Origin of the sequence: Stenotrophomonas sp. HITSZ_GD, from assembly GCF_029543105.1 — a bacterium.
Classification (GTDB): Bacteria; Pseudomonadota; Gammaproteobacteria; order Xanthomonadales; family Xanthomonadaceae; genus Stenotrophomonas_A.
In genome coordinates, this window is record NZ_JARQXB010000012.1 from 1 (window position 1) to 56194 (window position 56194).

Sequence of the window (56194 nt, forward strand, 5' to 3'; positions counted from 1 at the left end):
TGGGCGTCAGCGGGCCATGGATGGCCCGCGGCGGCGAATCGGACAGGACGTCTGCTGAGCCGTGACGACCATACCCGGCAGACCGGTGCCCGCACCGTAAGACAACGCAACAACCCGCCCAAAAAAGCGCGCCAACCAAAAAACCTACAACCACCGCGCCCGCTTGAACAACCGATACAACCCCACGCACACCACCACCACCCCCGCCGCGAGCAGCGGATACGCATACCGTCCCCCCAGCTCCGGCATGTGCGCGAAGTTCATCCCGTACCAGCTGGTGATCAGCGTCGGCGCGGCCAGCAAGGCCGCCCAGGCACCCAGCCGCTTCACCGTTTCACCCTGCGCCAGCGTTACCAGCGAGAGGTTCACGCTCAGCGCCGTGCCCAGCATCTCGCGCAGCGTGTCGATGGCATCGTTGATGCGCTTGGCATGGTCCAGCACGTCGCGCAGGTAGATACCCACCTCGTCGGACACCAGGGTGCCGTGGTTGCGCCGCACATGCGCCAGCACGTCCTGCAGCGGCGCCACTACCAGCCGCATCTTGTTGAGCTCGCGCTTGAGTTCGTACAGCTTCACCACGGTGTGGCGGCTGTAGTTCTCCGCGAAGATGTCCTTCTCCAGCGCTTCGAGCGTGTCGCGGAACTCGTCCATGATCGGCAAGTAATTGTCGACCACGAAGTCCAGGATCGCGTACAGCGCGAACGAGGGCCCCAGCTTCATCATCTCCGCGTCGCGCTCCATGCGCGCGCGCACCGGGGCGTACGAGAGCGACGCGCCGTGGCGCACCGTCACCAGGAAACGCGCGCCCAGGAAGGCGTGCGTCTCGCCATAGCGGATACGGTCGTTGACCAGCTGCGCGGTGTTCACCACCACGAACAGCGAGTGCCCGTAGCTCTCCACCTTCGGGCGCTGGTGCGCCTTGGCCGCGTCCTCGATGGCGAGGTCGTGCAGGCAGAATTCTTCCTGGATCTTGTCCAGCACCTGCTGCGCCGGCTCGTACAGGCCCACCCACACGAAGCCTTCCGGCTGCGCCAGGCAGTCGCTGATCCGGTCCAGGTGGATGTCATGGCGATGCCCCGCGCCGTCGTACCAGGCGCAGGTGATGACGCAGGCCGGGTTGCCGGTGTCGCGTTGATCCGCCGCAGTGACCATGGGGCGATCGTGCGTCAGCGGCCGGCGGCCGGCAAGTCCCGCCGGCCGAGCACCGCGGCCAGCGCCACGTGGATCGGCAGCAACAGCACGATCCACTGCAGGTTGTACTGCGGCTGGAACGACAGCCAGTCGATCACCAGCGCGAGCACGCCGCTGGCCACCACCGCCCAGGCCACCCAGGCGAAGCCGGGCAGGGGGCGCCGGCCGCGCAGCAGCGGCCAAGCGCTCGCCAGCAGCCACAGGCACAGCGGGTTGAGCAGCAGCAGATTGCGGTTGCCCCAGGCCGAGGCGTGCGCCGTGAACGCCCACAGGTACAGCAGCAGGCCGCCGGCGATCACGCACAGCAGCCAGAACGGCACGGCGAAGGCGGCCACGGCGCGGCGGTGGCGGCGCGCGGCGAAGATCAGCGCGGCCACGACCACGCCGGCCAGCAGCCACGGCCACCAATGGCGGGCACGTTCCGGCGGCTCCGGGGCCACGCGCTGCGGCAGCAAAGGCTGGGTGGCCAGCACCAGCGGGCGGCCTTCGCTGTTGCGGGCCTGCGCCAGGCTCTCGGCCAGGCGCATCGGCACGAAGGCTTCCTGCCAGCGCGAGAGCGGCTTGTCGGCGTAGGGCCCCAGGCCCAGGTCGAAACCCAGCCACATCCACCACGCCGGGGAGGCCAGGCGCACCGCTTCGCTGCGGTACGTGTTGCCGCGCGAGCGGCCGGCCAGCTGGCGCTGCAACCCGCCGCCCAGCGCCTGGTCGATGTAATCGCGGACCATCGTGGCGCAGTTGGCGGTGAAGTAGTCGTAGTGGTAGCGGGCGTTTTCCGGCTTGGCGCGCTCGGCCAGCGCCGCGGCGAGTTGGCGCGCCTGCGCGTCGGTGAGGTCCAGCCACTGGATGCTGACCCCGCGTCCGGCTTCCTGGTAGGAGGCCATGTCCTGCTCGAACGGCAGCGCGACGAGGTAGTACATCATCTCGCCCTTGACGAAGCGGCCGATGAAATCTTGCTCGCTCGGGTCGAAGAACCCGAAGTTGTAGGAGGTCGCCGCGCCGCTCACCGGATCGACCACCACGATGGCGTCATGGCCGAAGCGCTCGAAGAACACCTCGCCCGGCTGCATCGTCGCCACGCCGATGCGCGGCGGTGGCGCCACCGGCGCAGGCTGGGCCACCGCCACGGGCGCGGGCGCCGCCGGCGCCGCGGGTTGGGCGTGCAGCCCGGGCAGCGCCAGCAGCGCGGCCCAGGCCAGCCAGGCGCAACGCCGGGCCGCCGAACGGAACGGCGTCACGCTCAAACCTCGTCCTGCGCGAGCTGCGGCAGCATGCTGACGTGGAAGGCGCGCACGCGGCGGGCGTCGGCCCGGGCCACGCGGAACACGAAGCGGTCCAGGGTCAGTTCCTCGCCGGTCTCCGGCAGGTGGCCGAAGGCTTCGGTGACCAGCCCGCCGATGGTGTCGTAATCGTCGTCGGGGAATTCGGAGCCGAAACGCTCGTTGAAATCCTCGATCGGCGTCAGCGCGTCCACCACGTACTGGCCGTCGGCCTGCACGGCGATCAGCGCGGTGGCGTCCTCGGCCTCGTCATGCTCGTCGTCGATCTCGCCGACGATCTGCTCCAGCACGTCCTCGATGGTCACCAGGCCGGCGACGCCGCCGTACTCGTCCACCACGATCGCCATGTGGTTGCGCGAGAGGCGGAACTCCTTCAGCAGGACGTTGAGCTTCTTCGATTCGGGGATGAGCACGGCCGGGCGCAGCAGCTCGCGGATCGTGCCCGGTCCGTTGTCGGCGACCACGCCGCGCAGCAGGTCCTTGGCGAGCAGGATGCCGAGGATCTCGTCCTTGTTCTCGCCGTGCACGGGGAAGCGCGAATGGCCCGACTCGACCACCTGCTTCATCAGGTCCAGGAAGCGCGCCTCGCCGGGCAGGGAGACCATCTGCGAGCGCGAGATCATCACGTCGCCCACGGTCAGCTCGGCCACCGAGATGGCGCCTTCCATCATGCGCAGGGTATCGGGCCCGACCAGGCCATCCTGCTCGGCCGTGCGCAGCACGGCGACCAGTTCATCGCGGGTATGGGGTTCGCCCGAGAAGGCCGCGCCCAGGCGTTCGAGCCAGCTGCGGCGTTTTTCGTGGGGTTCGGGCGTGCTTTGACTACTGTCGTCTTCTGACATCGATTGGGGGAAACAGCGCCCGAAGTAAGGGCGGTGAACGGAGTCTAGCAGGCCACCGGGCGGCGGCGCTGCGGGTGGCGGGGCGGTTTCAGCCGGCGGCGGCGGGGGCCTTCACCGGCGCGTCCGGGGCGTCTGGCGCGTCGGGCGCCGGGCCCTCGGGCAGGTCCAGGCTGTAGCTGCAGCCGGCCAGCGTCTTGCCGGGGTGCGATTTCACGTTGGAGACGCTGAGCACGATGGACTCGATCATCGCCTCGCCGGTGCGCGGGTCGGTGGTGTCCTGGCTCAGCACCTCGCGGCCGTACATCACCTTCTCGGCGGTATCGACGCCTTCCTCCAGCTGCAGCTGGCGGGCCAGCGGGCGCGGGTCGGGCAGGTCGAGGATGGCCATCACGCTGGGGCCGGAGAAGGCGATCTGCGAACTCGGGTGGCCGAACACGGTGATCGGCGTGTTGAGCGCGTACTCGGTCATGAACAGGTTGCCCTGCGGCAGCGGCCGCCAGCCCAGCGCGACGGCCTTGAGCGGGTCGGCCAGCACCGGCTGCAGGGCGGCGAAATCGGCCTCGCGGGCGCGGCATTCGATGAGCGCGGCAAGGTCCGGCCGCGCGGTGGGCGCCTCGGCGGCGTGCGCGGCCGTGGCGATGGCCACCAGCAGGCCGGTGGCGCAGAGCGAACGAAGGACGGGCAGGGACATGGGCAAGATCAACGATCGGCGTGCAGTCGCCGCGATGTCCGCATCATAAGCGAAGCATCAACGCTCGCCGAGGTAGGGATCCTCGATGCCCAGCTCGGCCAGGATCTCGCGCTCCAACTGCTCCATCGCCTCGGCCTCCTTGTCGTCCTCGTGGTCCCAGCCCAGCAGGTGCAGCGTGCCGTGCACGGTGAGGTGGGCATAGTGCGCGGCCAGCGTTTTGCCTTGTTCCTTCGCTTCGCGCGCCACGACCGGCGCGCAGATCACCAGGTCGCCCAGCAGCGGCAGCTTGACGCCCTTGGGCAGGCCTTCGGCCAACTCGGCCGGAAAGCTCAGCACATTGGTGGCGTAATCCTTGCCACGGTAATGCTGGTTGAGCGCGCGGCCTTCGCGCGCGTCCACCAGGCGGATGGCCAGGTCCGCCTCGCGGATGCGGCCCTTCAGCGCGGCGGCCACCCACTTGCGAAAGCTCACCGCCGCCGGCAGGCCGGCGCGGGGCAGGGCATAGCTCACCGCCACGTCGAGGCGGACCGGACCGCGCGTCACGGCGCCGCTCCGCTCTGGCGGTCGGTGGCCTCGCGCTTCTCGTAGGCGTTGACGATGCGCGCCACCAACGGGTGGCGCACCACGTCGCGCGCTTCGAAGAAGGTGAAGCTCACCCCGTCCACATCGCGCAGCACCTCGACGGCGTCGCGCAGGCCCGATTTCACGTGCTTGGGCAGGTCGACCTGGGTCAGGTCGCCGGTGACCACCGCGGTGGAGCCGAAGCCCAGGCGGGTCAGGAACATCTTCATCTGCTCGATGGTGGTGTTCTGCGCTTCGTCCAGGATCACGTACGCATCGTTGAGCGTGCGGCCGCGCATGTAGGCAAGCGGCGCGATCTCGATGACGTTCTTCTCCAGCAGCTTGACCACCTTCTCCACGCCCAGCATCTCGTACAGCGCGTCGTACAGCGGGCGCAGGTACGGGTCCACCTTCTGGCTGAGGTCGCCGGGCAAGAAGCCCAGCTTCTCGCCGGCCTCCACCGCCGGGCGCACCAGGATCAGCCGCTGCACGCGCGATTCGTTCAACGCCTCCACCGCGCTGGCCACCGCCAGGAAGGTCTTGCCGGTGCCGGCCGGGCCGATGCCGAAGTTGATGTCGTGCGTGGCGATCTGGTGCAGGTACTTGGACTGGTTGGCGCCGCGGCCGCGCACGGTGCCGCGCTTGACCTTGATGGCCACGTCCTGCGGCGCGTACGCACGCTCCACCACGTGGTCGACGTTGGCGGTGTTCAGGCGCAGGTGGATGGCGTGGCTGTCGAAGGTCGTGTCGGCCGCTTCCTCGTAGAGGCTGTGCAGCAGTTTCTCGGTCGAATCGACCGCCTCGGCCGGGCCGGTGACGCGGAAGATGTTGCCGCGGTTGGCGATTTCCACGCCCAGCCGCAGTTCGATCTGGCGCAGGTTTTCATCGAAGGGACCGGCAAGGTTGGCGAGGCGTTCGCTGTCGGACGGCTCGAGGGTGAAGTCGCGTTGGGTGGGCGTGGTCATTGGAGACATCGGCGGCGCGGCATCGCGCACGCGGGGGAATCAAGGGAGGGAAAGGGTAGCGCGTCGGGCCCGCCGACGCCCACCGGGCGGGTTCACTCCGGCTTAATTAAACGTCGATTTAAATATTTGCCATGCGCCCGCCGCGTCCTCCCGTACGCAAGCAGAAAGCCCCGCCGCGCCGCGCGCCCGGACGGCCCGGCGCGGCGAGCGCCGAAGACCAGCAGGCCCGGCTGCTGGAAGCCGCGCTGGATTGCTTCGTGCGGCAAGGCGTCGCGGCGACGCGGCTGCGCGATATCGCCCAGCAGGCCGGCGTGACGCCCGCATTGGTGAACTACTACTTCGGCGACAAGGAACAGCTGCTGCAGACCCTGGTGGCGCAGCGCCTGTTGCCGGCGGTGGTCGGGCTGGGCGAGCGGCTGGCGGCGGCGGGGGACGACGTGGAAGCGACCGTGCAGGCGTTTGTCGCCGGCATCTTCGACATCGTAGAGCGCCATCCCTGGTGGCCGCAGCTGTGGGTGCGCGAGGTGCTGTGCGAAGGCGGCGCGCTGCGCGGCCTGCTGATGCGCGAGGTCGCACCGGCCACCGCGCGGATCATGGTCGCGCGCTTCACCGCCGCGCAGGTGCGCGGCGAGATCCATCCCGCACTCGATCCCCGCTTGCTGATGACGTCTTTGATCGGGCTGACCCTGTTCCCCATCGCCGGCGCGCCGATCTGGCGCGGCGTGCTGGGTGCGCAGGACCTGGACGCCGCGGCTATCGCCCGGCACGCGCTGGCGCTGCTGCGCCATGGCATGACGCCGCCCTGAGCGGCAGGAGCACGACGTGGACCGCAACCTGCGATGGGGCATCACGATGCTGGCGTTGGCCGCCGCGCTGCTGGGCGCCGGCTGCCGGCGCGAGCCCGAACCGTTGCTCGGCACGCTGGAGTGGGACCGCATCACGCTGCCGGCGCCGGCCTCCGAGCGGATCGTCGCGATGGACGTGCACGAGGGCGACCAGGTACGTGCCGGCACCCGGCTGTTGCGGCTGGAGCCGGACCGCACGCGCGCGCAGTTGCAGGGGCTTCAGGCGCAGAGCGCGCAGCGCGAGCAGTCGCTGCGGGAACTGGTCAACGGCCCGCGGCGCGAGCAGGTCGCCCAGGCGCAGGCGCAACTGGCTGCCGCGCAGGCGCAGGCGCGCGATGCCAGCGCTTACTACGCGCGCCTGCAGCCATTGGGCAAGCAGCAACTGGTGGCGGCCGCGGACGTGGACCGCGCCCGCGCCGCCGCCGGCGATGCGCAGGCGCAGGTGCGCGCGGCCGAGCAGGCGCTGCTGGAACTGCGCAACGGCACGCGCGCGGAGGAACTGGCGCAGGGCGAATCGTCGCTGCGGGCCGCGCAGGCCGAAGCGGCGGTACAGGCGGTCAATCTGGACAAGCTCGACATCGTCGCCCCGCGCGACGGCCGGGTGGACAGCCTGCCGTACAAGCTCGGCGACCAGGCCCCGGTGGGCGCGGCGCTGGCGATCCTGCTGGTCGGCGATTCGCCTTACGCGCGCATCTACGTGCCGGCCACCGCCCGCGCGCGCGTGGCGATCGGCCAGACCTTGCCGGTCAGCGTGGCCGGCAGCCGCGAAGTCTTCCAGGGCCGCGTGCGGATGATCCGCAGCGAGCCGATGTTCACCCCGTACTACGCGCTGTCCGGCAGCGATGCCGAGCGCCTGACCTACCTGGCCGAAGTGCAGCTGCCGGCCAGCGCCAACCGCCTGCCGGTCGGCGTGCCGGTGCAGGTGCGCCTGGCGGACGCCCCACGTGAATGAGCCGGCATCCCGGGCCGCCGCCGCGCCGTCCGCGGCGGGCGAGGACGGCGTGGCGATCCACGCGCGCGGCGTGACCAAGCGCTTCGGCGCCTTCACCGCCGTGGACCACGTCGACCTGGACGTGCCGCGTGCGCGCGTGTACGGCTTCCTCGGCCCGAACGGCTCGGGCAAGTCCACCACCATCCGCATGCTGTGCGGCCTGCTCACGCCGACCGAGGGCCAGATCGAGGTGCTGGGCCTGTCGATTCCCCGGCAGGCCGAGGAACTGCGCCGCCGCATCGGCTACATGACCCAGCGCTTCTCGCTCTACGAAGACCTCACCGTGCGCGAGAACCTGATGTTCCTGGCCACGGTGCAGGGCCTGCCGCGCGGCCGGCGCGGAGCGCGGGTGGAGGAGTTGCTGCACGCCTACGCCCTGGAGCCGCTGCACAAGCAGCTGGCCGGCACGCTGAGCGGCGGCCAGAAGCAGCGCCTGGCCCTGGCCGGCGCGGTAGTGCATGCGCCGCAACTGCTGCTGCTCGACGAACCGACCAGCGCGGTGGACCCCGAATCGCGGCGCGACTTCTGGGAAAAACTCTTCGACCTGGCCGACGCCGGCACCACGCTTCTGGTCTCCACGCATTACATGGACGAGGCCGAGCGCTGCCACCGCATCGCCATCCTCGACCGTGGCCGCCTGGTGGCCAACGGCACCCCGTCCGAACTGACCGGGCAGCTGCAGGGCCGCACGCTGGGCGTGCGTAGCGATGCGCTGCGGCAGGTGCAGAAGCAACTGCATGCCATCGACGGCGTGCTTTCGGTGGCGCAGGTGGGCAACGAGCTGCGTGTGCTGTGTTCGCCGGGCCACGGCGACCCGGCTGGTGTGGCCGACGCGCTGCAACGCGCCGGCTTCCAGGCCGAGGTGGCGCCCATCGCGCCGAGCCTGGAGGATGTCTTCGTCGCCGCCACGCGCCATCGCGAGGAGGCTGCCGCATGAAGCTCGCGCAGATCTACGCGGTGATGGTCAAGGAGCTGCGGCAGATGACCCGCGACCGCATGACCCTGGCGATGATGATCGGCATCCCGACGCTGCAGTTGCTGCTGTTCGGTTACGCCATCAACCTGGACGTGCGCCACCTGCCCGCGGCCGTGGCCGACCAGGCCGACACCGCCGGCTCGCGCATGCTGGTGCGCGACATGCTGGCTACCGACGTCATCGAGCCGGTGGCGAGCGCGCAGACGCCGGCGCAAATCCAGGCGCTGATCCGCGCCGGCACCATCGAGGTGGGGCTGGTGGTGCCGCCGGATTTCGAGCGGCGCCTGAGCGAGGGCAGGGAGGTGATGCAGGTGATCGTGGATGGCGCGGACACCTCGGTGCAGGCCGCCGCGCGTCAGCTGGCGCAGACCCCGCTGGATGGCCGCATGTCCACCGCGCAGTCGGCGATGCGCATCAGCGTGCTGCCGCTGTACAACCCGCAGCGGCGCTCGGCGATCAACGTGGTCCCCGGATTGATCGGCGTGATCCTGACGATGACGCTGGTGATGTTCACCGCCATGGCGATCGTGCGCGAGCGCGAGCGCGGCAACCTGGAAATGCTGATCACCACGCCGGTGAGCAGCGCGGAGTTGATGATCGGCAAGGTGCTGCCGTACATCGTGGTTGGCCTGGTGCAGGCCAGCGTGATCCTGGGGCTGGGCGGCTGGCTGTTCGAGGTGCCGGTGACGGGCGGGTTGTTGGCCGTGTACCTGGTGTCGATGCTGCTGATCGTCGCCAACCTGAGCATGGGGTTGTTGGTCTCGACGATCGCGCAATCGCAGTTCCAGGCCATGCAGATGACGTTCTTCCTGTTCCTGCCCTCGATGCTGCTGTCCGGTTTCATGTTCCCATTCGACGGCATGCCCGCGCCGGCGCAGTGGCTGGCGGAGGTGTTGCCGCTGACGCATTTCATGCGGCTGATCCGCGGGGTGATGCTGCGGGGCGCGCAGTTGCCCGAGCTGTGGCCCGACGCCATGGCGCTGGTGGTTTTCAGCGCGGTGATGATGGTGCTGGCGGTATTGCGCTTCCGCAAACGCCTGGACTGAGGGCCGCGACCCGCACCGGTCGCGGCCAGCGGCTTACTTCGTGCAGCCGGCGCCGCCGCTGCCCACCGACGGCTCGAAATCCAGGCCGACGCGGGCATCCGCGGTCTCGCGGTAGATCAGCGCACGGCAGCGCTCCGCCTCGCTTTCCCAGTCCTGGTAGTAGCGCGCGCCGAGTTCGGGCGTGATGCTCACGCTGGTGCGGCACGAATAGTTCATGTAGCCGTCGCTCGAATAGAAACTCGCCCCGATGGTGATCGGCTGCCCGGCGGGAATCTGCGCGCGTCCGTCCTTGCCGGTGGGCAGGATCTGCGCGGGACCGTTGGCGCAGATCCAGGGCTGCACGCCTGGCGCCACGCGCATCGACGCGGCCGGCGCACCGGGCGGAAGCTTGTAGATGCTCATGCAGCCACTGCCCAACGCCAGCAGCGCGATCGGCGCGAGAAAACGCAGGGTGCGGCTCATGCGGAGCGCTCCCGGTTCGCTGGCGCGGCGGGTTTGTTGTCTGGCTTGACCTTGGGGCCGAGGCGATCGAGCACCTCCTGCACGGACAGCGCGCTGGGCGCATCGGCGGGCACCAGCAGGATGTAGGCGTGTCCAGTGGGCTTGCCGTACGTGGTGAACACGTGGCGATCGCTGCTGCGGCGGTCGGAGATGGCGGACGGCAGGTTTTCGTACAGCACGAAGTGGGTGCCGCCCTCGCGCTGTGCGACTTCGGCGCAGCGGTAGAGCAGGTAATCGGAGACGGTGGCGGCATCGATGTAGCCATTGCCGGAGAAGCCGACCTTGATCAGCTGGCCGGGGCCGCGCTGGTCCCAGTAGCCGCCGCTGAAGCCAAGCAGTGGCGTATTGATGCTGCGATAGCCGGTAGCGCAGCCTGACAGCGCAAGCGCCGTCATCGCGGCGACCGCGAAGTTCCTTTTCCGCACTGGTTTTCCCCTGGTGGACGTTGCGTCCGTGGCTGGCGGGTGGCGTAGGCGCGCCCGCTCAGAGAGGGGGAGTATGCGGTTGCGGTCGGTGGGCATTCAAGGGGAGGGTGGGGGCGGCCAAGGGCCGCCCCATCCCAAACCAAATCCCGCGAAGATCAGTCCGCTCCGACCACCCGCCCGCGCAGCGAATTGCTCAGCGCCTCGGTGATCAAGACATCCACGAACTGCCCGACCAATCGCGGATGCCCCGGGAAATTCACCGATCGCATGTTCTCCGTCTTGCCGGTCAGCTCGTTCGGATTCTTGCGCGAAGGCCCTTCGACCAGCACCGACTGCACCGAACCCACCATCGCCTCGGAAATCTTCGCCGCATGCGCGTTGATGTGCGCCTGCAAGCGCGAGAGCCGCGCATGCTTGGTCGCCTCCGGCGTGTCGTCGGCCAGGTCGGAAGCCGGCGTGCCCGGCCGCCGCGAATAGATGAAGGAGAAGCTCTGGTCGAACCCCACGTCCTCGATCAGTTTCATCGTCTTCTCGAAATCCGCATCGGTCTCGCCGGGGAAACCCACGATGAAGTCCGAACTGATTGAGATATCCGGCCGCACCGCGCGCAGCTTGCGGATCTTGGCCTTGAACTCCAACGCCGTGTAGCCGCGCTTCATCGCGCTCAGGATGCGGTCGCTGCCGGCCTGCACCGGCAGGTGGAGGAAATTGGCCAGCTGCGGCACGTCGCGGTACGCATCCACCAGCGAATCGCTGAACTCCAGCGGATGCGAGGTGGTGAAGCGGATGCGGCCCACGCCCTCGATCTGCGCGATCGTGCGGATCAGCAGGCCCAGGTCGGCGATCTCGCCGTCGCCGTACGGGCCGCGGTATGCATTGACGTTCTGGCCCAGCAGGTTGATCTCGCGCACGCCTTGCGCGGCCAGCTGCGCCACTTCCACCAGCACGTCCTCGAAGGGGCGGCTGACCTCGGTGCCGCGCGTGTAGGGCACCACGCAGAACGAGCAGTACTTCGAGCAGCCTTCCATGATCGACACGAACGCCGAGGGCCCTTCCGCACGCGGCTCCGGCAGGCGGTCGAACTTTTCGATCTCCGGGAAGCTGATGTCCACCTGCGGCCGGCCGGACTGGCGGCGCTCGCGGATCAGTTCCGGCAGGCGGTGCAGCGTCTGCGGCCCGAACACCAGGTCCACGTAGGGCGCGCGCTTGACGATCGCCTCGCCCTCCTGCGAGGCCACGCAGCCGCCCACGCCGATGATCACCGGCTTGTCGCCGGCCTTGAGCGCCTTCCAGCGGCCGAGCTGGCTGAAGACCTTCTCCTGCGCCTTCTCGCGGATCGAGCAGGTGTTGATCAGGATGACGTCGGCCTCTTCGGGCACGTCGGTCAGTTCCAGGCCCTCGGCGTCGGCGAGCACGTCGGCCATCTTGGCCGAGTCGTACTCGTTCATCTGGCAACCGTGGGTCTTGATGTAGAGCTTGCCGCGCGCCCCACCGGGCACGGGCTTGCGCACGCCGGGCAGCGGGACCAGGCCCGGGGCGGGGGAGGCAGCGGTGTCCACGGCGGGCGTGGCGAGGGTTTCGGCGGCGGGCGTCCCGGGCATGGCGCTTATTCCAGACGGGTGGCGGGCAGGCGGCCACGGGGGCCGGAGGAAGCCGGGCATTGTACGCCGGGCGCGGGGATCGCGCTGAATCGCAAGGGTTTTCGCCCTTCCAGGCCCCGGAAAAGCGGGCATGCGCCCGAAACACGCGGCCTGCACTTGGATTCCCCGCCCGGACGCCGGATACTCCGCGCCATGAAGGGGATGCTGGGGAAACTGGGGCTCGCGCTCGTCATTGCGCTGCCGGTCGCACCGGCCAGTGCCGGCACTGTGTACAAGTGCATCGGCGGCGATGGCGTGCCCAGCTATGTCAGCAAGCGGCCGGCGGGCGCGTCGTGCACCACGGTGGGCCAGTTCCGCGGCGGCACCCCGCGCGCGGCCAGTCGCCCGCGCCCGGCCGCCGCGTCGGTGGCCAAGGCCGAACCGCCCGCGTCGGTGGCCAAGGCGCTCGCGCCGGCCGCCGTGCCGGTGGCGACCAGCGCCGCCGCGCTCGCACCGTCCGGCCCGCTGCCGGCCACCGCCGCCGCGCTCGCGCCCAAGGCGATCACCCCGGTGCCGGTCGCCGTCACCACGCCGCCGCGGCGCGTGGTCAGCGGCCAGGTCTATTCCTACATGAAGGACGGCGTGCGCCACTACACCAGCGCCCGCCCCGCGCAGACGGCCAGCATCCAGGGCCTGCGCACGATCCGCTACAGCTACATCGAGACCTGCTACGCCTGCGGGCTCAACCCCGGGGTGAACTTCGGCGCGGTGCGGCTCAACACCAATGCCTACGCCAGCGAGATCGCCGCGGCCGCGCGCGAGTACGGCGTGGAGGAGGCGGTGGTGCGGGCGATCATCCACGCCGAATCGGCCTACAACCCCACCGCGCTCAGCCGCGCCGGCGCGCAGGGCCTGATGCAGCTGATGCCGGCCACCGCGCGCCGCTTCGGCGTCAGCGACTCGTTTGATGCATCGCAAAACATCCGCGGCGGCGTGCAGTACCTGTCGTGGCTGCTGAAGCGCTTCAACGGCAACCTGCAGCTGGCCGCCGCCGGCTACAACGCGGGCGAGGGCGCGGTGGACCGCCACGGCGGCGTGCCGCCCTACAGCGAAACCCAGCGCTACGTGCAGCGCGTGGGCGTCCTGGCCGAGCGCTACCGCGGCGCCATGGCCAGCGCGCAGTGAGCGCGGCCAGCGCCGCCCGACGGACGGCGTGCAAGAAAGCGGCGCTGGCGCATTGTCTGGCCATTAAGGCTTCCGCTACACTCGGTACGGATTCATTCCCGGCCTGACCCCCAGCAGGCCGCTGGCAGCCGCAAGCTACCTAAAACAAAAGATCGGAGAGCCGGATGGCCAACGATGGGGTTAACGAACCCGCCAACACGGGACGTCGACGGTTCCTGACCGCGACCACCGCTGTCGTCGGTGCAGTAGGAGCAGGTTTTCTCGCGGTACCTTTCATCAAGTCGTGGAATCCCAGTGCGCGCGCCAAACTGGCCGGCGCACCGATTACCGCCGACATCAGCGCCTTGCAGGAAGGCCAGCGCCTGATCCTGGAATGGCGCGGCCAGCCGATCTGGATCGTCAAGCGTTCCAAGGCGATGCTCGACGCATTGCCCTCGCTGGACGACCGGTTGAAGGATGCCAAGTCCGAGAACAAGGACCAGCAGCCGGACTACGTGCTGAAGAACCCCGAGTACCGCTCGATCAAGCCGGAGATCTCCGTGCTGGTGGGGCTGTGCACGCACCTGGGCTGCTCGCCGGAGATGGTGGCCGAGATCCGCCCCGAGCCTTACGACCCGCAGTGGAAGGGCGGCTATTTCTGCCCCTGCCACAAGTCGCGCTTTGACATGTCCGGCCGCGTCTTCGACGGCGTGCCGGCGCCGATCAACCTGCTGGTGCCGCCCCACCACTACCAGGACGACAACACCATCATCATCGGCGTGGACCCGTCCTCCGACGGCGCCGCGCCCACCACGGGGGCCGCCTGATCATGGCCAACATCCTTGTCCGTACCGCCAACGGGGTGTTCGACTGGGTCAACGCCCGCGCGCCCGGCTTGATGCCGGTCTACCGCAAGCACGTCAGCGAGTACTACGCGCCGAAGAACTTCAACGTCTGGTACTACTTCGGCTCGCTGGCGCTGGTCGTGCTGGTGAACCAGATCGTCACCGGCATCTTCCTGACGATGCACTACAAGACCAGCGCGGCCGAGGCGTTCTCCTCGATCGAATACATCATGCGCGACGTGGAGTGGGGCTGGCTGATCCGCTACATGCACAGCACCGGCGCCTCGCTGTTCTTCATCGTCGTCTACCTGCATATGTTCCGCGGGCTGATGTACGGCAGCTACCAGAAGCCGCGCGAACTGGTGTGGATCCTGGGCATGCTGATCTACCTGGTGCTGATGGCCGAAGCCTTCATGGGCTACGTGCTGCCGTGGGGCCAGATGTCGTTCTGGGGCGCGAAGGTGATCATCTCGCTGTTCGGCGCCATCCCGGTGATCGGCAACGGGCTCACCGAATGGATCATGGGCGACTACCTGCCCAGCGACGCCACGCTCAACCGCTTCTTCGCCCTGCATGTCATCGCGCTGCCGCTGGTGTTGCTGCTGCTGGTGGTGCTGCACCTGGGCGCGCTGCACGAGGTGGGCTCCAACAACCCGGACGGCGTGGAGATCAAGAAGGGGCCCAAGGGCAATCGCTGGTCGCCCAGCGCGCCGGCCGACGGCATCCCGTTCCACCCGTACTACACGGTCAAGGACATGGTGGGCGTGGGCTTCCTGCTGATCCTGGCGGCCTTCATCATCTTCTTCGCGCCGGGCTTCGGCGGGCTGTTCCTGGAGCACGACAACTTCACCGAGGCCAACCGCCTGGTCACCCCGGAGCACATCAAGCCGGTGTGGTACTACACGCCGTACTACGCGATGTTGCGCGTGGTGCCCAACAAGCTCGGCGGCGTGCTGGTGATGTTCTCGGCCATCGCGATCCTGTTCCTGGTGCCGTGGCTGGACAAGGCCAAGGTGCGCTCGATCCGCTACCGCGGCTGGATCTCCAAGGTGGCGCTGGGCGTGCTGGCGGTGTGCTTCGTGTGGCTGGGCATCATCGGCTCGGGCCCGGGCACCGACATCCACGAGACCTACATCGGGCGCGTGCTGACCTTCCTGTACTTCGCCTTCTTCATCACCATGCCGCTGTGGACCAAGCTGGACAAGACCAAGCCGGTGCCGGAACGGGTGACGACGCATGACTAAGACGCGATGGACCACCCGCCTGGCGCTGCTGGCGTCGGGCCTGCTGCTCAGCGCCGGTGCAATGGCCGCCGAAGGCGGTGCGCTGCTGCAGGCCGGCAACGACCTCGGCGACCAGGCCTCGCTGCAACGCGGCGCCAAGCTGTTCATGAACTACTGTTCGGGCTGCCACTCGCTGAAATACCTGCGCTACTCGCGCATGGCCAGCGACCTGGGGCTGAGCGAGGAAGAGGTGATGAACCACCTCAACTTCACCGGTGCCAAGATCGGCGACCACATCGAAGCCTCGATGCCCAAGGACGGCGCCACGCAGTGGTTCGGCAAGGCGCCGCCGGACCTGAGCCTGATCGCGCGCGTGCGCGGCGCGGATTGGCTGTACACCTACCAGAAGTCGTTCTATCCGGATCAGACGCGGCCGCTGGGCTGGAACAACAAGCTGTTCCCGAACGTGTCCATGCCCAACCCGCTGTGGGAACTGCAAGGCATCCAGCAGCCCGAGTACGGCGAGGCCGAAGCGCCGGGCATGGACAAGCCGGTGGTGGCGCTGAAGCTGGCCGCTCCCGGCAAGCTGAGCCCGGCCGAGTTCGACCATGCGGTGCGCGACATCACCAACTTCCTCGAGTACGCCGGCGAGCCAGCCGCGCTCAAGCGCCAGAGCATGGGCGTGTGGGTGGTGCTGTTCCTGGCCTTCCTGACCTTCCTGGCCTACCTGGTGAAGAAGGAATACTGGCGGGACGTGCATTGACCGACGCGGCGGCCCGCGCGGCCGCCGCGCCACAGGCTCCGAGGCGCAGCATCGCTATTGGCTTTTGTGACGGCTGATTGCACACTCGGGTCACGGGGCGACCACCGGCACTGGGTCGGCGGCGTCGTTGCGACCGGCGGATTCCGGTCGTTGGAGAGCCTTGAATGGCGACGAGTGTGCGTATGCGGAATACCTTGACCCTGTTTTCCTCCACCGACGATGTGCTGTGCCATCGCGTGCGCCTGGTGCTGGCCGCCAAGGGCGTCACCTATGACCTGGTGGCGGTGGACCCGCAGAATCCGCCCGAGGACCTGATCGACCTCAACCCGTACCACTCCGTGCCCACGCTGGTGGAGCGCGAGCTGGTGCTGTACGCGGCCTCGGTGGTCAGCGAATACCTGGACGAGCGCTACCCGCACCCGCCGCTGATGCCGGTCGATCCGCTCTCGCGCGCGCGCCTGCGCCTGGCGATGCTGCGCATCGAGCACGACTGGGTGCCGCAGGTGCAGGCGATCCAGCTGGGCAACAAGACCCAGGCCGAAGCCGGCCGCAAGCGCCTGAAGGAACTGCTCACCGCCTCGGTGCCGCTGTTCAAGGCGAGCAAGTTCTTCCTCAATCCGGAAATGAGCCTGGCCGATTGCGCGATGGCCCCGATCATCTGGCGCCTGCAGTCGCTGGACATCCCGCTGCCGAAGGACGGCAAGGCGATCGAGGACTACGGCAACCGCATCTTCCGCAACCCGGGCTTCATCCGCAGCTTGACCGACCAGGAAAAGAAACTGCGCGACATGCCGGTCTGAGGCCGCGCTGACCGGTACGGCGCGCGCGGTGCGGCCGGGGAGGCGCGCGCGTGGCGCGGGCGCGTAAACTGTCGCCCATGAGCGAAGACTTTCCCCGCATGACCAGCCACCGTCCGTACCTGTTGCGGGCCCTGGTGGAGTGGATCAACGACAACCAGATGACCCCCCACCTGCTGGTCGACGCCGGCTTGCCGGGCGTGCAGGTGCCGGCCGGCGCGGTGAAGGACGGCCGCGTCGTCCTCAATATCGCCGAGCGCGCCGTGGTGCGCCTGAGCATCGACAACGACGGCATCAGCTTCACCGCGCGCTTTGGCGGGGTGAGCTACCCGGTGCAGGTGCCGATGTCGGCCGTGCTGGCGGTGTACGCGCGCGAGACCGGGCAGGGCATGGCGCTGCCGGATGACCTGCCGGGGACCGGCGGTACGCAGGAAGAACTTGAAGGCGGCGCGGACGAACGCCCCGATCCCGAGGATACCCCGCCGCCGGCGGGCAAGCGGCCGCATCTGCGGGTCGTGAAATAGGTCACGAAGGTCGCCGTGGCAGGTGGGGCGTCAGCCCCGGCCAGCGGCCTCGGCGTCCTGGCGCGTGCGGTTTCGGAGGATTTCCGGTCGCCGCCGCGCGGGCGCCGGGACACCGGCGCCAATCCTTTCAGCTTTCCTCGTCGCGCGGGCGCAGCGGCGTCACCGTGGCCATCGCCGGCCCGGTGAAGGACACCAGTTCACCGCCGCGCAGCACCATCCGGCCGCTCTGGCGGTCCACGCCGTCGTGCGAATAGTCGAAGCGGAATGTGCGCTCCAGGCCGAGCCGGCCGTTCGGCAGGCGGCACACGCGCGTGCCGATGGCATGCACGCTCTGGTCCAGCCACTGCACGTCGGCGGCGCGGCAGGCATTTCGGCCCAGCGCCTCGGCGCGTTCGGCGGCGGCGCGGGCGGCATTCCACCAGGCAAAACCGGCGGCGCCGAGGATCATCAGCAGGATCAAGGTCATCGCCGCACTCTGCCAGCCGGCGCGTGCCCGCACAATCGGCCGGCGGCCCGCTGAACCGGTTCACCGCCCGCGGTTGGCGCGGGCCGCCGCCGACCCCATCTCAGGGCTTCCCCCCGCGCAGCGTTACGCTGCGCGCAGCCGCTCTTCGAGGCCCGCCCCATGCATCCGGTCCTGCGCCGCTTCCACCCGGTCACCGCCCGCTGGTTCCAGCGGCGCTTCGGTGCGCCCACCGCGGCGCAGGTCGAGGCGTGGCCGCGCATCCTCGACGGGCAGCACACGCTGGTGGCCGCGCCGACCGGCTCGGGCAAGACGCTCACCGCCTTCTTCGCCGCGATCGACGGCCTGCTGCGCGAGGGCGTGGCCCATGGGGGCGCGTTGCCGGACGAGACCCGCGTGGTCTACGTCTCGCCGCTGAAGGCGCTGTCCAACGATATCCACATAAACCTGGAAGCGCCGCTGCGCGGCATCGTCGAGGTGCTGGCCGAGGACGGCCTGCCGCCGGTGGAAATCCGCACCGCCGTGCGCACGGGAGACACCCCCCAGCGCGAGCGCGCCGCCGCACGCAAGCGCCCGCCGCACATCCTGGTGACCACGCCCGAATCGCTCTACGTGCTGCTGGGGTCTGCCTCCGGGCGAGAATCGCTGCGCCATGTGCGCAGCGTGATCGTCGACGAGATCCACGCCGTGGCCGCCGACAAGCGCGGCAGCCACCTGGCGCTGACGCTGGAACGCCTGCAGGCGCTCACCGGGCAGCCGCTGCAGCGGATCGGCCTGTCGGCCACGCAGAAGCCGATCGAGCGCGTGGCGCGGTTCCTGTCCGGTGCGGCGGGCGAGGAATGCGCCATCGTCGACATCGGCTACACGCGCGCGCGCGACCTGGCGCTGGGCCTGCCGCCCACGCCGTTGTCGGCGGTGATGTCCAACGACCAGTGGCAGCAGGTCTACGAGGAAGTCGCCACGCTGGCGCGCGGGCATCGCACCACGCTGGTGTTCGTCAACACGCGGCGCATGGCCGAGCGCGCGGCACGGCACCTGGGCGAGCGCCTGGGGCAAGATCGCGTGGCCGCCCACCACGGCAGCCTGTCGCGCGAGCTGCGCCTGGCCGCCGAGCGGCGCCTGAAGGCCGGCGAGCTGACCGTGCTGGTCGCCACCGCCTCGCTGGAGCTGGGCCTGGATATCGGCGATGTCGATCTCGTCGTGCAGCTCGGTTCGCCGCGCTCGATCGCCACGTTCCTGCAGCGCGCCGGGCGCTCGGGCCACGCGGTGGGCGGCACGCCCAAGGCGCGGCTGTTCCCGGCCTCGCGCGACGAGCTGGTCGAATGCGTCGCGCTGCTCGATGCCGTGCGCCGCGGTGAACTGGATGCGCTGCGCTTTCCCGATGCGCCCATCGACGTGCTGGCCCAGCAGATCGTGGCCGAGGTGGCCTGCCAGGATTGGGAGGAGGACGCCCTGTACGCGCTGGTGACGCGCGCCGCCCCGTACGCGGAACTTCCGCGCGCGCGCTTCGACGAAGTGGTGCGCATGCTCGCCGACGGCTTCAGCACCCGGCTCGGCCCGCGCGGCAGCTACCTGCACCGCGATGCGGTCAACCGCCGCCTGCACGCGCGGCGCGGCGCGCGCATGACCGCGCTCACCTCCGGCGGCAGCATTCCGGAGACCGGCGACTACACCGTCACGCTCGAACCGCAGGCCGAGCACATCGGTACGGTCAACGAGGATTTCGCGGTCGAAAGCCTGGCCGGCGACGTGTTCCAGCTCGGCAACGCCAGCTACCGCATCCTGCGCATCGAGCCGGGACGGCTGCGCGTGGAGGATGCCAAGGGCGCGCCGCCGAGCATCCCGTTCTGGCTGGGCGAGGCGCCCGGCCGCACCGACGAGCTTTCGCATGCCGTGGCACGGCTGCGCGAGGACATCGCCACGCGCCTGCCGCGCGATGGCCGCGAAGCCACCCACGCCTGGCTGCGCGAAGCGCTCGGCCTGGACGAGGAGGCCGCGCGCCAGTTGCTCGACTACCTGGGCCAGGCCTTCGCCGAGCTCGGCGCGCTGCCCACGCATGCGTGCATCGTGATGGAGCGTTTCTTCGACGACACCGGCGGCACCCAGCTGGTCATCCACTCCCCGTTCGGCAGCCGCATCAACCGCGCCTGGGGCCTGGCGCTGCGCAAGCGCTTCTGCCGCAACTTCAATTTCGAATTGCAGGCCGCCGCCACCGAGGACGCCATCGTGCTGTCGCTGTCCACCAGCCACAGCTTCGACCTGGTCGACGTCTCGCGCTACCTGCATTCCAGCTCCGCTGAGCACGTGCTGGTGCAGGCGCTGCTGGACGCGCCGCTGTTCGGCGTGCGCTGGCGCTGGAACGCCACCAACGCGCTGGCGCTGCCGCGCTTCACCGGCGGGCGCAAGGTGGCCCCGCAGCTGCAGCGGATGAAATCCGAAGACCTGCTGGCGACCGTGTTCCCCGACCAGGTCGCGTGCCTGGAGAACATCGTCGGCGAGCGCGAGGTGCCCGACCATCCGCTGGTCGCGCAGACGATGCACGATTGCCTGTACGAGGCGATGGATACCGAGGGGTGGCTGGGCGTGTTGCGGGGCCTGGAATCGGGCCGGATCCGCGTGGTCGCGCGCGACCTGGCCGCGCCTTCGCCGCTGGCGGCCGAGGCGCTCAACGCGCGCCCCTATGCCTTCCTCGACGATGCACCGCTGGAAGAGCGACGTACGCAGGCGGTGCAGACGCGGCGTTATCGCGATCCGGAAAGCGCCGACGATCTCGGCCGGCTGGATCCGGAGGCGATTGCGGCCGTGCGCGAGGAGGCCTGGCCGCAACCGCGCGATGTGGAGGAAATGCACGAAGCGCTCGCATCGCTCGGGGTGCTCCGCGCCGACGAGGCGGCGGCCGGCGAAGGCTGGCTCGACTGGCTGCAAGCGCTGGCGCGCGCCGGGCGTGCGAGTTGCCTGCGCGACGATGCCGCGGGCATCGCGCTGTGGGTGAGCGTGGAGCGCATCGAGACGATGGCGCCGTTGTATCCGGCCGCCACCGCGCGCCCGGTCTTGCGCGTGCCCGCCGACTGCCGCGTCGCCGATTGGCAGCGCGATGCCGCGCTGCGCGAGCTGGTGCGTGCGCGCCTGTCCGCCTGGGGCCCCACGCCGGCCGGCGTACTGGCGCAGGCGCTGCACCTGCCGGAGGCCGACATCCTCCAGGCGCTGCAGGCGCTGCGCGGCGAAGGCTATGTCATGGCTGGGCCCTTCAGCCCCGGGGCGACGCAGGAAGAGTGGTGCGAGCGCCACCTGCTGGCGCGGATTCATCGCTACACGCTCGGCCGCCTGCGCCGGGAGATCGAGCCGGTCGCCCCGCGCGACTACGCGCGTTTCCTGTTCCAGTGGCAGCGCCTGGAAGACACCGCGCGCGTCACCGGCCCGGAGGCGCTGGCCGGCGTGCTGGCGCAACTGGAAGGCTTCGAGGCCCCGGCCGCGGTGTGGGAAACCGAGCTGCTGCCCGCGCGCGTGCGCGACTACCAGCCAGACTGGCTGGACGAACTGTGCACCGCCGGCCGCGTCACCTGGCGCCGCCTGCGCCCCGCGCCCAATGCCCGCGGCGGCGGTGGCAGCCTGCGCGCCGCACCGGTGGTGCTGCTGCCGCGCCGCGAATCGGCGCGCTGGCAACGGGTCGCCGGTGGCGCGCAGGCCGACGACGCCGCGCTCGGTTCGCGCGCGCAGCGCGTGGTGGATTACCTGGACGCGAACGGCGCCAGCTTCTTCGACGAGATCGGCGATGCGCTGCACCTGATGTCCACCGAACTGGAGGACGCCTTGGCCGAAGGCGTGATGCGCGGGCGCCTGCATTGCGACAGCTATGCCGGCCTGCGCGCGCTGCTGGTACCGGCGTCCAAGCGCCCCTCGGCGCTGTCGCGCCAACGCCGGCGGCTGTCGCTGCACGGCATCCGCGATGCCGGCCGCTGGGCGCCGCTGCGCGCGCTGCCGGCAGTGGAGGACGCGCAACGCACGCACGACGCGGTGGAACACATCGCGCGCACCTTGCTGCGCCGCTACGGCGTGATCTGCTGGCGCCTGCTCGAACGCGAGGCCACGTGGCTGCCGCCGTGGCGCGAACTGCTGCGGGTGTACCAGCGCCTGGAAGCTCGCGGCGAAATCCGCGGCGGACGCTTCATCAGCGGGCTCTCCGGCGAGCAGTTCGCCTTGCCCGAAGCCATCGGGCTGCTGCGCGAGGTGCGCCGCGCCGCGCCCACGCAGCAGTGGACGTGCGTATCGGCGTGCGACCCGGCCAACCTGCTCGGCGGCGTGCTCGCCGGCGAGCGCGTGGCACGCGTGCCGGGCCATCGCGTGCTGTACCTGGACGGCCTGCCGGTCGCGGCCTGGGTGGCGGAGAAATTCGTCGTGTTGCAGCCGCTGGACGAGGCGCAGGAGCACCAGGCGCGGCTGCGGCTCGGCGCGCGGCCGCGCACCGCGCTGGCCTGAGCCGGGGCCCGGGCTCAGGCACCCTCGTGGTGCATGGCGCGGGCGATGGATGAACGCGTTGCCGATCGCCCCGCAGGCCAGGCCGGCGGAAGCGACGCAGCGCGCATTTTGCGGGCGGGGCGACCTCCCCGGCGCGCCGTGAGGCGTTAGACTCGGCGCGGGGAATCACCAGGGCACCGGAAGCCATGACGCTGAACGACGTCGGCCGGCCTGAAGAAGGCGGCGCCACGCGGGCTTTGTTTGAGGAATTGTTGACCGTTCCGTTGGCGCGGCAACGGCAGCGCCTGCGCGAGTTGACCACCGACCTGCGCACCATCGCGCTGGTCGAAGCCATGCTCGACCGCCACACCCGTTCGCTGCAGGCGGGCGCCGCGGCACCGCCGGAAACCGAGCTGCATGCCGGCGACCTGCTTGGCCCGTGGCGCCTGGTCGAACACCTGGCCAGTGGCGGCATGGGCACGGTGTTCCTCGCCGAACGCGCCGACGATCTCTACCACCAGCGCGTGGCGATCAAGCTGCTGCACGGCACCGCCGACGCCACCATCGCCGCGCGCATGGCCGCCGAGCGCCAGCTGTTGGCGCAACTGCAGCATCCGGGCATCGCGCGCCTGTACGACGGCGGCACCACGCCCGGCGGCCAGCCGTACCTGGTCATGGAATACGTGCAGGGTCTGCCGCTGGACCAGTATTGCCAAGCGCACGCGCTCGACCTGCCGGCGAGGCTGGCGCTGTTCCGGCGCATCTGCCGCGCGGTGGAGGCCGCGCACCGCCACCTTGTCGTGCATTGCGACCTCAAGCCGGCCAACGTGCTGGTGCGCGAGGACGGCGAGCCGGTGCTGCTGGACTTCGGCATCGCGCGCGCGCTCGGCGCCGGCGCCACCTCCGCCGATTTCTGCACGCCGGCCTATGCCAGCCCGGAACTGCTCGAAGGCCGGCCGATCAGCGTGGCCAGCGATGTCTACAGCCTGGGCGTGCTGCTGGTGGAACTGCTGGCCGATCGCCGCGTCGCGCGCGATGCGCAGGACCCGCGCGCGCTGCTGCCGCGCCCGAGCGTGCTCGGCGTCGCCGCGCCCTGGCATCGCCGCCTGGGCGGCGAGCTGGACGCGATCGCTGGCAAGGCCACCGCGCCCGAGCCGGGCGACCGCTACCGCGCCGTGGCCGCGCTGGAGGACGACATCGTCCGCTACCAGCAGCACCAGCGCGTGCTGGCGATGCCGGGCGGCCGGCTGTACCACGCGCGCAAGCTGCTGCGCCGGCGCTGGCGCGAAACCAGCGTGGCCACGTTGTTCGCCGTGCTCGCCGTGGGCTTCGTCTGGCGCCTGGGCGACGAGCGCGACCGCGCCGAATACTCGGCCGCCACCGCCCAGCAGGTCACCGAGCTGCTGCTCAATGCATTCAAGTACGCCGACCCCAAGATGGGCTCCGGGCACGACGGCGCTACCGCGCGCGACGTGCTCGATGCCGGCGCGCGCCAGCTCGAACAGAGCCAGGTCGAGGACCGCGCGGTGCATGCGCAGCTGCTCGCGGTGCTGGCCTCGGCATTCAACAACATCGGCCAGTCCAAGCGTGCCGAGCCGATGTTCCAGGCGGCGGTGGACGAATTCCTCGGCCCGCAGGTGCGCCGCCCGGACCTGGCCGCCAAGGCGATCAGCGATTGGTCGGTGATGCTGCGCAACGACGGCCGCAACGCCGATTCGGTCGCGTTGGCGCGGCGCGCGCTGGCGTTGCGCGAGTCGATCAAGGCGCCCCCGCTGGACATGGCCGACTCCTACAACACGCTCGGCCTGGCGTTGATCGATACCGACAACGACGCCGCCGGACGCGCGCTCCACCGCGCCTTGGCGCTGCGCCTGAAGGAGGCGGGCCGCGAGTCGCTGGCCACCAGTTCCACCTTGCACAACCTGGGCATGCTGGCCGGCCACAACGGCGAGTACGTCGAGTGCGAACAGCGCTACCGCGAGGCGCTGGCGATCGTGCGCCAGTTGGGGCAGACCTTCAACGCGCGCATGGCCACCTCGCTGTCGGGCCTGTCGATCTGCGTGCGCGAGCAGGGCCGCCTGCGCGAGGCCGCCACCTTGCAACAGGACCTGCTGGCGCTGACGCGCCAGCTGTATGGCGGCGGCTCGATGGTCGGCGGTGCGCTGGGCGAACTGGCCAGCACCCAGCACGACCTCGGCGACTGGCCGCAGGCGCGCGCGAACTACGAAGCGGCGATGCGCGAATCGGCCGCTTCCGATGGCGAGGACACCATCGATTACGCGATCAAGCTCAACAACCTCGCCTCGCTGGAAGAGGACAGCGGCGCGCTGGCCGATGCCGAGCGCGATTTCCGCAGCTCGCTGGCCATCCGCGCTGCCAACCTCGGTCCGGGCGACATCGCCGTGCTGCGCGCCAAGCTCAACCTCGCCCGCATCCTGCTGCGGCGAGGGCACATGGACGCTGCCGGCGCGCTGATCGAGCCGGCGTTCAAGGGCTGGCTGCAGCTGTATCCGGCCGAACACCCCGGCACGCTGGGACACCGGCTGCTGCGCGCCGACTGGTGGCTGCAGGCCGGCCGCGTGGCCGAAGCCTCGGTGGAGCTGGCCGACATCGGCCGCCACGTCGATGCGCTGAATCCGCGCAGGCTGGGCTACTGGTGCGAGCTCAACGCCATGCTCGCCGACACCGACCGCGCACACGCCACCGCGGTGCAGTGGCGTCGCCGCGCGCTGGATGCCCTGGCCGCCGAACTGGGCGCGGACCACGTCGAAACCGCCAAGCGCCGCTTGGGCTACGCGCAATCGCTGGCCGCCGCCGGCCAGGGCGAGCTGGCCAGCGCGCAGCTCGAACAGGCCGCGCGCGTGCTGTTGCCCCGGCTCGCGCCCGAAGCGCCGCAGCGCGACACCATCGACCGCCTGCGCCAACAGCTGGCGATCGCCACGCCCGCGCTGGCATCGACGCAGCGATGAACACCGCCGCACCCCGCGACCCGCTGCAGCTGTGCCTGCTCGGCGAGCGCGCGCTGCGGCGCGGCGCCGAATCGCTGGACGGGCTGATCCATTACCGCAAGGGCTGGGCGCTGCTGGGCTACCTGGCGGTGGAGCGCGCGCAGCCGCATTCGCGCGAGCACATCGCCCAGCTGCTGTGGCCGCAGCTGGCGCCCACCGCGGCGCGCACCAACCTGCGCCAGGTGCTGGCGAACCTCAAGCAGGCCCTGGACCTGCACGGCGCGGGCGACGCGCTGCAGGTGGACCGCGAGCAGGTCGCGCTGCTGCCCTCGCCGGCGCTGGAGATCGACGTGCAGGCGCTGGAAGCGGCCGCCGAGGGCTCCGGCAGCCTCGGGCTGGCCCAGGCCGACCTGCGCGCGCAGCGCTTCGCCGGCGAATTCCTGCAAGGACTGCAGCTGCCGGATTGCGCCGAGTTCGAGGAATGGCTGCAGCTGGCGCGGCGGCGCTTCGTCACCCTGGGCGAAAGCGCGTTGCAGCGGCTGTGCCAGCTGCAGGAGCTGGCCGGGCACCTGCCGCAGGCCGCCGACACCGCGCGCCGCCTGCTGGCGCTGGACGAATGGAACGAGGCGCACCTGCGCCAGCTGATGCGGCTGCTTGCCGGCGCCGGCGAATCCGCCCAGGCGCTGGCCGCGTGCGACCGCTTCGCCGCGCAGCTGCGCGAGGAACTGGACGCCGATATCGAAGACGACACGCGGGCCCTGCGCGAACGCATCGCGCGCGGCGAGGCGCTGCCCAGCCGCGAGCGCGGGGCCGGCGCCGAGGCCGGTGCGCGGCGCTGGATCAGCGTGGTGTACTGCGAAGTGCGCAGCCGCACCGACGAGACGCGGCGCGTGGATTGGGCGCTGGAAGTGCTCTCGCGGGTGGGCGAGCGCCTGCGCCGCGACGGCGGCTGGGTGCTGCCGGCCAGCGGACGCACGGTGATGGCCTGCTTCGACGACCGTCCGCTGGCGGGCGATTCCGCGTGGCAGGCGGCCTGCGCCGCCCACGGTGTGCGCGAGGCGTTCGGTCATGAGGTCGCCGTGGCGCTGTGCGCCGGGCTGGCGCGCATCGAAGCGCATGCCGGCGCGCCCACCGTGCTCGGCAATCCGGCCGAGTGGGCGCTGCGGCTGTGCCTGCAGGCACAACCCGGGCAGGTGGTGCTGTGCGAATCGATGCAGCGCCAGCTGCGCGGCCGCTTCGCCAGCGAGCCGTTGCCCGAGCGCGTGCTGCCGGGCTTGGGGCGTTCGTTGCGGGTGTGGGAACTGGGCGCCGCGCAGCAGGCCGAAGCCGCCGCGCAGCCGCCGCCCCTGGCGCCGGTCGAGGCGCCGGCGCCGGCAGGGCACGATCCGCACGTCACCCAGCGCGTCGCCTTGGCGGCCGGCAGCGCGCCGCGCCATGCGTGGCTGGAGATCGTGCAGGGGCAGGGACGCGGGCGTCGCGCCGCGGTGGCGGCTGCGCCGGTGGTGATCGGGCGCTCGGTCGATGCCGACCTGCAGGTCGCGCACGGCACCGTCTCGCGGCACCACTGCGCGGTGTGGCGTGACGGCGCGCGCTACCGCATCCGCGACATGGGCTCGACGAACCACACCCGCGTCAACGGCGCCATCGTGCAGGAAGCCGTGCTCGCCGACGGCGACCAGATCCAGCTGGGCGACAGCCTGCTGCGCTTCGCCTATTGAGCCGCGCTACTGGTCCATGCGCAGGTAGGCGTGCACTTCGGCCACCTGCGCGTCCGGGTCGTTGCTGCCGCCGTTGAGGCCGTCGGTTTCCTGCCGCGACCAGATCGCCGGCTGCGCGCTGGTGCTGGCCTGCTGGTCGATTTCGCGCAAGCGGCCATGGCGTGCGTCCACGCGCCCGTCGATGCGCTGGTCCAGCTGGTTGGCCAGTTCCGGGGTGAGCCCGCGCAGGCGCATGACGTTGCGCGCCCGCGCGCTGTAGCTGCCGACCGCACCGTAGGGCTCGGCCCACGATACGTTGCCGAAGCACACGCGCACTTCGTGCGGCTGGCCGTGGCTGTCCTGCGCCACGTAGCGGTCGCCCAGGCCCTCGCCGCGACCGGCCGGCACCTCGATGCCGCGCTGGAGCAGCGCGTTGAGCAGTTCGTTGCCGCACAGGAAGTTGCCGCTGCTGGCGTTGACGTAGCCGGTGGGGTTGTCGAAATCGTCGCCGGGCACGCCGCCGGTGCCGGCCACGTAGCGGTCGTAGGCCAGCACCCAAGCCTGCACGAAATCGCTGCCGAATCGCTCGGCCTGCGCACTGCGGTAGACATCGCGGCCCACCGACACCGCGCCGATCAGCAGGGCCACGATGACCAGTACCACCGACATCTCCACCAGGGTGAAGCCGTGGGCGCGGCGGGAGCGAGCGGAAACATGTGCGGGCATGAGCGGTTCCATGGGGTCAGTACATGCCGGTGGCGTCGTCGGCCTGCGCCTGTTCGAGCACCAGCGGTTGCAGCAGGTCGGCCTCGGTGATCAGCGGCTCGACATCCTCGTAGGCCTGCTTGGCCTGGTCGTTGGCCTTCACCGCCTGCGCCTGCAGCGCGGCCGCGGTGACCGTCACCGCCAGCGCGCCGGCGGTGGCGATCGCCGCCAGGCTCACGCGCCAGCTCATCGCGCCGGTGCTGGCCAACGATTCGGAGGCGGTATCGGCGGTGCCGCCGGCCGAATCGGCGGTGGCCGCCGCGCCGCCGAGGATGGCGGCCGCCGCGCTGGCGACGTTGGCCTCGGCCAGCTTCTTGGAGACGGCCAGCTGTTGCTTGTAGTCGTACAGCGCGGTGCGCAGCATCGAGGCCGCCAGCGCGGCGTTGAAGTGCGCATGGCCGCCGGCCGAGAGGTTGTCGCCGCAGCGCATGCGCGCCCACAGCTGTTCATTGCCCACCGCCAGCACCTGGTCGCGGAAGTCCGGCGTGCTGGCGCGCTGCGGTGAATCGAACGCGGGCGAGGTGCTGGCCTGCTGGCCGCCGAACGCGCCGTCGCCGGGCAACGCCACGGCATAGGCGATGTGGCGGCCCAGCGTGCCCGGCTGCGCGGGCAGGGTGGTGTGCAGGTAGCCGGCATCGGGCGCGAGCCGCGTGGCGGTGCGCAGCGCCTGGCACAGGTCCAGGCCGTTGACGTGCGCGTAGGTGGTCGGCATGGCGATGTAGGACTTCTGCGCCACGATCGCCAGTGGCTGGAAGCGGTCGCGGCTCACCGCCAGGTCCGCATCGTCGCTGGCCTCGCTCGCCGCGCGGCGCAGCACGCCGTAGCGCACCCGGCGCGCGCCCAGGTCCGGCAGGCCCAGGCTGCGATACGGCAGCACGCCCACCTGGCCCAGGCCGCAGTCCTCCTCGCCATTGCCGCCGGCGGCCGCCGGGCAGGGCAGGCGGCTGTTGATCATCGCGAAGGCCAGCAACGCATCGTCGGCGCGTTGCAGCAACTCGCGCTGGGCCGTGCCGCGCTGTTCCTGCTGTGCCTGGCCGAGGAAGCGCAGGATCAGCAGCGCCACCAGGCCCAGCACGACGAGGGACACGCTCAGTTCGAGCAGCGAAAAGCCGCGCTGGCGCCTCATGGCTGCAACCCCGCCGCGTCCAGGTCCAGGGCGCGTTGCAGCGATTGCGTGGCCAGCGTGTGCATGCGGTTCACCGAAGCGATGGCGGCGGTCTCCTGGTCGCGGGCGGTCTGCAGGTCGTCCTCGGCGTCCTCGCGGCCCTTGACCGCCTGGTCCAGGTTGTAGATCGCGATGGCGAGCTGCGCGGTGGCGGTGACGTGCGCGGTGATGCCGGTGGCGATGCTCAGGCCCTCCGGCGGCCAGCCGGCGGCTTCCTGCAGGATCGCGATGGCTTCCAGCGCCACGCCGTAGGCGACGTCGAAGCCGGCGAAGATCTCGTTGGCCTTGGCCTGCTCCAGGTTCATCTGCGCGACCTGGATGCCGAACGTGCGGAAATTCTTGTAGCGGCGCGCGACGCGCTCCATGTCGTAGGCCGCGCGCGCCGCCCGTGCGGCGCCCTGCACCCGCGCCACGCGGTCCGGGCATTGCAGGCGGCTGGCCAGCTCGTTCGGGCCGACGGCCAGCACGCGGCGCGCCCCCATGTCCACGCTGCCGGGCAGCACGAAATCGTCCGGCGCGCGTTCGTTGCCGGCGCCGCCGCGGTGCATCAGCGCGAAGGCGGTGGGCACGTTCTGCATGCCGGCCAGGCTGTTGCCGGCGGTGGCCTTCAGCGCCATGCACAGGTCCAGGCCGTTGACCTGGTTGGACGTGGTGGGCGCGCCTCCCTCGCTGGCGGCCGGCAAGGTGGGTTCGAAGCGGTTGTACGCCGCCTGGGTGAGCGTGGGCTGCACCTGGTAACGCAGTTGCAGCCGCGCCGGCAGGCCCAGCGTCTGCACCGGCAGCATCGCCAGACCGTCCACGCTCACCGCCTCCGGCAGCCGGTGGTGCACCAGTGCGTAGCCGAGCAGCGCCTGCTCGGCCTGGGCGAGGTCGCGCGCGGCGAGGTCGCCGGCCGCCGCCTGCGGTGCCAGCGGTAGCAGCCGCCACAGCACCAGCCCGAGCAGGCCGAGCACGGCCAGCACCACGCTCAGTTCCAGCAGCGACCAGCCGCCCTGGCGGCGCGAGGACAGCGGGCGGCGGGTCATGGATCGTCCCCCGGGCCGGATTGCACGCGGCCCACGGTGCCGCGGTCGTCGGCCGCGCGCAGGATCTCCTCGGCGCCGACCACCACGCCGAGCACTTCGCCGGCCGCATCGCCGCCCAGGCTGAGCTTGCGCAGGTCCTCGCATTGCGCGTGCATCTGCTCGTAGTCCGCGCGCCGCTTGTCCAGGTTGGACTGCGCCAGTTTCACCGCCTCCACCATGCCCAGGTACTTGTAGTAGGTCTTGGCATAGGTCTCGCGCTTGTCGTCCTCGTCCTGGTTGGGAATGAGCAACACGTTGCAGCCGGCGAAGAACCAGCAGCCGGTGCCGTAGTCGATGTAGTCCTTCAGCGGCGGTTGCGGCTTGTCCAGCGCCTCGCCCTGGCGGTTCTGCCAGGTGGTGTAGGCGCTCTCGCGGGCGGCGCTGGCGGTGGCCAGGTCCTCGCGCTTCCATGGCAGGCACTGGCGTTGCTCGCGCGAGGTGGTGTCGTCGGCGTTGAACTCGCACAGGTCGATGGCGCGCTGCGCGGCGCGCACGTTGTCGCAGCGCAGCTGGCCGGCGCGGTCCGACGGCGGCGCGGCGTCGCATGCCGAGACCTGGCTGGCCAGCTGCAGGCTGTTCTCGACCATCGTGTCGACCTCGCGCTGCGCATCCTGCTCGGCCTTGCGCGATTTCTCGTATTCGAAGCGTGCCGATTCGGACGCGCGCACCGCTTCCATCTTCACTCGCAGGGCCTCTTCCCACGCGCGTTGCAGCGCGACCCAGGCGTTGTAGTTGGCGTCGTCGTCGTCATCGTCGCTGGCGTCCGGATCGGGCGGCAGCGGGTAGTCGATCAACGGCGAGGGCGGCATCTTCTCCAGTGCATCGAGCTGGGCGCGCGCGCCATCGCGTTCGGAGGTGGCGGTAGCCAGGTCGTCCTCGGCCTTCTCCACGTCCTGCTTGAGCCCGTCGTGCCATACCGGCGGGTCGAGCGTGACCAGCTGGCCGTTCCCATCCAGCCCGTGCGTGGTGTAGCCGCCCTCGGCGGCGAGGCAGACGTTCTCCATCGCTTCGGTCAGGTTGGCCTGGCTGCTGCCCAGCGGCTGCTTGGCCAGTTCGCTGGCCTGGATGGTCAGCGCCAGTGCCGCGGAGGTTGGCGCCAGCGCCACCGCGGCCGTCACCGTGGCGGCGATCGCCAGGCCCACCGCGATGCCGCCGGCGGTCACCGCCGCCGTGTAGACCGGGATCAGCGCGCACTGCGCCCATGGCGGCAACGCGCAGGCGGCGATCGCCGCGGCCAGCTGCGCCGAGGCGGTGGCCAGCGTCGAGCTGGAATTGGCGACATTGGCGCCGGCCAGCGCGACGTTGATGCCGGCGAACACTTCCGACAACGAGGCGAACACCACCGACAGCTCGGTGTCCTCCTTGTTGCCGTCGTGCTGTTCGGTGACCTCGTTGGCCATGTCCACGCCGAGCGCGACGAGGTCCAGCGAGGCGGCCATGATGTTGTCCGGGCTGCTCGCATCGGCATAGCCGCAGCCCAGCGTACGCGCCAGCGAATCGAAACCGCGCGCGCGCACGCGGTCGTCGTAGTCCGCGCTGGCCAGCTGCGCGGGCGATTCCATCTGCCCGGTGGCGTCCTGGTTGTGCCCGTCGAAGCGCCCGCTGGCGTTGCCCGGGCTCGGGCCGGCGGCGGCCAGCGCATAGGCCACGTTGACGCGCACGCCGTCGGCGTCGAGCACGTTGGCGCGCGCGCTGTTGGCGGTGAGGCTTTCGCGCGCGGCGCTGGCCAGCCCGGCGCACAGGTCCAGGCCGTTGATGGCCTTGAATTCGTAGGCGGTGCCATCCCACTGCTGCGGGTTGAAGCGGTCGCTGGCGACGGCCAGGTCGGTGCCGCCGCTGCCGCCATAGGCCACGTAGCGCAGCGGCGGCAGGCGGCGGTTGTCGCTTGCCAGCGGACGTTGCAGGCCTTCTTCCAGGGCGCGCACCGGCAACCAGCCCTTGGCGCCGCTCGCCACGCAGGTATCGCCGCCCGGGGCGGAGACCGGGCACGGCAGCCGCGCGTAGGCCGCCGCGTAGGCGACCAGTGCCTCGTCGGCGGCCTGCAGCGCCTGTTCCTGCACCTGCGCCTGGCGCACCGGGCCGTGCGCGCGCAGCAGCAGGAAGCCGGTCACCAGCGCGCCGCCGATGAGCAGCACCAGCAGCGTGGCCTCCAGCAGGCTCACGCCGCGCGCAAGGCGCGGGAAGGTCGGCGGGCGGCGGCGGAAAGGCGCGCGCATGTTCAGAACTGCGGCGTGGACATCGCCTGCTTCACCAGGTCGTAGACCGGCAGCAGCAGCGCGACGATGAGCAGGATGAACATGCCGCCGGCCAGCAGCACCACCAGCGGCTTGATGATCTCCGACAGGTTGGTGATCAGCCGTTGCAGGCGCAGGCTGTACTCGGCCGACAGCCGGGCCAGCTGCTGGTCCAGCGTGCCGGTCTCCTCGCCGACGGACACCATGCGCACCATCATCGGCGGGAAGCCGCCGACCTGGCGCATCGCCGAGGACACGCGGTCGCCGCGCTCGAGCACTTGGCGGATGGCGATCACGCGGTCGCGGTAGTACTCGTCGCGCACCGCGCGCTCCATCACCTTCAGGCTGCTGACCATGTCCACGCCGGCCTTGATCAGCAGCGAGAGGTACTCGGTGATGAAGGCCAGGCCGGCCGAGTTCATCAGCGTCTTGGCGATCGGCAGGCGGTGCAGCGTGTAGTGCGTTGCGCGGCGGAAGGCCCGGCTGTAACGCCATGCCACCCAGGTGACGAAGGCGGCCACGACCATGCCGCCGATCACCCAGGCCACGTGGCCGGTAAACCACTCCGAGAACGCGATCACCGCCAGCGTCAGCTTGGGCAGCTTGGCGTTCATCTGCTTGAAGAGCCCGGTGAGGTTCGGGATCACGTAGTAGATCCAGAAGCCGCCGGCGGCGAAGATCGCCGAGAACACGAAGGCCGGGTAGATCAGCGCCTGGCGCGTGTCGGCGGTCATGCGCGCCACGCGCTCGACGTGGTCGGCCGCCTCCTGCAGCATGCGGTCCATGCTGCCGGTCTCGTCGCCGATCATCACCAGGTTGCGCACGGTCTCCGGGAAGGTGTCCGGATAGCGGCCGAAGGCGTCGCTCATCGAGGCGCCGGCATCCAGTTCGTCCAGCAGGTTGCGCGCCACGCGCGCGGCGTTGGAGGCGCGCCCGGTACCGACTTCCTGCGAGACCGCCTTGAGCGCGTCCAGCACCGGAATGCCGGAGCTGGTCATCACCGCCATGTCGCGCAGCATGCCGGCCAGTTCCGGCGGGCGGATGCTGGGGCGGAACAGGTGCGCCAGGCTGCGCTGCGTTTCGGCCAGCCAGCCGGGCAGGCGATGCAGCATCAGCACGGTGGCGTCGAAGTTGCGTTCCAGCCAGACCCGCGCGGAGGCGTCCTGCTCCACGGCCAGCTGCGCGATGCCGGTCTTCACCCGGCCGCTGGAGAGCAGCAGGCGGTAGTAATACACGTTCATGGCTGCGGCCCGTCGCCGACCACGCGCAGCACCTCGGCCGGCGAGGTCTGGCCGAGCGCGACGCGGCGCTTGGCGAGGTGGACCATGTCCGAGAACCCGGCCGCATGCGCGAGGTGGCGCACCGCCTCGCGGCCGGCGTCGTCGGCGATGGCATTGGCGATGGCCTCGTCCAGGGTGAGGATCTCGTACACCGGCAGGCGGCCGAAGTAGCCGCTGTGGCGGCAGCGCTCGCAGCCCTTGCCGCGGCGGCCGTGCGTCACGGTGGAATGCGCGTCGCCCAGCCAGCGCCGCTCGGCCTCGTCGAAGGCCACCGCCTCGCTGCAGAACGGGCAGTTCTGCCGCACCAGGCGCTGGTTGACCACGCACAGCAGGTTGTCGGCGATGACCTGCGCCTCCAGGCCCAGCGGGCGCAGGCGCGGCACCACGCCGAACACGCCGGAGACGTGCAGCGTGGAGAGCACCAGGTGGCCGGTGGCCGCCGCTTCCACCGCGGCCTGCGCGGTTTCGGCATCGCGCATTTCGCCCAGCAGGATCACGTCCGGGTCGTGGCGCAGGAAGTGGCGCAGCGCCGAGCCGAACTCGTAGCCGGCGCGGCGGTTCACCTCGGTCTGGCAGGCGCCGGGCACGCGGTATTCCACCGGGTCTTCCACGGTGAGCACGTTGCGCTCGATCAGCGACTGCATGCGCAGCGCGGCGTGCAGCGAACTGCTCTTGCCCGAACCGGTGGGGCCGGTGATGAGCACCAGCCCGGCGGGCTTGGCGAACATGCGTTCGAGCTTGCGCACGTCCTCCTCGAAGAAGCCCAACTCGCCCAGGCCGGAAAGATCGCTGTGCTCGGGCAGCAAGCGCATGACCATGCGCTCGCCCATCTCGCTGATCAGCGTGGACACGCGCACCGTGACCGGCGAATCGAGCACCACCGCGCGGAAGCTGCCGTCCTGCGGGCGGCGCTGTTCGGAGATGTCCATCTCCGCGGCGAGCTTGATGAAGCCGAGCAGGCGGTGCAGCGAAGGCGCCATGGCGAGCATGGGACGCAGCACGCCGTCCACGCGGAACATCACGTGGATGGAACCGTCGGCCGGGGCGATGTGGATGTCGGTGGTGCGTTCGCGCACGGCCAGGTGCAGCAGGTAATCGAGCAGCTTTTCCGGGCTGTGCGCGTGGTCGCCATCGCCGGCGATGCGCTTGATCTCGCGTTCGAGCAGCGACTGGATCGGGTTCTGCGCGAAGTAGTACGTGTGGCGGATCAGCTGGCTGACCTTGGTGAACTCGCCTTGCAGGAAGCGGCAGCGCAGGCCGCAGCGCTGCAGCACCAGCTGCGCCACCGCGTCGGCGTCGGCGTCGCCGAGCAGCACTTCCAGCGCGTTGTCCACGCGGCGCAGCGGCAGGAACGCGCGCAACAGGCACAGTTCGCGGTTGAACAGCGCCAGCACCTGCGGGTCGGGCTCGGGCAGCGTTTCCACCGACACGTAGTCCATGGCCTGCAGCTCGGCCATGACACGCACGATGGCCGATTCGCTTGCCAAGCCGTGCTTGACCAGCAAGCGGCCCAGGCGCAGGCCTTCGACCGCGTGCTTTTGCAGCGCGTACTGCAACTGCGCGGGGTTGAGCTGGCCGCGTTCGAGCAGGATCTCGCCCAGCCGCTTGGAGCCGGTGGCGGGGTTGCCGGCGGCGGCGCGCGGCGTGAGGTCAACGGCGGACATGCGGAGTTCCGTGTGCGGGCGTGGGCGCGGCCAGGAGCAGCAGCTGGGTCAGTGCGTCGGCTTCGCCGGTGGCCGGCAGGCCATGGCGCCGCTGGAAATCGGCCACGGCGCGGCGTGTGTCCGGGCCGTAGCGGCCATCGACGAAGCCGGGGACGAGGGCGGGGGCTTGCGCACTGAGCGCGCGCTGCACCTGGCGCACGTCGGCGCGCGGATCGTGCCAGGCGGCCAGCCAGCCATCGTCGCGGCGCTCGATGCACACGCCTTCGCGCACGCCGAGCAGCGCGGCCTGCGCGGCGTCGATGCGTTGCAGGTGCAGCCCGGCGTGGGCCTGTGGCGCGGCGCCCAGGCCATCGATGCAGCGCGCCAGGGCAGGCGCGGCGGTGGGCGCGGCCGGTTGTATTGCCACCTGCGGCGGCGCGGCGGGCGCGGGCGTCGGCCGGGTGCCGCGCCAGGCCATGCCGGTCGCCATCGCCAGGCTGCTGCCGAGCAGCAGAGCGAAGGCCGCGCTCAGGCGCGCCGAGCCCAGCCGCGGCCACATCGCGCGTGGCGCGGCGGCCACCGGCGGCCGGAAGCCGGCCTCGGCCACCGCGGCGGCGAGCAGCAGCGGGTCGATGAAACTGCCGCCGCGCGCGACCAGTCCATACAGGCAGCGATCCATCACCAGGTGGATGCGGCGCGGATTGCCGCCGCTGTGGCGCTGCAATGCCGCCAACGCGCCGGGCGTGAGTTCGATACGCCCGCCGGCGCCGGCCAGGTCCAGCCGAAAGGCGATGTAGCGCGCGCTTTCCTCGGCGGTGAACGGCCGCAGCTCGATGTGCTTGACGATGCGGCTGGCGAGTTGGCGGATCGCCGGTTGGGAGAGGTTGGCCGCCAGTTCCGGCTGGCCGACCAGCACGATCTGCAGCAACTTCTCCTGGCCGCTTTCCAGGCTGCTGAGCAGGCGCAGCAGTTCCAGGCTTTCCAGCGTGAGGTTCTGCGCATCGTCGATGATCAGCACGCTGGTGCTGCCGGCCTGCCAGCGCCGCAGCAGGAAGGCGTCGAGCTGGTTGAGGTCGGCGGCGGCGTCCGCGCCGGGCGTCATGCCGAAATCGCGCAGCACCGCGGCCATCAGCTGCGGGCCCTGCAGGAAGGTGTTGAGCACCAGCGATACCGCCGCGCCCTCGGCTTCGACGGCGGCGATGAGCTTGCGCACGAACGTGCTCTTGCCCATGCCGACCTCGCCGGTCAGCAGCACGAAGCCCTTGCGCGCCATCAGGCAGTGGCCGGCCTCGGCCAGCTCGCGTTGCAGCGCGCCGGTGTGGAAGTACGCCTGCGCATCAGGTGTGGGCGGGAACGGCGAGCGGTGCAGGCCCAAGGCCTGCAGGTAGCCTTCGGCGTGCGGGTTGGCGCTCATGGCAACGCTCCGATCTCGGTCATGGCACGCGACAGCGCCAGGCGTTCGGGTTCGCTGGCGCCGCCCTCGTTGGCCTGCAGGCGGCGCAGGCGCTGGCGCGCCTCGTCGAGCTGGCCGGCGCCGGCTTCCAGCAGCGCCAGGTTGATCGCCGCGCCACGGTCGCCGGGCATGCGCTCGACGATCTCGCGGTACAGCGGCAGCGCCTGCGCATCCTCGCCGCGGCGCTGCGCCAGCCAGGCGCGCATGCGCAGCAGGGTGAGGCTTTGCGCGGGCAGCAGGTGCTGCAGCGCCTGGAGGTGGGTTTGCGCGGCGTCGTAGTCGCCGCTTTCGATGGCGTCGCCCATCGCCTCGACCTGCCGCGCGACGGCGGCCGGGTCCGGATCGTCGGCATCGCGCGCGGCATGGCTGGCGGCGCGGGGCGCCGGCGCCTGGGCATCGCGCACGACCAGGCTACCCGGCGGCAGCGGGGCGAAGCCGCGCGCGGGGGCGCTCGGGGCGGCGGTCGCGAGGGCTGTGGCCGGCGCGGCAACGCTTGTCGGCGGCGTCGGTTCGTTCGCCTGCACGGGTGGTGCCGCCACCGCCACCGCCACGGGCAACGGCGCGGCATCGGCCACCTTCAATGCCTGGGCTGGGGCGGGCACTGGCGCAGGCAGTGAAGGCATCACCGCCGCCACCGGCGCCATCAGCGCAACCGGCAGCGAAGCGTCCTGCGGCGCCGGCGCATCGGGCGCAGCCAGCCACATCGCCGCGCCCCCCAGCAGTGCGCCCAGCCCGAGCCACACGGCACCCGCGCGCCCGGCCGCCGCCAGCGTGCGCCGCGCGCGCGGCGGCGTCGCGGCGGCGGGCCGCTCGCCCTCCAGCGTGCGCAACGCGGCGAACATCAGGCTCATATCACGGTCACCCGCAGCACCATCACCAGCTCCCGGCTCTTGTGCGTGCGCGCTTCGGCGCCGAACAGCTTGCCCAGGCCGGGCACGTCGGACAGGCCCGGCACGCCGTTGTCGGTGTTCTGGTCCTGCTGGTCGATCAAGCCGCCGATCAGCACGGTGTTGCCATCGCGCAGGTTGAGCGTGGTGGTCATGCCCTTGAAGCTGATCCGCGGCAGCGTCACCGAGTTGCCGTTGCCGACTTCCACCAGCGCCAGGCTGGATTCGTCGATCTCGGTCTGCATCGGGTGCACCAGCAGCTCGACATTGCCGTCGTTGCGGATCAGCGGCGCCACGCCGATCACCACGCCGGAGAACAGCGATTCGGTCTGCACGTCGGACGAGGTGTTGGTCGCGCCGCCGCCGGGATTGCTGAAGCTGGTGGTGGACTTGCTGACATAGCGGATGTTGCGGCCCACGCTGAGGTAGGCCGGGGTTCCGTTGCGCACCCGCACGCTGGGATTGGACAGCACCTTGACGTGGCCGAAGGAGCGCAGCACGTTCAGCGCGGTGGAGAAGGTGTCGCCCACGTAGCCGATGCCGGTGCCGCGGCCGAGCGCGCTGCCGATGGTCTGGCGCGGGATGGTGAGCAGGCGGCCGAGCGAATCGTGGTTGGCGCCGGGCAGCGAGCCGGTGATCGGGTCCAGGCTGATCGGCGCGTCGCCGACGATGCCGGCCACGCGATTCTTCAGCAGGTTCCAGTCCACGCCGTACTGGAAATCATCGTTGAGCTGCACGTCGATCAGTTGCGCTTCCACCAGCACCTGGCGCGCGAGCATCGCCTTGTTGCGTTCGACCAGGTCGGCCACCGCGCGTACCTGCGAAGGGCGCGCACGCACGAACAGCGAGCCGGTGAGCGGATCGAGGCTGAAGCGCGCGGCCTCGCGCGCCTCGCCTTCGCGCTTCATGCCCGGGTCTTCGCGCAGCACCGCCTCGACCGAGGCGCCGAGCTGCTTGTAAGGGTCGTTCTGCTTGCCCACGGTGCCGTCGAGCACCAGCTTGCCGCGCAGCGAATCGCCGCCACCGCCCGAGCCGCTGCTGCCGGCGCCGAACACGTCGCCGCCGGTGCTCATGTCCAGCGAGGTGGTGGTGTTGAGCATCTCCACGTTGAACACGCGCTCTTCCATCGGGCTGACCACCAGCGCGCCGCCGCGCGTTTCGCCGTACAGGTCGAACGCGCTGAGGATGTGGTTGTAGACCTCGCGCGCGGTGACGTTCTTCAGGAACAGGCTGGCGCGCTGGTCGCGGGCCAGCACGTCCGGATCGACGATCAGGTTCATCCCGAGCTGCTCGGCCAGCGCCCACAGCAGGCCGCCGACGCTGGCATCGTTCATGTTGAGGGTGACGATGCGGTTCTCCAGCGGGTCGTACCGGGGCGCGACCACCGGCACCGGCGCCAGGCGCGGCACGTTGCGCTCGATCTCCGCGCGCAGGCGCGCATTCTCCTCGGCAAGCTTCTTCGACTCCTCGCCGACGCGGTCGCCGATTTCCTGCAGCGCCTTGTATTCGGTGGGCGGCAGCGACTTCACGCTGCGCGGCGTGCCGGTGCAGCCGCCGACCAGCAGGGTCAGCGCGAGCGCCAGCGGGGCGACGACCGGCGACGGGCCGGGGCGGAAGGAGGAGAGGGCGCGGAAGCGGGTCATGGGCGGGCCTGTGCGGTCATCGGGTCTGCGTGGCGAGCCAGCCGAGCAGCGCATCGGCGCTCTCGCTGGCGACCACGTCGTCGTATCGGGAATCCATCGGCCGCCCGGGCGCGGCGATGCACAACGCGTTGCTGGCGGCCATTGCCCGGTTGAGGCCGTCGAAGCGGGCCAGGTCGTCGGCGCGGCCGGTGCCGTCGCCATCGCGGTCGTCCAGCGCGGCGACCAGCGCGAAGGCCGGGTTGCTCAACACGCGCGCGCAGTTCTCGCGCTCCGGGTTGGGATCGCTCAGGTAGGGCACATCGCTGCCGGGCGTGCGCGCGGCCAGCGTGGCCAGGCTGGCGCGCAGGCGTGCGCCGTTGTCGAAATTGCCGTCCTCGGCGCTGCTGCCGCTGGGCGCGACCAGGTCCGCGCCGGCCGGGCGCGACACCGCATAGCGCAGACGCTCGCCGCGGTCGGGCCGCGGCAGGCCGAGCGTTTCGTACGGCAGCCAGCCGACCTGCGCGCCGGCCGGGCAAGCGCCGCCGCTGCCTTCGCGCGCGCCGTCCCCGAGCGCGCTCAGGTCCGGGCAGGGCAGGCGGCGGTTGCGCAGCACGAAGCCGCGCAGCGCCTGGCGCGCGGTTTCGGCCTGCGCCTCGGCATGGCTGCACGCGCGCCATTGCGCGTAGTCGCGATAGCCGGTGCCGGCGAGCAGCGCCAGCGCCCCCACCACGCCGACACTCACCGCCATCTCCAGCACGGTGAAGCCGGCCTGGCGCGCGGCGCGGCGGCGGCGGTGCATCCCCACGTTCATGGCACCGTACCGGCAGGGGTCGCGCGCACGTCACTGCGCAGCTGGCCCTGCAGTTGCCGCAGCTGCGCCAACAGCGCCTGCTGGCGTTGCTGGCGCTGCTCGCTCGGCGGCTGGCCCATCACCTGCTGCAGCTGTTCGCTGACCTGCTGCATGCGGATGCTGGTCTCCAGGTTCTGGCGCACCGCCGCCAGGTTGATCTGTGCGGTGATGGCCGGATCGTTCATTTGCTCCAGCGTCGCCAGCGCCTGGCGCATGTACGCCTCCGAGGCGATGGAGCGCTGCCGCGCGACGCCGACCAGCCCCTGCACCGATTGCTGCAGCGCGGCCATCTGGCGTGCGCGTTCGGGATCTTCGGCCGGCACGGCGGCCGCGGTGGGGGGCGTGGTGGGCGAGGCATCGTCGCGCAGCCACGGCGGCGGCGCGTCGTCGGCCTGCGGCGTGGCGGCGGGCTCGGCGATGGCCGGCGTGGCAGCGGTGTGCACCGGCGTGGCGCGCGGCGCATCGCGCTCGCCCACCCCCGTGGCGCGCGGCGAGCACGCGCGCACCGCCAGCACGACCGCCAAGCCCAGCGCGATCGCCGCGGCACCACCGAGCCACCACCGCCGCGCACTCACGGGCGGCCCCCGGCTTTGGGGGCCGGCGCGAACGGCGGCGGCATCAACACGGTAAGGGTTTCGCCGGCGGCGGTTTCCAGCAGCACGCGATCGCGGCCGATGGCACGCACGCGGCTGCCGTCGGACAGGCGCGCGCCGGTGGCGACCCATTGGCCGTCGATCAATGCGCGGCGGCGGCCATCGGTGTTCAACAGCAAGGTGAGCTGGCGCGGCGCGATCTGGTCGAAGCCGCCATCGGCCGACAGCTGCCCGGCGGCCGATGCCGGCTGCACCGCGAGCAACGCCTCACCGCCGCCGACCGGCTGCCGTTCCAACCCTTCCAGCACGCCCAGCAGCTGGCGGTTGCGTTCCACGCCCATCTGCAACTGCGCCAACTGCGCCGAGGCGTCCTCGTCGTCGAAGCGTGCCTGCACGCGCGGCTTGGCGAGGATCATCGCCCCGACCCAGACCGCCACGCCCAACCACAGGGCCAGCGCCAGTAGTGCGTAATGCTTGAGCTTCACGAGGCCTTCCCCGCGGCCTGCGGCGGCACGCGCTTGAGCTGGTAGGAGAACGCGCCGCCGGGCGTCTGCGCGCGCGCGTTGCCGCTTTGCGGGTCCAGTGCCACGGGCACGTAGCCGGCCATGCGCAGGCGTTCGACGAAGCGCGCGACCTGGCGGCCCTGCGCGTGGGCCTCTACCGCGTTGTTCACCACGCCATCCACGCGCAGCACCGGCTCGGCGCCTTCTTCCAGGCGCAGGCGCAGGATGCGCACGTCGTGGCCGGCGGCCTCGCGCACGCTGGCGAGCGCGGCGTAGGGATCGAGCGCGCCCTGCAGCTTGCCGGCGCGTTCGATGAACTGCACCAGCGGCGCGTACTGCTCGGGCAGCGCCTGGCGCGGTTGCAGCGCGGCGATCTGCTGGTCGATGGCCTCGGCCGAAGCGCGCAGCGTGTCGGCGCGACCGTTGGCCTCGTGCGCGAGCAGCGTCCAGCTGCCACCCATGCCGGCCAGCGCCACCGCCAGCACCAGCGAGGCGGCGCTGGCCCAGGGCAGCAGCCGCTCCGCGATGTACATCAGCCGGCTTGCCGGCGGGTTTACCGCGATCATCGCGGTGACATGGTGGGCCAGGTGCGCCACGCCGCTGCGGTATTTCGCGCCGGCTTCGTCGCGCACTTCCTGGTGCGGGCCCAGGCGCACGCTGGCGCCGCTGTGCGCGGCGAAGATTTCCAGCAGCGCCTCGTCCAGCCACGGCGAGGTGGCGTGCACGGGCAGGCGCAGCGTGTCCGGTTCCTGTGCCGGCGGTTCGGGTTCGGCGCCTTCCACCGGGTCGAACTGGCCGTCGAAGGTCATGCCGCCCTCGTCCGGCGCCGGGTCGTCGCGCAGCGGCCATGCGTCGCCGAGCGCCGTGGTGGCGGCCTGCGCGCCGCGCGGCCAGTCGTCGTGGCCCGGGCGCACGTCCGACAGGCGCGGCGCGATCGGGCGGGTATCGGCCGGGCGCGGGGTCAGCACGCTGATCCATTCCACATCCAGCGTCTGCAACGCGTCGGCGTCGCCATCGGCCAGTTCGCGGCCGATGCGCTCGCCGAGCGAGGCCACGGTCAGTTCCAGGTCCTCGCGCGCCTCGCTGAAGGCCAGGGCCGAGGCCTGCAGGATGCGGTCGCGCAGCGACGCGACGAACACCACTTGGCGCCCGCCGTGCAGCACCACGCCGCGGCCGGGCTTGAGCATGCGCCACAGCAGCGCCACGGTGGGCACCAGCAGGCAGTGGTCGGCCTGCGCTTCGGCCCAGGCGAACATCTGCTGCCAGCGGTCCAGCGGCACGGCGGTGAACAAGGCCTGGTAGCCGTTGCCCACGGTGCGGGTCTGGTGGATGAGGATCTTGCTTTCGTTGTCGATCAGGCCATCGGCGCGCAGGCGCTTCTCGATCAGGGCCACCGCGTGCGCGGGGCTGCCCTCCAGCGAGATCACCTGGCTCACCGCGCCGTCGAAGTCGCTGAGCGCGACGCTGGCACGTTCGATCTTCGGCCGCGCGTCGAGGCGGCGCACTTGCTCGCCGTCGAAGGCGAGCCACTTGCCGTCCTGGTGCAGCAGGGTCTGGAAACTCATGGCGCCTCCTGCACCTGGGTGCGGAACAGCAGCGTGCCGCGCAGCGTCACCAGCAGCGGCGGGCTGCGCGGCGGCGGCAGGTCGAACAGGCCGTCCTCGGCGCGGGTGACCGAGATCTCGAACGCCTCGGCGCCGAACAACCGGGCCGGATCGCGCGCCACGCCGTCGAGCAGTTCGTTGCCCTCGGCGCGGCCGAGCGGGGCCTGGTTGAGGTTGATCAGGCGCTCGCCCCAGCTTTCGGCCAGGTAGCCACCGTTGGACGCGCGCGTCACCAGCTGGCGCGCGCCGTCGGCCAGCTGCACGCGCAGCCGCGCCTCCTGCAGGCGTTGCTGCGCGGCGCCCAGCGCCTGCTCGCGCTGGCCGACGTTGTCGTAGGCGTTGCCCAGGCTGCCGCGGGCCAGGGTGAACCACACCGCCGCCACGACCAGCGCGCCGAGCGTGCAGCCGAACAGCAGCAGCGAGGCGCGGCGCGATTGCACCAGGCGCGCGGGCAGGGCGAGGCGGGGCGCTTTCATCGGCGTGCCCTTACTGGTTCATCTTCATATTGGCGACCAGGGTGATCACCTGCTCGTCGCCGGTGGTGTCCTGCAGGTCGGTCGCGCTGCCGGTGCCGGTGATCTTCTGGGTGTTGTTGCCGGCCCATTCGATGCCCGGGCTGTTGGCGTCGTTGCCGCTGCGGCGCTGCACGCCTTCCTGGCGGAAAGCGCCGTTCTGCGCGTCCGGCTTGCCGTCGATCATCTGGTCGAGCGCGCGCGCCAGGTCCGGGGTGAGGCCGGAGATCACCATCACGTTGCCCGAGCCGGCATCGGTGCCCGGCTTGTTCCACTGGAAGCAGACCTGGATTTCCTGCGGGTTGCCGTTGGTGTCCAGGTAGACGTAGCGGTCTTCCATGCCATCGCCGCGGCCCGGCGGCATGGTCACGCCCGCCTTGCGCATGATGTCGCGCAGGTTGTAGTCGTCGCCGCTCTGCGCCGCGCGCGTCATCCTGGCCGGCTTGCTGCCGCGGCAGATCGCCGAGGGCTCCTGGGCCTGGGACATGTCGCCGCCGGAGAGTGCGTCGCCGTTGCCGTTGAAGTTGGCGCCGTTGACCATCAGGCGCGGCGCGCTCTGGTTGTCGCCCACCGGCGCGCCCAGGCGCTGCTGGTAGGTGTTGTAGGCCACCACCCACTGGTCGAGGAACTTCTGCTTGATGCGGGTGTATTCGGCGTTGCGCTGGACGTCGCGGCCGATCATCACCGCGCCCAGGATGACGCCGATGATGACCAGCACCACCGCCATTTCAACCAACGTGAAACCACCCTGGGCGGCCTTGTTGGGCCGCGCCATCCTGCGTCGTGCGTACATGGAGTTGTCCCCTGGTTCGATGAGCGCTTGGCATCGCCGGGCGAATCCACGGCGTGTGCTGCGGCGCGACGGTAGGGGGCGGGTGTAAGAGCCGCGTAAGAGCGGCGTGAAGATCGCTTACGCCGGGCGCGGGAGGCGGCGGCGCGCGGGGCGCGCGGCGGGACGGCGCGAGACGTGCGGGTCGGCCTCCACGTGCCAGCGCCAGGGGTGGTCGGCCGCCTTGCTGATGCCGATGCGCGGCGAGGCGATGGGCGATGCCGGCGGCGGCGTACCGTCGTCGCCGATCCACAGGCGGGCACCGCGCCGGCACAGGTCCAGGCCGTTGTCGGCGCCGGTGACGCCGAAGGCCTGCGCCAGCCGCCCCGGACCGGAGGCGAGCAGGCGCGGCGCATCGGTGCCGCGCGCCTGCGCCATCAGGCCCAGCCCCGCCAGCGGCGAGAGCGCGCGCAGCAGCACCGCGTGGCCGGGCGCCGGGCCGCCGCACACCGCGTTGATCGCCCAGTGCATGCCGTAGATGAAATACACATACAGATGGCCCGGCGGCCCGAACATCACCTCGGTGCGTGGCGTCATGCCGCGGCACGAGTGCGCCGCCGCGTCGGCCGCGCCGCGGTAAGCCTCGACTTCGACGATGCGCCCACGCCGTCCGTCGGCGGCGACCAGCACCTTGTTGAGCAGGCGCGGGGCGACCACCAGGGCATCGTCGTCGTAGAAGGCGCGGGGCAGGGGACGCATGCGCACAGGGTACGGGCCGCTGCGTAGTTTTACTGTCACCGCGTGGGTAGTTCCTCGGTGGCGGCGCGCATGCGCGTGCGCACACTGGCGGCAGATCCCCGGGAGCCCGCCATGAAGCCCGCCGCGCCACGTCGTTTTGCCGCCCTCCTCGTGCTCCCGCTGCTGGCCGCCTGCGCTGCCTCCAGTCCGCGCGCCGTGCCCGAACTCAAGCCCGGCGTGCCGGCGGGCTATCTCGGCCGCGACCTGCCCGACAGCCGCGCCCTGCTGCCCCCGCCGCCCGCGCCGGGCAGCGCCGCCTTCGCCCAGGACGAGGCCGTGCACGCCGCCGCGCAGCGGCTCAAGGACGGCCCGCGCTACGCGCAGGCGGCCCGCGATGCGGACTTGTCGTTCCCCGCGGCCAGCGACAACTTCGCCTGCGCGCTGGGCGTGCCGATCGACGCGCGCAGCACGCCGCGCCTGTACCTGCTGCTGCGGCGCACGCTGATGGACGCCGGGCTGGGCACCTACGGCGCGAAGGACCACTACCGCCGCGTGCGGCCGTTCGTGGTCCACGACGAGCCCACCTGCCTGCCGCGCGACGAGGCCGCGTTGCGCCAGGACGGCTCGTATCCTTCCGGGCACACCGCCATTGGCTGGACCTGGGCGCTGGTGCTGACCCAGGTGGCGCCAGCGCGTGCCGACGCCTTGCTGGCGCGTGGGCGCCAGTTCGGCGAGAGCCGGCTGGTGTGCAACGCGCACTGGCAGAGCGACGTGCTGGAAGGCCGCGCGGTGGCCGGCGGGGTGTTCGCGAAGTTGCAAGGCAACGCGGACTTCCTGGCCGACGTGGCGGCCGCGCGCCAGGAGCTGGCGACCGCCACGGCCGCCGGCAAGACGCCGACGCGCTGCGATGACGAAGCGGCCGCGTTGGCGACGCCGGTGCCGGGCGCGCTCTAGGATCGTGACGGCCCGCTCATCGCAAGGGCCCCAAGCTGGGCCACTGCCTGAGCGCGCCGCGCGAAGTTTGCCCATGTCCGTCGATACCCGTTTTCCCGATGCCGAGGCCTATGCCGCCGAGACCGCGCGCCACGCGCCGGGCGAGGCGGTGGACCTGCGGGCCGAGCACGCCGCGGTGACCGCCGCCTACCAGAACCGCGTGATGCTGGATTTCAACGATCACTGCCTGCGACTGGCGGTGTTCGAAGGGCCGTACCGCTGGCACCGGCATCCGGACAGCGACGAGCTGTTCCTGGTGGTGGAGGGCGAGTTGGAGATCGAACTGGCCGGCTGCGCGCCGGTGCGGCTGGCGCCCGGGCAGGCGTTCGTGGTGGCGGCGAACACGGTGCACCGCACGCGCGGCATCGGGCGCACGGTGAACCTGACCTGCGAGCGGCAGGCCGCGCGCACCGAGTTCGTGGACGGGCCGCAAGACGCCGCGGGGAACGACTTGGCTTCCGCGCCGGACTCGGGCTAGAATGCGCCTCCCGCGCGGAAAGGCGGCCCGGCTGGACGGGCGCATAGCGAGGATCCGAGAGGATCGTCCCACGCAGGCCCGGTTCCAGTACCCCTTGTGGGGCCATAGCTCAGCTGGGAGAGCGCGTCGTTCGCAATGACGAGGTCGGGAGTTCGATCCTCCCTGGCTCCACCACTATTCCAGACAAAGCAGCGCGCCGAGAGGTGCGCTGTTTTGCTTTTCAGGGGCCAGGCGATCCGACAATGTTTCAGGCCAGTTGAGCTTGATACGCAACTTCGAAAACAAGCAGCGGCAATGGCATCGCTGGTGCCGGGAAAGGCGGTTGCGCTCGTGACTTTGCTGCCCAGGAAGCACGCAATTCCGGATTTTCAAAATCTGGACTGGCGCGATGTAGAGGCTGTGCTTGTTGACTGTGGGGTCGAATTGCAGGGCGCTATTCCAGATGCCGATCTTCGCGAGGCTATCGACTGATCGTGCGCGAACTCCTAGGTAGGATTAAGACACATCCCGACCGAAAATCTGGATGGGTGTGAGTGGTGGGAATCGCAGTGGCGTCCTTTGATCGAATCGACCAGTGGTCATGGCTGGATTGTTAGCTTTGGAAGGAAGAGGGTGTCATGGCCGGCTGGTGCGCAGCATCCTTATCGGGGCGCCGAAACCGACGTAACCGCGAACGGGCTACCGCTGCGCGCTGACATCCATACGTTGTTCGATTTGTATTTGATCAGCGTTGCCCCCAGACGCGTGCGGTGTGCGTTTGCGCCCAGGCTGGCTGGGACGGCATATGCCGAATTCCGGTGTGTAACCCTTCGTAACCCTAGTGGGTCACAGCATGCCGTTAGCCGGGCTGAGCTAGCGTGGCATAAGGCTCAATGCGCTTCGTTACGCTTCGGGGCGCGATCGGTCGGGCTGTTCCTGCTTACCAGGGCCTGCCCTCTAGGAAGGCAGAGTGCCACGAAGTCCGGAAGTGATTGATTTTAAAGGCCTCGTGCAGTGGGTGGCCACGCAGTCCCTGGCATTCCTAGTGACAGGGCCGTGCGCACGGCTAAATGCGGATGATCCTGATCCGAAGCCGTGGAGGTCCTAAAGCCACCGCGGGGAGTCCTCCTCGAACGCCACAAAGCGGGCGACCACCGTGACCAACTTTACACAGGGCACGTCAGGCCGGCCGCGTGGAGCGTACGTGCAGGTCGTACCAAGTGTATTGGCCCACCGCGTCCAGATATGAGCCACGGGCATTAAAGCCGGTCCAGTAAGCGCCCAGTGTGCGCATCGAACTGATCGGTATCAGTGTGGACGTCGCGTCGATGGCCATACTTCGATCTGAGGTAGGGAAAAGTCGGCAGGCGCCGCCAGAAGCCATCCGGCATAGTAGATCCAGCAAACGCATTGGGCGTGCCGACCGGCCCATGTTGGCACTTGGGCGAACGCACCGTGGGTCGGGAGGGAGTCCAACTCTCCTGTGCAGTGACAAGAGTCACATTATTGAGGGCGGAGCTCCACGATACTTTGGCAAGTCTGGCGCCTCAGATGATCCGGGGATAGATCTCGCCACGACACGGAAGGGGACAACTTGAGCAATCGACTGGATTCGTTGCGCCATTTCGGCGTTGCGTGCGATGCTGCGACATCACGCAGGGAAGCAAGGGCGCGCTGGGCCTATCTTGGCCGCTGTTACCTTGCCCTCGTCATGGTCCAGTTGGGCACGACGGCCCACGCAGAGATTCCAAGCTGGAACACCGAATACGGCAACCGGCTGAGGTACGGTGAGATGGTCGAGCCGATCGAAGGCGAAATCTTCGGTGAGCAGATCAATCTGTATGACGGGTCCGTGTCGTTCGCCGCCACGGATATCTCCTTGCCAAGCAATAGCGATATTCCGCTCAGCTTGGGGCGCTTCCTGAATCCCACCGACCCCAAGTCCAATCTGCCATTTGGCGATTGGGAACTTGACATTCCCTCTATCTCCGGACTGTCCGGAGGCGCGGCGGCGGAGCGACGGTCTATACCGTACCGAAGACCTACGTTTCTGCCAATGGCAACGCGTACTGCAAGGCGGACTACAAGGTGCGTGCCTGCAACTCTGGCGGTTGCTCGGCCTGGTCGACGCCGAACTTTGCGGTCACGCAGGGAGTGCTGGAACGATGAGCTAGGTACACATGAAGAGTGACCGTGCTGATTCCGCTTGGGCGCGGCCGGGCTGGCGAGTTGGTCGGTGGGCAGCCCCTGCGTTGGTCTGCTTGGGGCTGTCCGTTACGGCGGGACGGGCGAATGCCCAGACAGTTGAGTACATCCATACGGATGCACTGGGCTCGCCGGTGGCGACGACCAATGCATCCGGCGCTGTCATCGAACGGCAGGTGTATGAGCCGTACGGCGCGCCGATTTCGCATGGCGCAACCGATGGGCCGGGTTTCACGGGGCATGTGGAGGATTCGACGACTGGGCTGACCTATATGCAGCAGCGGTATTACGACGCTGAAGTCGGGCGCTTTATTTCAATCGATCCGGTGTATACGGACCCTCTACAAGGCGCCAACTTTAATAGATTCCAGTATGCAGAAAGTAACCCGTATTTTTTCACGGACCGTGACGGGCGCGAAAGTGGCGCAACTTTCAAGTTGCTGAATGATCAAGCTAACGGTGGACCCGTAATTCCTCCTCCTCGCAGCCCAGATGATTGGCTTGGTCCTGCAATAGGAGTGGGACTGGGCGCGATGTTGGTCGCTCCATTACCCGCTGAGCTTGCTGCCGGATGGAGGGTCTACCGGCTCTACCGTATGGCGCAAGAGCTTAGGTCGCCGCCACTCAAAAGCTACGATGAGGTTGTGGGTCTTCTCAAACAGTCTGGTGGACAGTCAAAGCAGACAAGTGCATCCGGTACGCGCACGACCCAGTATCCCATGCCGGGTGGGCAAAAAGCGGCAGAGGAGCTATTCGATAGAGCTACTAATGGGTCCGGAGTTCCAGTGGCCAACGGGGGGCGACTCGGTAAGATGGGCGATGGGACGACAGTTCACATGAGTAGTCGAGTTGAGAGGGATGGGAGTAGGACAACTTCTGTGAGGTTCAGCCGAGAAAAAGTTGGCTCTCACATTAAAGAGGTTACAAAGGTTCGATACAAGGAGGGCCAATGAGCGAATCCTCGTTGCTTGATTCACTTTGCGCGAGTCGAAATCCGTCGGAGATCATGGTGTTGCCGTGGTCCATGACTATTGTTGACTGTTATTTTCTCGCTACAGCGCTCGCATCCTGCTGTGAGGGTCATGAAGTGTGGAGGCTGGATAACTACGAAAATGAGCTTGTGTCGTCACATCTCCAGTTTCCAGGTGTTTACGACATCTATGGTATCGATAGGGATGGGGGCGATATTGATCAGGCGTTGGTCGTCAGCGGGCGAGAGGAGTTTTGCTTTTGGGACCAAGACGAACGCTTTGTGGCCATTGCTGGAAGTCGGCTGTTTCTCGATATCGCTTGCCCGTATCCCGAAGAGATAGCGCGCCAGCGTTTTATCGAAACGTCTTGGAACCTCAATGGGATGTCTGACGATGAGCTGGCTACTTTTTACGATCGCTTGAAGCGCCTGTAGCCGAACTATTGCAGCGGCTTTCCTCAACTCGGCCTTTTCCGCCATTCAGCGCGTCGCTCCCCGGTACTTGACCGCCCACGAGCCCGGCGCGCAAGGCGACGATTTATGACCATCAGATGCCCTTGGTCGGCTCCATGTCTGATGATTGAGCAGGACCAGTTGCATCAAGGGCGCAACGCGAGCGCAACGTATTAAGCAATTGCCAACTTGGCTTGCTTGTGAGCCTGCTCCAGGGTCACGTGATTGCCCCCCCCCACCCCCCCGAATTGCCATGCGCCCAGGTGACGATCCAAGCCTTGCGCCCTGAGGGTTGCCGGCGCAGCAACAGGCCACGCACCCGCGCTCTCTGCGCTTATAGGAGTGATCCCTGAGCTTGCTGCTTGCGACGATGCGCTTAGCGCGGACGGCTGTATTGGGGTGCAGGTCGTAAGTGGCGTTGAAGCACGCTTAGGACGTCCCGTAGTCCAATGCCTGGACAAGGACCATCCGAGCACCCGAACCCGCTTCCATCACAAATCGGCTTGGCTTCGGCTTCCATCACTTGATTGCATCCGATTCCAAAGACACTCGCCTAAGTGCGCCACCCTCTACGCTACTGGGGCCAGTTGTATGTCGGGTTGTTAGCTGGTGCCAGCGGCTCTAAGATCAAGCCGAGTCAAGGGGACAGCCCGTCCGGCATGCCGTGGAAACGGCGCAGGAAATTGCCTATTAGGTAGTTTTGCCTTACGGGGAGTGATCACGTGTCAGAGATGAAATGGACGAAGACTTGCGACCTGAAAATTGATTCTCGCAACTTCCGTGTCGTTGTTTCTGAGCATGACAATGGCTTCTACGCAAGCTGCCTTTGGTATGAAAAAGGGCGCGTGTTGAAGGTTCCTGGTGAGTTCGGTTCTTTACAGTTCAACCCCGAGCAAAGATGCGCAATGTTCGAGGCAGAGGCGCTTGCCCTCATCCAGCAATGGGCAAATGACAAGTTTGTTCCACTGGTTCACTCCAGTCGGGAGACTCCTGACAATTCATTCAAGCCGATCGGCTTGGAGAGTTGGGTCAACTCAAGCCTTAGCGTTCGAACCAGGACGGCGTCATGGCAAACAAATTCGTAATTGGCAACATCGTCAAACTGAAGTTTGTCGGACCGGAAATGACCATCGGGACTGTTCCGGATAAGCCAAGGCCTCCTCAAGCCGTCGGCTGGTGCCCTTGTACCCCCGGCTGCTGGGACTGGGGTTGCTGGAGCATGTGGCTACCTGTCCTGCAGGCTTCCTCTGGCCGGAGCAGGTCCGGGTGGCGGCCAGTCCCGCGCGTAGCAATGTCGACAAAATCCAGAAACGGTTGACCTATGCCTTTCGCAAAGCCGGAATTTCCGACCCGCGAAAGACAGCCGCCCATAGTTTTCGGCATATCGTCTCCCTGCGCCTCAAGTCCCTGCGGGTTAAGGACTACGTCATTGCCGAGCTTCTTGGCCATGAGCACGGGCACATCTCTGCATTGCGTCCAGGCTGGCAGGGGCTACGTATGCCGAACTCCAGGGTGTCAACCCTTCGTGACCCTACTGGGGCGCAGTACATCGTCAGCCATGCGGCGCCGGAGTGGCATCGGGCTCAATGCGCTTGGTGGCGCCTCGGGCACCAAGCGATAAGTCGGTGCCAACTGACCAGCGCCTTAGGGCTAAGCGGGCCAAGTGCTACTACTAAGTTCGGAATCCATTGATTTATAAGGGCATCAGTGCCAGAGGTCAGTGTTGACCCTGGCATTAGCAATGACGAGGTCGAGAGTCCGATCCTCCCTGGCTCCACCACTATTCCAGACAAAGCAGCGCGCCGAGAGGTGCGCTGTTTTGCTTTGGGGTAGCAACTCAGCAGCAGGCTACCTTGGGACACGGCCCAGCTGTCACCCCTTGCGCTGCACGTGCAGGACCGCGGCCACGACCAAGCCCACCACCACGCCCAGCGAGGCCGCGTAGGGAATCCCGGCCCCGGTGAGCAGCGCGATCAGACCGCCGCCGGCGATGCCCGCAGCGACGGCGGTCACAACCATTTTCGTGAACACATCCATCAAGTCTTCCTAGACGACACGTCGCCTTCGCGCGTCCTGCCGACACGCGAAGACACCGTATCGACGAAGCGCATCAAGCGGCGTTGAGCTGCGCGAAGATCGAATCAAGCCCTCCGGCGAGCGCGCCTCCCAAAGCGCCGGCGCCCATGCCCCCGGGGCCGCCGATGGCGCCGGCCACCGCGCCGCCGATCAATCCCGCGGTGGCCGAGCCATACACCGCGCCCCAGTTGAGGCCGCCTTCAATGCGGGCGATTTCTTCAGTGGTCAGTTCGCGCATGGATGTACTCCTGAAGGGGATGGGATGCCGCGCGCGTAAGAGCGAAGGCGGCATGTCGAACGGTGACCCGCCCAATCCCCCGTTTCCATTCGATCATTCCAACGCGCAGACTCCCGCGTCACGGCGTCACGGCGTCACGGCGTCACGGCGTCACGCTATGGCACGTTCGCGCCATGCTCGTTGCCGATACCCACTTGCGCGACCTCGCGTGCCTGCGTCGCGTGCGCGACCGCATCGGCCGCCAGTAAGCGCATCCGCTCGACGGGGCGCGCCGCGCCGCGCCGCGATGATGGCGCAACACGCGGGCAGCGCGAAGGCTAGGCCGGCAGCAGCGGCGCCAGCACCGGTTCCAGCGTCGCGCGCCGCCACTGCCCCAGGCCAGCGGGCCAGACGCGATGTTCCAGCAAACTTTCCAGGTGCTTGCGCGAAGCCAGCACGCCATCGGGCAGGCCGAGTTCGCGGCTGCGTTCGGCCACGGCTTCCTGCAGCTTCTTCAGCGTCTGCTTGTGCTCGTCGCCGTTATTGCTGGCCAGCGGCGCGTCGGCCTCGTCGGCCAGCGGCGTGTTGAGCACCTGCCAGACCTGCGCGGTCAACCTGCGCGGCGCTTTCGGGAAACGCTCGAACAGTTTCGAAAGCCCCGCCTGGTCGGCCGGCGGCGTACGCGCGATGGTCACGGCCAGTTCGTTGTCCAGGATCCAGCTCTTCGGGCGGTCGCTCTGCCGCGCGGTCTGCTCCCGCCAGCGCAGCAGCCGCAGCAGGCGCAACTGGCCTTCCGGTTCCAGGAACTGCGCGCTGCGCAGCGACAGGTGCGGCCAGCGCTCGCCGTCGTCGCGTTCCACCGAGGCCAGCAGGCGCTCGGCGTCCTCGGCCAGCCACGCGCGGCGGTCCAGCTCGCCCAGCCTGGCATCGAGCGCGTCGTGCAGCGCGAACAGGTAGCGCACGTCGTCGGCCGCGTATTCCAGCTGCGCGTCGGAGAGCGGGCGGCGCAGCCAGTCCGAGCGCGTCTCGCCCTTGGGCAGCAGCGTGCCGGTGATCTCGTTCACCAGCTTCTGGTAGCCCATGCCGGCGCCGGCGCCGGTGAGCGCAGCGGCCATCTGCGTGTCGAACAGCGGCCGCGGCAGCACGCCGCACGCCACCTTGAAGGTCACCAGGTCCTCGCTGGCGCTGTGCATCACCTTGAGGATGTCCGGCGCGGTGAGCCAGGGCTTGAGCGCTTCGGCCATGCCGGGCGCGAGCGGGTCGATCAACAGGATCTCCTCGCCCACGGCCATCTGCACCAGCGCCAGCTGCGGCCAGTAGGTGCGTTCGCGGATGAACTCGGTGTCCAGGCCGATGCGCGCGGGGCGCTGCTGCAGGCGTTGGGCAAGTTCGTCGGGGTGGGTGATCCAGTGCGGCACGGGGGGACTTCGATACGGCGCTGCATTGCGCGGGCCGTGCAGGATAGCCTAACGTCGCCGGCGACCGGCGCGAGGCGGGCATCAGGAGACGGACGCAACGATGGGCAGGCTCGGCGTGACGATGGCGATGCTGGCGGCAGTGGGTCTGGCCGCGTGCGCACCTACGTCCGCGCCGCCGGCCATCCCGCCGGCGTCCGCGCCCCAGGCCGCGGCGCCGGCGCCCGCGTCCCCGCGGGTCACCGTGGGCGAGGCCGGTGCGGACACCGTGCAGCGCTGGCAGCCGCCGCCGGTGGACCTGGGCGAAGAGCGCGCGGCCAGCGTGCGCCAACGCGCCGCGCGCGCCCTGGAAGAAGACCGCCTGTTCGAACAGCCCGACGCGGCCATTCCGCTGTACCTGGCGCTGCTGCAGCGCACGCCTTCCGACCGCCTCGCGCGGCAGGGGCTGCAACGCGCGCAGCGCCGGCTGCTGCAGGATGGGCAGGCGCTGCTGGCACGCACCGAGGAGCAGGGCGATGCGCTGGAGCGCGCGCGCACGATGGCCATCGTCGCGCTGACGCTCGCGCCCGACGAGGCGGGTACGCGCGCCTTCCAGGCGGAGGTGGAAAAGGCGCAGCGATTGCTCGGCTTCAACCGCGCCGGCGAGGATGACCTGCGCAACGACCGCATCGGCGAGGAAGGCAACGGCGCGATCGGCAACTTCCGCGAGGCGCTCAAGCTCGATCCGGACAACGCCCGCGCACGCCAAGGCCTGGCGGCAGCGGAGAGCGCGCTGATCGCCCGTGCCGAAGCCGCCGCGGCCGCCTACGATTTCGACGCCGCCACGCGCTGGCTGGCGGCGGCGGCCCAGGTGCGCGAGCGCGCGCCGAGCGTGGACGATGCGCGCGAACGCGTGGAAGCGGCGCGCCACGCGCGCGTCGGGGCCCTGCACGACGCCGCCCTGCGCGACCTCAATACCCCGGCGGGCCTCAAGCCGGCCGGCGAGAAGCTGGCCGAGGTATTGCGCATCGCCGCGCCGGGCGATGCGGTGGCCGCCTCGCTGCGCGAGCGGATCGAACTGGCCACGCACTACGGCAGCTTCCGCCCGCGCCAGGTGTTCACCGACGCGATGCAGGCGGGGGGACGCGGGCCGCAGATGATCGTGGTGCCGCACGGCGCGTTCCGCATGGGCGCTGGCGACAGCGAACCCGGTGCCTCGGACAACGAGCGCCCGTCGCACTACGTGCGCTTCGCGCGCGGCTTCGCGATGTCGATCACCGAAGTGACGGTGGGCGAGTTCCGACAGTTCGTGGAAGCGGCCAACGCGCGGCCGCGGGCGACCCGGCGCGGGCATTCCATCGTCTACGACGAGCGCAGCGGCAACTTCGCCCGCCGCAGCGGGGTGGATTGGCAGTCCGACTACAACGGCGCGCGCGCCGCGCCCAACAGCCCGGTGATGCACGTGAGCGTGCGCGACGCCGAGGCCTACGCCAAGTGGCTTTCCGAGCAGACCGGGCGGCATTACCGCCTGCCCACCGAGGCCGAGTTCGAATACGCCCTGCGCGCCGGCAGTCAGGGGCGCTACCCCTGGGGCGATGCGGGCACGCCCCCGGAAGGCTCGGGCAACTTCACCGGCGGCAACGACGTCTCGCCCAGCGGGCGCCACTGGAACAACGCCTTCGTCGGCTATGGCGATGGCTTCTGGGGGCCGGCGCCGGCGGCCAGCTTCCGCGCCAATGCCTGGGGGCTGTACGACATGGGGGGCAACCTCAGCGAATGGGTGGCCGACTGCTGGCACGCCAGCTACCGCCGCGCGCCGGCCGATGGCGCGGCCTGGTACAACCCCGGCTGCCGGCAGCGGGTGATCCGCGGCGGGAGCTGGGCCAACTCGCCACAGCAGACCCGCGCGGCCTGGCGGCTGTCACAGGACTCGGACACGACCAGTGCCAGGATCGGCTTCCGCCTGGTCCGCGGAATATGAGTTCATTGCCCTGGTGATCCCGGCATCGGCCGGAAAAGGATGAGGAAATGCGCAACGACCCGTTCGGCGGTGACCGCGGGCAGGCCCGCGCGGGGCGCCGTCCCGGCCTGTTCGGCAACGTGCGGTGGTGGGTGCTGATCGCCTTCGCCGGCTATGCGGCCTATTACTGGTTCTCCAACCGCAGCGAAGACCCGTACACCGGCGAGAAGGTGCTGATCGACAGCTCGCTCGGCGTGGAGGACGAGAAGGCGATGGGCCTGCAGGCCTACCAGGAGATCCTGTCCCAGGAGCGCCCGCTGGACCCCAACGCGCAGGCCTCGCAGCAGGTGCGCGCGATCGCGCAGCGGCTGATCGCCAAGGTCGACCCGGTGGAGACCGCGCTGGCCGCCGAACACGGCATGCAACCCAACCACATCTCGCGCGGCTTCGACTGGGACGTCAACGTCATCCCGTCCGACCAGGCCAATGCGTTCTGCCTGCCCGGCGGCAAGATGGCGGTCTACACCGGCCTGTTCCCGGTGGCGCAGAACGCCGATGCGATGGCGGTGGTGATGGGCCACGAGATCGCCCACGCCCTGCTGCGCCACGGCGCCCAGCGCATGGCGCAGCAGAAGCTCACCCAGATCGGCCAGATGGCCGGCGCGGCCAGCGGCATGGACATGCAGCAACAGCAGATGGTGATGGCCGCCATGGGGTACGGCTACTTGCTGCCGTACGCACGCGGCCACGAAACGCAGGCCGACGAGGTCGGGCTGATGCTGGCCGCGGCCGCCTGCTACGACCCGCGCGCGGCGATCCCGCTGTGGGAGCGCATGGAGCAGAACAGCGGCGGGCAGTCGCCGCCGGAATTCAGCTCCACCCATCCGGACCCCGGCACGCGGATCCAGAACCTGCAGGCGCTGATGCCCAAGGCGCTGGAATACCGCCAGCGGTTCTGCCCGGAAGGGCCGCCGTTGCAGTGAGCGGCACGCGGTGACGGCGCCGGCTTAACCGTGG

51 protein-coding genes and 1 tRNA gene are annotated in these 56194 nt (G+C 69.8%); 23 read left to right on the forward strand and 29 right to left on the reverse strand.

Annotated elements, in window-relative coordinates; all coding sequences use genetic code 11:
• Positions 1–144: 144 nt before the first annotated feature.
• The 6 genes from P6166_RS12475 to P6166_RS12500 form a co-directional block, all read right to left on the reverse strand.
• Entirely contained in the window at positions 145–1152 is a 1008-nt protein-coding gene (locus P6166_RS12475) for a magnesium and cobalt transport protein CorA (RefSeq protein WP_277764786.1), read from the reverse strand.
• Between the two features lie 14 nt (positions 1153–1166).
• Entirely contained in the window at positions 1167–2315 is a 1149-nt protein-coding gene (locus P6166_RS12480) for a DUF4105 domain-containing protein (protein ID WP_277764905.1), read from the reverse strand.
• Between the two features lie 113 nt (positions 2316–2428).
• Positions 2429–3310, reverse strand: a complete 882-nt coding sequence (locus tag P6166_RS12485) for a transporter associated domain-containing protein (RefSeq protein ID WP_277764787.1) — start codon at positions 3308–3310, stop codon at positions 2429–2431.
• A gap of 88 nt (positions 3311–3398) precedes the next feature.
• Positions 3399–4001: a hypothetical protein gene (locus P6166_RS12490; RefSeq protein WP_277764788.1), complete on the reverse strand. Its 603-nt coding sequence runs from the start codon at positions 3999–4001 to the stop codon at positions 3399–3401.
• Positions 4002–4058: 57 nt separating this feature from the next.
• Positions 4059–4544 (reverse strand): rRNA maturation RNase YbeY, encoded by a 486-nt coding sequence (ybeY, locus tag P6166_RS12495; RefSeq protein ID WP_277764789.1) that lies wholly within the window; start codon positions 4542–4544, stop codon positions 4059–4061.
• On the reverse strand, positions 4541–5527 hold the full coding sequence (locus P6166_RS12500; RefSeq protein ID WP_277764790.1) for a PhoH family protein: 987 nt from the start codon (positions 5525–5527) through the stop codon (positions 4541–4543). Before P6166_RS12500 ends, ybeY begins: the two co-directional genes overlap by 4 nt.
• 131 nt (positions 5528–5658) lie before the next feature.
• On the opposite strand from P6166_RS12500, the gene P6166_RS12505 reads away from it, so the two are divergent.
• Genes P6166_RS12505 through P6166_RS12520 form a run of 4 tightly spaced genes read left to right on the forward strand, consistent with a single transcriptional unit; the run spans position 5659 to position 9385 of the window.
• The gene (locus tag P6166_RS12505; protein WP_277764791.1) at positions 5659–6333 is read left to right on the forward strand and encodes a TetR/AcrR family transcriptional regulator; all 675 of its coding nucleotides are present in this window, start codon (positions 5659–5661) and stop codon (positions 6331–6333) included.
• Between the two features lie 46 nt (positions 6334–6379).
• A complete protein-coding gene (locus P6166_RS12510) occupies positions 6380–7324 on the forward strand; it encodes an HlyD family efflux transporter periplasmic adaptor subunit (protein ID WP_277764906.1) in 945 nt (314 codons plus the stop codon).
• Between the two features lie 55 nt (positions 7325–7379).
• A complete protein-coding gene (locus P6166_RS12515; protein ID WP_277764907.1) occupies positions 7380–8300 on the forward strand; it encodes an ABC transporter ATP-binding protein in 921 nt (306 codons plus the stop codon).
• Entirely contained in the window at positions 8297–9385 is a 1089-nt protein-coding gene (locus tag P6166_RS12520; RefSeq protein ID WP_277764792.1) for an ABC transporter permease, read from the forward strand. The genes P6166_RS12515 and P6166_RS12520 overlap by 4 nt, the downstream gene beginning before the upstream one ends.
• A 33-nt stretch (positions 9386–9418) precedes the next feature.
• Here P6166_RS12520 and P6166_RS12525 read toward each other — a convergent pair whose 3' ends face one another.
• From P6166_RS12525 to miaB, 3 genes are all read right to left on the reverse strand, one after another.
• Complete coding sequence (locus tag P6166_RS12525) at positions 9419–9847, reverse strand: hypothetical protein (protein ID WP_277764793.1); 429 nt, start codon at positions 9845–9847, stop codon at positions 9419–9421.
• A complete protein-coding gene (locus tag P6166_RS12530; RefSeq protein WP_277764794.1) occupies positions 9844–10281 on the reverse strand; it encodes a hypothetical protein in 438 nt (145 codons plus the stop codon). Before P6166_RS12530 ends, P6166_RS12525 begins: the two co-directional genes overlap by 4 nt.
• A gap of 185 nt (positions 10282–10466) precedes the next feature.
• Positions 10467–11912: a tRNA (N6-isopentenyl adenosine(37)-C2)-methylthiotransferase MiaB gene (gene miaB / locus P6166_RS12535; RefSeq protein ID WP_277764795.1), complete on the reverse strand. Its 1446-nt coding sequence runs from the start codon at positions 11910–11912 to the stop codon at positions 10467–10469.
• A 192-nt stretch (positions 11913–12104) separates the two neighbouring features.
• Between miaB and P6166_RS12540 the strand changes: the two genes are divergently transcribed.
• The 6 genes from P6166_RS12540 (at position 12105) to P6166_RS12565 (ending at position 17207) form a co-directional block, all read left to right on the forward strand.
• Complete coding sequence (locus P6166_RS12540) at positions 12105–13076, forward strand: lytic transglycosylase domain-containing protein (protein ID WP_277764796.1); 972 nt, start codon at positions 12105–12107, stop codon at positions 13074–13076.
• 164 nt (positions 13077–13240) lie between these two features.
• Positions 13241–13882, forward strand: a complete 642-nt coding sequence (gene petA / locus P6166_RS12545; protein WP_277764797.1) for a ubiquinol-cytochrome c reductase iron-sulfur subunit — start codon at positions 13241–13243, stop codon at positions 13880–13882.
• Between the two features lie 2 nt (positions 13883–13884).
• Complete coding sequence (locus P6166_RS12550) at positions 13885–15144, forward strand: cytochrome bc complex cytochrome b subunit (protein WP_277764798.1); 1260 nt, start codon at positions 13885–13887, stop codon at positions 15142–15144.
• Positions 15137–15886 (forward strand): cytochrome c1, encoded by a 750-nt coding sequence (locus P6166_RS12555; RefSeq protein WP_277764799.1) that lies wholly within the window; start codon positions 15137–15139, stop codon positions 15884–15886. The genes P6166_RS12550 and P6166_RS12555 overlap by 8 nt, the downstream gene beginning before the upstream one ends.
• A gap of 164 nt (positions 15887–16050) precedes the next feature.
• Positions 16051–16686, forward strand: coding sequence for a glutathione S-transferase N-terminal domain-containing protein (locus P6166_RS12560; RefSeq protein WP_130318077.1), 636 nt, complete (start codon positions 16051–16053; stop codon positions 16684–16686).
• A gap of 77 nt (positions 16687–16763) precedes the next feature.
• Positions 16764–17207, forward strand: coding sequence for a ClpXP protease specificity-enhancing factor (locus tag P6166_RS12565; RefSeq protein WP_277764800.1), 444 nt, complete (start codon positions 16764–16766; stop codon positions 17205–17207).
• Positions 17208–17334: 127 nt separating this feature from the next.
• On the opposite strand, the gene P6166_RS12570 is transcribed toward P6166_RS12565, so the two are convergent.
• Positions 17335–17673, reverse strand: coding sequence for a DUF3301 domain-containing protein (locus P6166_RS12570; RefSeq protein WP_277764801.1), 339 nt, complete (start codon positions 17671–17673; stop codon positions 17335–17337).
• A 159-nt stretch (positions 17674–17832) separates the two neighbouring features.
• Here P6166_RS12570 and P6166_RS12575 point away from each other — a divergent pair, with 159 nt between their 5' ends.
• The 3 genes from P6166_RS12575 to P6166_RS12585 all read left to right on the forward strand — a co-directional run bounded on the left by P6166_RS12575 (position 17833) and on the right by P6166_RS12585 (position 26791).
• On the forward strand, positions 17833–22146 hold the full coding sequence (locus tag P6166_RS12575) for a DEAD/DEAH box helicase (RefSeq protein WP_277764802.1): 4314 nt from the start codon (positions 17833–17835) through the stop codon (positions 22144–22146).
• A gap of 251 nt (positions 22147–22397) precedes the next feature.
• Positions 22398–25094, forward strand: a complete 2697-nt coding sequence (locus P6166_RS12580) for a serine/threonine-protein kinase (RefSeq protein WP_277764803.1) — start codon at positions 22398–22400, stop codon at positions 25092–25094.
• Entirely contained in the window at positions 25091–26791 is a 1701-nt protein-coding gene (locus P6166_RS12585; RefSeq protein ID WP_277764804.1) for an FHA domain-containing protein, read from the forward strand. The genes P6166_RS12580 and P6166_RS12585 overlap by 4 nt, the downstream gene beginning before the upstream one ends.
• Positions 26792–26797: 6 nt before the next feature.
• On the opposite strand, the gene P6166_RS12590 is transcribed toward P6166_RS12585, so the two are convergent.
• From P6166_RS12590 to P6166_RS12665, 16 genes are all read right to left on the reverse strand, one after another.
• Complete coding sequence (locus P6166_RS12590; protein ID WP_277764805.1) at positions 26798–27496, reverse strand: prepilin-type N-terminal cleavage/methylation domain-containing protein; 699 nt, start codon at positions 27494–27496, stop codon at positions 26798–26800.
• Positions 27497–27512: 16 nt separating this feature from the next.
• On the reverse strand, positions 27513–28661 hold the full coding sequence (locus P6166_RS12595) for a prepilin-type N-terminal cleavage/methylation domain-containing protein (RefSeq protein ID WP_277764806.1): 1149 nt from the start codon (positions 28659–28661) through the stop codon (positions 27513–27515).
• Positions 28658–29725, reverse strand: a complete 1068-nt coding sequence (locus P6166_RS12600; RefSeq protein ID WP_277764807.1) for a hypothetical protein — start codon at positions 29723–29725, stop codon at positions 28658–28660. The genes P6166_RS12595 and P6166_RS12600 overlap by 4 nt, the downstream gene beginning before the upstream one ends.
• Complete coding sequence (locus tag P6166_RS12605; RefSeq protein ID WP_277764808.1) at positions 29722–31980, reverse strand: hypothetical protein; 2259 nt, start codon at positions 31978–31980, stop codon at positions 29722–29724. Before P6166_RS12605 ends, P6166_RS12600 begins: the two co-directional genes overlap by 4 nt.
• A gap of 2 nt (positions 31981–31982) precedes the next feature.
• On the reverse strand, positions 31983–33239 hold the full coding sequence (locus P6166_RS12610; RefSeq protein ID WP_130318087.1) for a type II secretion system F family protein: 1257 nt from the start codon (positions 33237–33239) through the stop codon (positions 31983–31985).
• The gene (locus P6166_RS12615; RefSeq protein ID WP_277764809.1) at positions 33236–34942 is read right to left on the reverse strand and encodes a type II/IV secretion system protein; all 1707 of its coding nucleotides are present in this window, start codon (positions 34940–34942) and stop codon (positions 33236–33238) included. The genes P6166_RS12610 and P6166_RS12615 overlap by 4 nt, the downstream gene beginning before the upstream one ends.
• Positions 34929–36335, reverse strand: coding sequence for an ExeA family protein (locus P6166_RS12620; protein ID WP_277764810.1), 1407 nt, complete (start codon positions 36333–36335; stop codon positions 34929–34931). Before P6166_RS12620 ends, P6166_RS12615 begins: the two co-directional genes overlap by 14 nt.
• Complete coding sequence (locus P6166_RS12625; protein ID WP_277764811.1) at positions 36332–37225, reverse strand: tetratricopeptide repeat protein; 894 nt, start codon at positions 37223–37225, stop codon at positions 36332–36334. Before P6166_RS12625 ends, P6166_RS12620 begins: the two co-directional genes overlap by 4 nt.
• Entirely contained in the window at positions 37222–38904 is a 1683-nt protein-coding gene (mshL, locus tag P6166_RS12630) for a pilus (MSHA type) biogenesis protein MshL (RefSeq protein ID WP_277764812.1), read from the reverse strand. The genes P6166_RS12625 and mshL overlap by 4 nt, the downstream gene beginning before the upstream one ends.
• A 16-nt stretch (positions 38905–38920) precedes the next feature.
• Positions 38921–39694 carry a type II secretion system protein gene (locus tag P6166_RS12635; RefSeq protein WP_277764813.1) on the reverse strand — a complete coding sequence of 258 codons (774 nt, stop codon included), beginning with the start codon at positions 39692–39694 and terminating at the stop codon, positions 38921–38923.
• Entirely contained in the window at positions 39691–40308 is a 618-nt protein-coding gene (locus P6166_RS12640) for a hypothetical protein (RefSeq protein ID WP_277764814.1), read from the reverse strand. Before P6166_RS12640 ends, P6166_RS12635 begins: the two co-directional genes overlap by 4 nt.
• Positions 40305–40811, reverse strand: a complete 507-nt coding sequence (locus P6166_RS12645) for a hypothetical protein (RefSeq protein ID WP_277764815.1) — start codon at positions 40809–40811, stop codon at positions 40305–40307. The genes P6166_RS12640 and P6166_RS12645 overlap by 4 nt, the downstream gene beginning before the upstream one ends.
• Positions 40808–42394, reverse strand: coding sequence for a hypothetical protein (locus tag P6166_RS12650; protein WP_277764816.1), 1587 nt, complete (start codon positions 42392–42394; stop codon positions 40808–40810). Before P6166_RS12650 ends, P6166_RS12645 begins: the two co-directional genes overlap by 4 nt.
• Complete coding sequence (locus P6166_RS12655) at positions 42391–42909, reverse strand: hypothetical protein (RefSeq protein WP_277764817.1); 519 nt, start codon at positions 42907–42909, stop codon at positions 42391–42393. Before P6166_RS12655 ends, P6166_RS12650 begins: the two co-directional genes overlap by 4 nt.
• 10 nt (positions 42910–42919) lie before the next feature.
• Positions 42920–43738: a prepilin-type N-terminal cleavage/methylation domain-containing protein gene (locus tag P6166_RS12660; protein WP_277764818.1), complete on the reverse strand. Its 819-nt coding sequence runs from the start codon at positions 43736–43738 to the stop codon at positions 42920–42922.
• A 117-nt stretch (positions 43739–43855) separates the two neighbouring features.
• A complete protein-coding gene (locus P6166_RS12665; protein WP_277764819.1) occupies positions 43856–44473 on the reverse strand; it encodes a DNA-3-methyladenine glycosylase in 618 nt (205 codons plus the stop codon).
• Between the two features lie 111 nt (positions 44474–44584).
• Here P6166_RS12665 and P6166_RS12670 point away from each other — a divergent pair, with 111 nt between their 5' ends.
• From P6166_RS12670 to P6166_RS12705, 8 genes are all read left to right on the forward strand, one after another.
• Positions 44585–45406 carry a phosphatase PAP2 family protein gene (locus P6166_RS12670; RefSeq protein WP_277764820.1) on the forward strand — a complete coding sequence of 274 codons (822 nt, stop codon included), beginning with the start codon at positions 44585–44587 and terminating at the stop codon, positions 45404–45406.
• Between the two features lie 73 nt (positions 45407–45479).
• Positions 45480–45923: a cupin domain-containing protein gene (locus P6166_RS12675; protein WP_277764821.1), complete on the forward strand. Its 444-nt coding sequence runs from the start codon at positions 45480–45482 to the stop codon at positions 45921–45923.
• Positions 45924–46021: 98 nt separating this feature from the next.
• Positions 46022–46097: transfer RNA gene (locus P6166_RS12680), tRNA-Ala, on the forward strand.
• Positions 46098–46217: 120 nt separating this feature from the next.
• Positions 46218–46394, forward strand: a complete 177-nt coding sequence (locus tag P6166_RS12685; protein ID WP_277764822.1) for a hypothetical protein — start codon at positions 46218–46220, stop codon at positions 46392–46394.
• Positions 46395–46535: 141 nt separating this feature from the next.
• Entirely contained in the window at positions 46536–46898 is a 363-nt protein-coding gene (locus tag P6166_RS12690; RefSeq protein WP_277764908.1) for an HNH endonuclease signature motif containing protein, read from the forward strand.
• A 1184-nt stretch (positions 46899–48082) separates the two neighbouring features.
• On the forward strand, positions 48083–49060 hold the full coding sequence (locus P6166_RS12695; RefSeq protein WP_277764823.1) for an RHS repeat-associated core domain-containing protein: 978 nt from the start codon (positions 48083–48085) through the stop codon (positions 49058–49060).
• Positions 49057–49512, forward strand: a complete 456-nt coding sequence (locus P6166_RS12700; protein WP_277764824.1) for a hypothetical protein — start codon at positions 49057–49059, stop codon at positions 49510–49512. Before P6166_RS12695 ends, P6166_RS12700 begins: the two co-directional genes overlap by 4 nt.
• 740 nt (positions 49513–50252) lie before the next feature.
• Positions 50253–50615: a hypothetical protein gene (locus P6166_RS12705; RefSeq protein WP_277764825.1), complete on the forward strand. Its 363-nt coding sequence runs from the start codon at positions 50253–50255 to the stop codon at positions 50613–50615.
• A 787-nt stretch (positions 50616–51402) separates the two neighbouring features.
• Here P6166_RS12705 and P6166_RS12710 read toward each other — a convergent pair.
• The 3 genes from P6166_RS12710 to rnd all read right to left on the reverse strand — a co-directional run bounded on the left by P6166_RS12710 (position 51403) and on the right by rnd (position 53241).
• Complete coding sequence (locus P6166_RS12710; protein WP_277764826.1) at positions 51403–51543, reverse strand: hypothetical protein; 141 nt, start codon at positions 51541–51543, stop codon at positions 51403–51405.
• A 97-nt stretch (positions 51544–51640) separates the two neighbouring features.
• Positions 51641–51844, reverse strand: a complete 204-nt coding sequence (locus tag P6166_RS12715) for a Blp family class II bacteriocin (RefSeq protein ID WP_277764827.1) — start codon at positions 51842–51844, stop codon at positions 51641–51643.
• Between the two features lie 317 nt (positions 51845–52161).
• Positions 52162–53241: a ribonuclease D gene (gene rnd, locus P6166_RS12720; RefSeq protein ID WP_277764828.1), complete on the reverse strand. Its 1080-nt coding sequence runs from the start codon at positions 53239–53241 to the stop codon at positions 52162–52164.
• A 100-nt stretch (positions 53242–53341) separates the two neighbouring features.
• On the opposite strand from rnd, the gene P6166_RS12725 reads away from it, so the two are divergent.
• Together P6166_RS12725 and P6166_RS12730 are read left to right on the forward strand one after the other, a co-directional pair.
• Complete coding sequence (locus tag P6166_RS12725; protein WP_277764829.1) at positions 53342–55198, forward strand: formylglycine-generating enzyme family protein; 1857 nt, start codon at positions 53342–53344, stop codon at positions 55196–55198.
• A 47-nt stretch (positions 55199–55245) separates the two neighbouring features.
• A complete protein-coding gene (locus P6166_RS12730) occupies positions 55246–56160 on the forward strand; it encodes a M48 family metallopeptidase (protein WP_277764830.1) in 915 nt (304 codons plus the stop codon).
• The last annotated feature ends 34 nt before the right edge of the window (positions 56161–56194 follow it).

What these genes read in the sequence shown, in the direction of transcription:
- P6166_RS12475 (WP_277764786.1), bottom strand. Translation starts at nt 1,152, where the DNA reads ATGGTCACTGCGGCGGATCAACGCGACACCGGCAACCCGGCCTGCGTC.
- P6166_RS12485 (WP_277764787.1), bottom strand. Translation starts at nt 3,310, where the DNA reads ATGTCAGAAGACGACAGTAGTCAAAGCACGCCCGAACCCCACGAAAAA.
- P6166_RS12490 (WP_277764788.1), bottom strand. Translation starts at nt 4,001, where the DNA reads ATGTCCCTGCCCGTCCTTCGTTCGCTCTGCGCCACCGGCCTGCTGGTG.
- P6166_RS12500 (WP_277764790.1), bottom strand. Translation starts at nt 5,527, where the DNA reads ATGACCACGCCCACCCAACGCGACTTCACCCTCGAGCCGTCCGACAGC.
- P6166_RS12505 (WP_277764791.1), top strand. Translation starts at nt 5,659, where the DNA reads ATGCGCCCGCCGCGTCCTCCCGTACGCAAGCAGAAAGCCCCGCCGCGC.
- P6166_RS12510 (WP_277764906.1), top strand. Translation starts at nt 6,380, where the DNA reads ATGCTGGCGTTGGCCGCCGCGCTGCTGGGCGCCGGCTGCCGGCGCGAG.
- P6166_RS12520 (WP_277764792.1), top strand. Translation starts at nt 8,297, where the DNA reads ATGAAGCTCGCGCAGATCTACGCGGTGATGGTCAAGGAGCTGCGGCAG.
- P6166_RS12525 (WP_277764793.1), bottom strand. Translation starts at nt 9,847, where the DNA reads ATGAGCCGCACCCTGCGTTTTCTCGCGCCGATCGCGCTGCTGGCGTTG.
- P6166_RS12530 (WP_277764794.1), bottom strand. Translation starts at nt 10,281, where the DNA reads ATGACGGCGCTTGCGCTGTCAGGCTGCGCTACCGGCTATCGCAGCATC.
- miaB (WP_277764795.1), bottom strand. Translation starts at nt 11,912, where the DNA reads ATGCCCGGGACGCCCGCCGCCGAAACCCTCGCCACGCCCGCCGTGGAC.
- P6166_RS12540 (WP_277764796.1), top strand. Translation starts at nt 12,105, where the DNA reads ATGAAGGGGATGCTGGGGAAACTGGGGCTCGCGCTCGTCATTGCGCTG.
- petA (WP_277764797.1), top strand. Translation starts at nt 13,241, where the DNA reads ATGGCCAACGATGGGGTTAACGAACCCGCCAACACGGGACGTCGACGG.
- P6166_RS12550 (WP_277764798.1), top strand. Translation starts at nt 13,885, where the DNA reads ATGGCCAACATCCTTGTCCGTACCGCCAACGGGGTGTTCGACTGGGTC.
- P6166_RS12555 (WP_277764799.1), top strand. Translation starts at nt 15,137, where the DNA reads ATGACTAAGACGCGATGGACCACCCGCCTGGCGCTGCTGGCGTCGGGC.
- P6166_RS12560 (WP_130318077.1), top strand. Translation starts at nt 16,051, where the DNA reads ATGGCGACGAGTGTGCGTATGCGGAATACCTTGACCCTGTTTTCCTCC.
- P6166_RS12565 (WP_277764800.1), top strand. Translation starts at nt 16,764, where the DNA reads ATGAGCGAAGACTTTCCCCGCATGACCAGCCACCGTCCGTACCTGTTG.
- P6166_RS12570 (WP_277764801.1), bottom strand. Translation starts at nt 17,673, where the DNA reads ATGACCTTGATCCTGCTGATGATCCTCGGCGCCGCCGGTTTTGCCTGG.
- P6166_RS12575 (WP_277764802.1), top strand. Translation starts at nt 17,833, where the DNA reads ATGCATCCGGTCCTGCGCCGCTTCCACCCGGTCACCGCCCGCTGGTTC.
- P6166_RS12585 (WP_277764804.1), top strand. Translation starts at nt 25,091, where the DNA reads ATGAACACCGCCGCACCCCGCGACCCGCTGCAGCTGTGCCTGCTCGGC.
- P6166_RS12590 (WP_277764805.1), bottom strand. Translation starts at nt 27,496, where the DNA reads ATGCCCGCACATGTTTCCGCTCGCTCCCGCCGCGCCCACGGCTTCACC.
- P6166_RS12595 (WP_277764806.1), bottom strand. Translation starts at nt 28,661, where the DNA reads ATGAGGCGCCAGCGCGGCTTTTCGCTGCTCGAACTGAGCGTGTCCCTC.
- P6166_RS12600 (WP_277764807.1), bottom strand. Translation starts at nt 29,725, where the DNA reads ATGACCCGCCGCCCGCTGTCCTCGCGCCGCCAGGGCGGCTGGTCGCTG.
- P6166_RS12605 (WP_277764808.1), bottom strand. Translation starts at nt 31,980, where the DNA reads ATGCGCGCGCCTTTCCGCCGCCGCCCGCCGACCTTCCCGCGCCTTGCG.
- P6166_RS12610 (WP_130318087.1), bottom strand. Translation starts at nt 33,239, where the DNA reads ATGAACGTGTATTACTACCGCCTGCTGCTCTCCAGCGGCCGGGTGAAG.
- P6166_RS12615 (WP_277764809.1), bottom strand. Translation starts at nt 34,942, where the DNA reads ATGTCCGCCGTTGACCTCACGCCGCGCGCCGCCGCCGGCAACCCCGCC.
- P6166_RS12620 (WP_277764810.1), bottom strand. Translation starts at nt 36,335, where the DNA reads ATGAGCGCCAACCCGCACGCCGAAGGCTACCTGCAGGCCTTGGGCCTG.
- P6166_RS12625 (WP_277764811.1), bottom strand. Translation starts at nt 37,225, where the DNA reads ATGAGCCTGATGTTCGCCGCGTTGCGCACGCTGGAGGGCGAGCGGCCC.
- mshL (WP_277764812.1), bottom strand. Translation starts at nt 38,904, where the DNA reads ATGACCCGCTTCCGCGCCCTCTCCTCCTTCCGCCCCGGCCCGTCGCCG.
- P6166_RS12635 (WP_277764813.1), bottom strand. Translation starts at nt 39,694, where the DNA reads ATGAACGTGGGGATGCACCGCCGCCGCCGCGCCGCGCGCCAGGCCGGC.
- P6166_RS12650 (WP_277764816.1), bottom strand. Translation starts at nt 42,394, where the DNA reads ATGAGTTTCCAGACCCTGCTGCACCAGGACGGCAAGTGGCTCGCCTTC.
- P6166_RS12655 (WP_277764817.1), bottom strand. Translation starts at nt 42,909, where the DNA reads ATGAAAGCGCCCCGCCTCGCCCTGCCCGCGCGCCTGGTGCAATCGCGC.
- P6166_RS12660 (WP_277764818.1), bottom strand. Translation starts at nt 43,738, where the DNA reads ATGTACGCACGACGCAGGATGGCGCGGCCCAACAAGGCCGCCCAGGGT.
- P6166_RS12665 (WP_277764819.1), bottom strand. Translation starts at nt 44,473, where the DNA reads ATGCGTCCCCTGCCCCGCGCCTTCTACGACGACGATGCCCTGGTGGTC.
- P6166_RS12670 (WP_277764820.1), top strand. Translation starts at nt 44,585, where the DNA reads ATGAAGCCCGCCGCGCCACGTCGTTTTGCCGCCCTCCTCGTGCTCCCG.
- P6166_RS12675 (WP_277764821.1), top strand. Translation starts at nt 45,480, where the DNA reads ATGTCCGTCGATACCCGTTTTCCCGATGCCGAGGCCTATGCCGCCGAG.
- P6166_RS12685 (WP_277764822.1), top strand. Translation starts at nt 46,218, where the DNA reads ATGGCATCGCTGGTGCCGGGAAAGGCGGTTGCGCTCGTGACTTTGCTG.
- P6166_RS12695 (WP_277764823.1), top strand. Translation starts at nt 48,083, where the DNA reads ATGAAGAGTGACCGTGCTGATTCCGCTTGGGCGCGGCCGGGCTGGCGA.
- P6166_RS12700 (WP_277764824.1), top strand. Translation starts at nt 49,057, where the DNA reads ATGAGCGAATCCTCGTTGCTTGATTCACTTTGCGCGAGTCGAAATCCG.
- P6166_RS12715 (WP_277764827.1), bottom strand. Translation starts at nt 51,844, where the DNA reads ATGCGCGAACTGACCACTGAAGAAATCGCCCGCATTGAAGGCGGCCTC.
- P6166_RS12725 (WP_277764829.1), top strand. Translation starts at nt 53,342, where the DNA reads ATGGGCAGGCTCGGCGTGACGATGGCGATGCTGGCGGCAGTGGGTCTG.
- P6166_RS12730 (WP_277764830.1), top strand. Translation starts at nt 55,246, where the DNA reads ATGCGCAACGACCCGTTCGGCGGTGACCGCGGGCAGGCCCGCGCGGGG.